45 protein-coding genes and 1 pseudogene (1 of these 46 running past the window's edge) are annotated in these 57,671 nt (G+C 42.7%); 18 read left to right on the top strand and 28 right to left on the bottom strand.

The genetic code is table 11. The features are described 5' to 3' along the window. Positions 1 to 573 carry the 3' end of a hydroxysqualene dehydroxylase gene (locus DP114_RS23775; protein ID WP_171977286.1) on the top strand. Its footprint begins 939 nt before the window's first position, so only the last 573 of its 1,512 coding nucleotides appear in the window; its start codon lies beyond the left edge, outside the window; its stop codon occupies positions 571 to 573. A 193-nt stretch (positions 574 to 766) separates the two neighbouring features. Here the strand turns inward: DP114_RS23775 and DP114_RS23770 are convergent, their stop codons facing one another. Further along, a complete protein-coding gene (locus DP114_RS23770; protein WP_169268467.1) occupies positions 767 to 961 on the bottom strand; it encodes a hypothetical protein in 195 nt (64 codons plus the stop codon). Between the two features lie 562 nt (positions 962 to 1,523). On the opposite strand from DP114_RS23770, the gene DP114_RS23765 reads away from it, so the two are divergent. Both DP114_RS23765 and DP114_RS23760 read left to right on the top strand, forming a co-directional pair. Beyond that, positions 1,524 to 2,081: an SRPBCC family protein gene (locus tag DP114_RS23765; protein ID WP_169268468.1), complete on the top strand. Its 558-nt coding sequence runs from the start codon at positions 1,524 to 1,526 to the stop codon at positions 2,079 to 2,081. A gap of 3 nt (positions 2,082 to 2,084) precedes the next feature. Further along, positions 2,085 to 2,660 carry a DUF924 family protein gene (locus DP114_RS23760; RefSeq protein ID WP_169268469.1) on the top strand — a complete coding sequence of 192 codons (576 nt, stop codon included), beginning with the start codon at positions 2,085 to 2,087 and terminating at the stop codon, positions 2,658 to 2,660. Positions 2,661 to 2,713: 53 nt separating this feature from the next. Here the strand turns inward: DP114_RS23760 and DP114_RS23755 are convergent, their stop codons facing one another. Then, positions 2,714 to 3,988 (bottom strand): RNA-guided endonuclease InsQ/TnpB family protein, encoded by a 1,275-nt coding sequence (locus tag DP114_RS23755; protein WP_246162715.1) that lies wholly within the window; start codon positions 3,986 to 3,988, stop codon positions 2,714 to 2,716. Between the two features lie 112 nt (positions 3,989 to 4,100). Between DP114_RS23755 and tnpA the strand changes: the two genes are divergently transcribed. The 5 genes from tnpA to DP114_RS23730 all read left to right on the top strand — a co-directional run bounded on the left by tnpA (position 4,101) and on the right by DP114_RS23730 (position 11,411). Further along, entirely contained in the window at positions 4,101 to 4,502 is a 402-nt protein-coding gene (gene tnpA / locus DP114_RS23750) for an IS200/IS605 family transposase (RefSeq protein ID WP_169268471.1), read from the top strand. Between the two features lie 179 nt (positions 4,503 to 4,681). Continuing rightward, on the top strand, positions 4,682 to 4,918 hold the full coding sequence (secG, locus tag DP114_RS23745) for a preprotein translocase subunit SecG (RefSeq protein WP_169268472.1): 237 nt from the start codon (positions 4,682 to 4,684) through the stop codon (positions 4,916 to 4,918). Between the two features lie 482 nt (positions 4,919 to 5,400). Next, positions 5,401 to 6,192, top strand: coding sequence for a peptidase (locus tag DP114_RS23740; protein WP_171977285.1), 792 nt, complete (start codon positions 5,401 to 5,403; stop codon positions 6,190 to 6,192). 598 nt (positions 6,193 to 6,790) lie between these two features. Next, the gene (locus DP114_RS23735; protein WP_169268474.1) at positions 6,791 to 8,488 is read left to right on the top strand and encodes a fasciclin domain-containing protein; all 1,698 of its coding nucleotides are present in this window, start codon (positions 6,791 to 6,793) and stop codon (positions 8,486 to 8,488) included. A 334-nt stretch (positions 8,489 to 8,822) separates the two neighbouring features. Next, positions 8,823 to 11,411 carry a two-partner secretion domain-containing protein gene (locus DP114_RS23730; protein ID WP_246162713.1) on the top strand — a complete coding sequence of 863 codons (2,589 nt, stop codon included), beginning with the start codon at positions 8,823 to 8,825 and terminating at the stop codon, positions 11,409 to 11,411. A gap of 759 nt (positions 11,412 to 12,170) precedes the next feature. Here DP114_RS23730 and DP114_RS23725 read toward each other — a convergent pair. The 6 genes from DP114_RS23725 to gifA all read right to left on the bottom strand — a co-directional run bounded on the left by DP114_RS23725 (position 12,171) and on the right by gifA (position 19,553). After that, positions 12,171 to 13,322 carry a glycosyltransferase family 4 protein gene (locus DP114_RS23725; protein ID WP_169267889.1) on the bottom strand — a complete coding sequence of 384 codons (1,152 nt, stop codon included), beginning with the start codon at positions 13,320 to 13,322 and terminating at the stop codon, positions 12,171 to 12,173. A gap of 372 nt (positions 13,323 to 13,694) precedes the next feature. Further along, positions 13,695 to 15,347, bottom strand: coding sequence for an MFS transporter (locus tag DP114_RS23720; RefSeq protein WP_246162711.1), 1,653 nt, complete (start codon positions 15,345 to 15,347; stop codon positions 13,695 to 13,697). Beyond that, positions 15,331 to 16,266, bottom strand: a complete 936-nt coding sequence (recO, locus tag DP114_RS23715; protein ID WP_171977284.1) for a DNA repair protein RecO — start codon at positions 16,264 to 16,266, stop codon at positions 15,331 to 15,333. Before recO ends, DP114_RS23720 begins: the two co-directional genes overlap by 17 nt. Before the next feature lie 66 nt (positions 16,267 to 16,332). Then, a complete protein-coding gene (deoC, locus tag DP114_RS23710; RefSeq protein ID WP_171977283.1) occupies positions 16,333 to 17,013 on the bottom strand; it encodes a deoxyribose-phosphate aldolase in 681 nt (226 codons plus the stop codon). A gap of 530 nt (positions 17,014 to 17,543) precedes the next feature. Next, positions 17,544 to 19,013: a YcjF family protein gene (locus DP114_RS23705; RefSeq protein WP_171978283.1), complete on the bottom strand. Its 1,470-nt coding sequence runs from the start codon at positions 19,011 to 19,013 to the stop codon at positions 17,544 to 17,546. A gap of 339 nt (positions 19,014 to 19,352) precedes the next feature. Continuing rightward, complete coding sequence (gifA, locus tag DP114_RS23700; RefSeq protein WP_169267886.1) at positions 19,353 to 19,553, bottom strand: glutamine synthetase inactivation factor IF7A; 201 nt, start codon at positions 19,551 to 19,553, stop codon at positions 19,353 to 19,355. A gap of 459 nt (positions 19,554 to 20,012) precedes the next feature. Between gifA and DP114_RS23695 the strand changes: the two genes are divergently transcribed. Both DP114_RS23695 and DP114_RS23690 read left to right on the top strand, forming a co-directional pair. Continuing rightward, on the top strand, positions 20,013 to 21,071 hold the full coding sequence (locus DP114_RS23695; RefSeq protein ID WP_169267885.1) for a class I SAM-dependent methyltransferase: 1,059 nt from the start codon (positions 20,013 to 20,015) through the stop codon (positions 21,069 to 21,071). Positions 21,072 to 21,220: 149 nt separating this feature from the next. Continuing rightward, complete coding sequence (locus DP114_RS23690; RefSeq protein WP_370469277.1) at positions 21,221 to 22,102, top strand: ferritin-like domain-containing protein; 882 nt, start codon at positions 21,221 to 21,223, stop codon at positions 22,100 to 22,102. Between the two features lie 681 nt (positions 22,103 to 22,783). Here DP114_RS23690 and patX read toward each other — a convergent pair. The 4 genes from patX to DP114_RS23670 form a co-directional block, all read right to left on the bottom strand. Further along, positions 22,784 to 22,996, bottom strand: a complete 213-nt coding sequence (patX, locus tag DP114_RS23685) for a heterocyst-inhibiting protein PatX (protein ID WP_169267884.1) — start codon at positions 22,994 to 22,996, stop codon at positions 22,784 to 22,786. 105 nt (positions 22,997 to 23,101) lie between these two features. Further along, the gene (locus tag DP114_RS23680; protein ID WP_171977282.1) at positions 23,102 to 24,874 is read right to left on the bottom strand and encodes an FAD-dependent oxidoreductase; all 1,773 of its coding nucleotides are present in this window, start codon (positions 24,872 to 24,874) and stop codon (positions 23,102 to 23,104) included. Between the two features lie 356 nt (positions 24,875 to 25,230). Further along, on the bottom strand, positions 25,231 to 25,776 hold the full coding sequence (locus DP114_RS23675; RefSeq protein WP_171977281.1) for an RNA 2'-phosphotransferase: 546 nt from the start codon (positions 25,774 to 25,776) through the stop codon (positions 25,231 to 25,233). Positions 25,777 to 25,901: 125 nt separating this feature from the next. Beyond that, positions 25,902 to 26,873 carry a Rieske 2Fe-2S domain-containing protein gene (locus DP114_RS23670; protein ID WP_171977280.1) on the bottom strand — a complete coding sequence of 324 codons (972 nt, stop codon included), beginning with the start codon at positions 26,871 to 26,873 and terminating at the stop codon, positions 25,902 to 25,904. 124 nt (positions 26,874 to 26,997) lie between these two features. Between DP114_RS23670 and DP114_RS23665 the strand changes: the two genes are divergently transcribed. The 4 genes from DP114_RS23665 to DP114_RS23650 all read left to right on the top strand — a co-directional run bounded on the left by DP114_RS23665 (position 26,998) and on the right by DP114_RS23650 (position 30,964). Continuing rightward, entirely contained in the window at positions 26,998 to 27,681 is a 684-nt protein-coding gene (locus DP114_RS23665; protein ID WP_171977279.1) for a TetR/AcrR family transcriptional regulator, read from the top strand. Positions 27,682 to 27,756: 75 nt separating this feature from the next. After that, positions 27,757 to 28,239: a helix-turn-helix domain-containing protein gene (locus DP114_RS23660; RefSeq protein WP_171977278.1), complete on the top strand. Its 483-nt coding sequence runs from the start codon at positions 27,757 to 27,759 to the stop codon at positions 28,237 to 28,239. A gap of 72 nt (positions 28,240 to 28,311) precedes the next feature. Next, positions 28,312 to 29,358: a zinc-dependent dehydrogenase gene (locus DP114_RS23655; RefSeq protein WP_171977277.1), complete on the top strand. Its 1,047-nt coding sequence runs from the start codon at positions 28,312 to 28,314 to the stop codon at positions 29,356 to 29,358. A 268-nt stretch (positions 29,359 to 29,626) separates the two neighbouring features. Continuing rightward, on the top strand, positions 29,627 to 30,964 hold the full coding sequence (locus tag DP114_RS23650; RefSeq protein ID WP_171977276.1) for an inorganic phosphate transporter: 1,338 nt from the start codon (positions 29,627 to 29,629) through the stop codon (positions 30,962 to 30,964). Between the two features lie 427 nt (positions 30,965 to 31,391). On the opposite strand, the gene DP114_RS23645 is transcribed toward DP114_RS23650, so the two are convergent. The 11 genes and pseudogenes from DP114_RS23645 to DP114_RS23595 all read right to left on the bottom strand — a co-directional run bounded on the left by DP114_RS23645 (position 31,392) and on the right by DP114_RS23595 (position 46,416). Beyond that, complete coding sequence (locus DP114_RS23645) at positions 31,392 to 34,133, bottom strand: two-partner secretion domain-containing protein (RefSeq protein WP_246162709.1); 2,742 nt, start codon at positions 34,131 to 34,133, stop codon at positions 31,392 to 31,394. A 392-nt stretch (positions 34,134 to 34,525) separates the two neighbouring features. After that, positions 34,526 to 34,927, bottom strand: coding sequence for a hypothetical protein (locus tag DP114_RS23640; protein WP_169268009.1), 402 nt, complete (start codon positions 34,925 to 34,927; stop codon positions 34,526 to 34,528). 284 nt (positions 34,928 to 35,211) lie between these two features. Further along, positions 35,212 to 36,144 (bottom strand): annotated as a pseudogene (locus DP114_RS23635) (tetratricopeptide repeat protein); the annotation flags it as partial. Between the two features lie 506 nt (positions 36,145 to 36,650). Beyond that, positions 36,651 to 38,243, bottom strand: a complete 1,593-nt coding sequence (locus DP114_RS23630) for a coiled-coil domain-containing protein (protein WP_172195273.1) — start codon at positions 38,241 to 38,243, stop codon at positions 36,651 to 36,653. A gap of 499 nt (positions 38,244 to 38,742) precedes the next feature. Further along, positions 38,743 to 40,455 (bottom strand): diflavin flavoprotein, encoded by a 1,713-nt coding sequence (locus DP114_RS23625; RefSeq protein WP_169268007.1) that lies wholly within the window; start codon positions 40,453 to 40,455, stop codon positions 38,743 to 38,745. A gap of 245 nt (positions 40,456 to 40,700) precedes the next feature. After that, positions 40,701 to 42,416 carry a diflavin flavoprotein gene (locus DP114_RS23620; protein WP_171977275.1) on the bottom strand — a complete coding sequence of 572 codons (1,716 nt, stop codon included), beginning with the start codon at positions 42,414 to 42,416 and terminating at the stop codon, positions 40,701 to 40,703. 954 nt (positions 42,417 to 43,370) lie between these two features. Then, positions 43,371 to 44,573, bottom strand: coding sequence for a bifunctional phosphopantothenoylcysteine decarboxylase/phosphopantothenate--cysteine ligase CoaBC (coaBC, locus tag DP114_RS23615; protein WP_171977274.1), 1,203 nt, complete (start codon positions 44,571 to 44,573; stop codon positions 43,371 to 43,373). Continuing rightward, positions 44,574 to 44,786 (bottom strand): protein IsiD, encoded by a 213-nt coding sequence (gene isiD / locus DP114_RS23610; protein WP_048867923.1) that lies wholly within the window; start codon positions 44,784 to 44,786, stop codon positions 44,574 to 44,576. 179 nt (positions 44,787 to 44,965) lie between these two features. Beyond that, on the bottom strand, positions 44,966 to 45,598 hold the full coding sequence (locus tag DP114_RS23605; protein ID WP_171977273.1) for an alpha/beta hydrolase: 633 nt from the start codon (positions 45,596 to 45,598) through the stop codon (positions 44,966 to 44,968). 264 nt (positions 45,599 to 45,862) lie between these two features. Beyond that, the gene (locus DP114_RS23600; RefSeq protein WP_171977272.1) at positions 45,863 to 46,195 is read right to left on the bottom strand and encodes a DUF5615 family PIN-like protein; all 333 of its coding nucleotides are present in this window, start codon (positions 46,193 to 46,195) and stop codon (positions 45,863 to 45,865) included. Further along, on the bottom strand, positions 46,192 to 46,416 hold the full coding sequence (locus DP114_RS23595; RefSeq protein WP_169268002.1) for a DUF433 domain-containing protein: 225 nt from the start codon (positions 46,414 to 46,416) through the stop codon (positions 46,192 to 46,194). The genes DP114_RS23600 and DP114_RS23595 overlap by 4 nt, the downstream gene beginning before the upstream one ends. A 336-nt stretch (positions 46,417 to 46,752) precedes the next feature. Between DP114_RS23595 and purH the strand changes: the two genes are divergently transcribed. Further along, the gene (purH, locus tag DP114_RS23590) at positions 46,753 to 48,297 is read left to right on the top strand and encodes a bifunctional phosphoribosylaminoimidazolecarboxamide formyltransferase/IMP cyclohydrolase (RefSeq protein ID WP_169268001.1); all 1,545 of its coding nucleotides are present in this window, start codon (positions 46,753 to 46,755) and stop codon (positions 48,295 to 48,297) included. 970 nt (positions 48,298 to 49,267) lie between these two features. Here purH and DP114_RS23585 read toward each other — a convergent pair. Then, the gene (locus DP114_RS23585) at positions 49,268 to 49,570 is read right to left on the bottom strand and encodes a hypothetical protein (RefSeq protein WP_169268000.1); all 303 of its coding nucleotides are present in this window, start codon (positions 49,568 to 49,570) and stop codon (positions 49,268 to 49,270) included. 780 nt (positions 49,571 to 50,350) lie between these two features. Between DP114_RS23585 and DP114_RS23580 the strand changes: the two genes are divergently transcribed. After that, a complete protein-coding gene (locus DP114_RS23580; protein WP_169267999.1) occupies positions 50,351 to 50,794 on the top strand; it encodes a DMT family transporter in 444 nt (147 codons plus the stop codon). A gap of 164 nt (positions 50,795 to 50,958) precedes the next feature. Here DP114_RS23580 and DP114_RS23575 read toward each other — a convergent pair whose 3' ends face one another. Next, positions 50,959 to 52,128 (bottom strand): RNA-guided endonuclease InsQ/TnpB family protein, encoded by a 1,170-nt coding sequence (locus DP114_RS23575; protein WP_246162706.1) that lies wholly within the window; start codon positions 52,126 to 52,128, stop codon positions 50,959 to 50,961. Positions 52,129 to 52,643: 515 nt separating this feature from the next. Here DP114_RS23575 and DP114_RS23570 point away from each other — a divergent pair. Next, positions 52,644 to 53,099, top strand: a complete 456-nt coding sequence (locus DP114_RS23570) for a GFA family protein (RefSeq protein ID WP_169268746.1) — start codon at positions 52,644 to 52,646, stop codon at positions 53,097 to 53,099. Positions 53,100 to 53,110: 11 nt separating this feature from the next. Here DP114_RS23570 and DP114_RS23565 read toward each other — a convergent pair whose 3' ends face one another. The 3 genes from DP114_RS23565 to DP114_RS23555 form a co-directional block, all read right to left on the bottom strand. Continuing rightward, a complete protein-coding gene (locus DP114_RS23565) occupies positions 53,111 to 54,283 on the bottom strand; it encodes a phosphoserine transaminase (RefSeq protein WP_171977271.1) in 1,173 nt (390 codons plus the stop codon). A gap of 270 nt (positions 54,284 to 54,553) precedes the next feature. Continuing rightward, positions 54,554 to 55,072: a hypothetical protein gene (locus DP114_RS23560; protein ID WP_169268744.1), complete on the bottom strand. Its 519-nt coding sequence runs from the start codon at positions 55,070 to 55,072 to the stop codon at positions 54,554 to 54,556. A gap of 363 nt (positions 55,073 to 55,435) precedes the next feature. Then, positions 55,436 to 55,960: a peptidoglycan-binding domain-containing protein gene (locus DP114_RS23555; RefSeq protein ID WP_169268743.1), complete on the bottom strand. Its 525-nt coding sequence runs from the start codon at positions 55,958 to 55,960 to the stop codon at positions 55,436 to 55,438. A 477-nt stretch (positions 55,961 to 56,437) separates the two neighbouring features. Between DP114_RS23555 and DP114_RS23550 the strand changes: the two genes are divergently transcribed. Further along, positions 56,438 to 57,118: a hypothetical protein gene (locus DP114_RS23550; RefSeq protein WP_171977270.1), complete on the top strand. Its 681-nt coding sequence runs from the start codon at positions 56,438 to 56,440 to the stop codon at positions 57,116 to 57,118. The last annotated feature ends 553 nt before the right edge of the window (positions 57,119 to 57,671 follow it).

Raw genomic sequence — 57,671 nt, 5'->3', positions numbered from 1 at the left:
TTTGATCGTAAGATTTCTATTAAACGTCCTTCTAATGCTTGCTTTGGGTTTGATAGAACAACGGGTTGGACATTTTTTGATTTGAACGCGTTGCATGATGAATACCGTAACGAACCGGGTACAGTTGTTGAAGCTGATTTTTATCATGCTAATCAATTTCTTTCTTTAGAAGATGACGAAATTATTCCGATAGTTCACCGTTATTTAGCAAATTGTGTGCCACAATTCCGTCAAGCCAAAGTTATTGATAGCAGCGTAATTCGTCTACCGCAGGCAGTATCTCACTTTGCTCCTGGTAGTTATCGTTATATGTTACCAGCGAAAACAAGTTTTAAAAATGTTTTTATGAGTGGTGATTGGATTGTAAACCGCCACGGTTCTTGGTCCCAAGAAAAGGCTTACGTCACAGGTTTAGAAGCAGCAAATTTAGTGATTTCCTATTTTGGAGAAGGTGCACCAGCCAATATTCTACCTGTGCAAGCGGATGAGCCACACATTCAATTGGCAAGAACAGTTAACAAAAGTGTACGTCAAATCGGTAAATCTATTTTGCCGGAATTTTGGTTACCGTAAGTTACACTCACCCGTCAGGAGAGTGTAGGAGTATAAGGGTGTAGGGGGAACCCCTGCCCCTCCGGGGAGTTCGATGAAGGGCTAGCCACGCAAACGTCCCGCTGCGCTAACAAAGCAGGGCTAGCGAGTCCCCTACGCCCAAACGCGCGTTATGGGCGCAGTACTCTTGAGGCAAATACGATGGATTGTTGTTTTAGTAACGCCACCAAGTTTTTTGCACGTGACTAAGAATAGCCATAGCGATCGCCGCAAGCAGCAACAGCCAAATCACTCCTCCTGGAAGAAAAGTGAGAATACCAAAACCCCGCAGAACCCAAACAGCGATCGCAATACCAAGAAAAGCCCCGAAACCCTGGTTTAATTTACGATTTAATTTAGACGAACTCATCTTATTTCCCTTAAACTCAACAATCACTGCATTTTATATGTAGTAACAATCCTAGTCATTAAATCTGAAAGCTGCAAAGAAAAATCACACCAGAGATGGATGCACTTAAAGCGATCATTTTATTCTGAAGCAATTCTATAAAAATCTACTCTATAGCAGTTGCCAGGTAGATTAGGACGTGAACTAATGAGAAAATACGCACAGCACGAGACTTTCAAGCCTGTTCCCTGTTCCCTGTTCCCTGTTCCCTGTTCCCTGTTCCCTACTCTACAATAAGTTCTTGATCTTTACTCACACATCTAAGTATTTTTACTTAAAAAATGACGATTCGCTATTTTGTGAATAAAATTGTCATTGTATGCTGTCAGAAAACACAATATAGTGATAAACCTGACATATGATGAGCGTGAAGTTTTGGTAATAATGACTAGATCATGACTGTTTCCGGAAAACTCTCATATTTTACTGGAGCTAGAATTAATGACTTGGAGTGTATACCAAGTTAGATGTTCACCAGTTGAAACTTATGACGTTGATGTGTTAAGGAGTGACTGAAAAAAGTATGTCTGCATCCTTTACCTCAGATTCGGTTCCTACAAATTCAAGTATGCCTTGGACTCAAGATAAACAAAAATTACTGATGCAAGGTGAAATTCTGGTGCAAACGCGATCGCACACAGCTTGGGGTGGTGCTGTCACCGCTTGGATGTATTTGCCCTTAATGCGATCAAATGTTTGGCAACAGATAACAGATTACCCGCGTTGGGTACACTATTTTCCAGATGTGATCAAAAGCGAAGTTTTGCAATCTGGTGAAATGAAACGTCTGTATCAATCGGCACAAAAAACATTTTTCTTTTTCACTGCCCAAGTAGAAATTTACCTTGATGTCGTGGAAGAATTTGGGCAAAAGATACAATTTAAGCTGCAAAAAGGGAATTTTCATGATTTTACAGCCAATTTAGACCTAAAAGATTGTGGTGACGGAACTTTACTAAGCTATACTGTGCAAGCTACGCCTACCATTCCCATACCATCAATTTTCATTCAACAAGCCATGAACTTTGAATTGCCTGCGAATATGCGTAAAATGCGACAAGTTCTTTGTAAGGGTCAGTAAAAGATGTCACAGGCACAAGAAATTTTAGACTTTTGGTTTGGTAGTTCTGGTGAACCAGACTATCCTAAACCAAAGTCTTTTTGGTTCAGTAAAAAACCAGAGTTTGATGAACAACTGCGAATCCGGTTTCTGATAGATTACCAAAAGGCGGCAGCAGGATATCTAGACGACTGGATCGATTCTCCTGATAGTTGTCTAGCATTGATTTTGCTGTTGGATCAGTTTCCCAGAAATGTGTTTCGTGATACTCCCGAAGCCTTTGCTACTGACTGGGAAGCACTCTCAGTCGCTCACCACGCTGTTGCAAAAGGATATGATCACATGTTGGTACCTGTACAACGCTGGTTTATTTACTTGCCTTTTGAACATAGCGAAAATCTCGAGCATCAGAATCAAGCAGTACGACTGTTTCAGCAATTGGGTGATGATCCTGATAGTGTGAGTCCCATTGATTATGCAGTGCGCCATATGCAAGTGATAGAGCGTTTTGGGCGCTTTCCTCATCGCAATAAGATTTTGGGAAGAATTTCAACTCCAGAAGAAAAGGAGTTTTTGAAGCACAAAAGCTCATCCTTTTAAGTTTATCAGTCCTGAGTTGTGAGTTCAGATACATGAGTTTGACACTCTCCGAACTAAGCAAACTTCGCTGACGCTCGTTTACTTACAAAGTTCGGAGATTCTCGAAGACTCCACAAACGAAGTTTCGATGGTGCTGACAAAGACACCCTACTGATTCCATTAACAACTAGTCCTAATTTCATCGCTACTTTACGGACAATGTTTGCGGCTCCATTGCAATCCGCATTTAGTTTGTATCCGTTTGCAGTTCTATAAAGACCGCGTTTTACTCGTTTCCCGGATGGTTGCCACCCTTCGGGTTTTTCGCCGAAAGTAGGTAGCACGTCGTTATCCAAGAAAGATGCTTTAGATGTATAACTTTCTTCTGTTTCCGTCAACTCAATTTTGTAGTATTCACATAATTGAGCAATCCTATCCTTAAGACGGGATGTAGGAATTTGTACAAAAGTCTGGTTAGTTTTGCGTCCAAGGTTAATTTCTTGACGCTGCCGTTTATTCCAACCAAAGACAACTCTACCAATCTTGTTTTTTAGGCAATGCCTAATAACTTTGCGTGCGGCTTTGTTTATCCCATCTCGCATTTGGCGATTTCGCTTTTCCGTTATGTGCGCCAGTTGCTTAGACCAAAAGCCTTGAGGTTTGTCTTTTTTCAGCGTGGATACTCGTTTATTGTAGTTTTGATTCATTGATTTTAAATGTCTGCCATCAATGATAAAACTAGTTCCAATATTGGAAACGCAAGTTAGCCAATTATTAATACCTGGATTAACTCCTAACACTTTTACTTTGTCAAGCGTCGGTTGTTCCGTATCAGGCATTTTGTACACAAACTCAGCATAAAAGCATTGGTTGCGAGGTAGGATGCGAATTTCCCTAATCTCGCTGTACTTTAGATTTGAGGGCATTGGCAGGTAGAAAGCGTCCAACCCAAACCAAATTTTTACCTTGCTACCTAGCGGGAACCGCAATAAACCATCTTTGAGCTTAACGTCAGCGCGAGGAAAAGTAGCTAATGCTAGACCGTTTTTGCGGTAACCAGGTAACTTTGGTCGTTGCTCCACAGCACCTTTGTTAACTGCTTTGAGCAAGCCCAAGTAAGACTTAAAAGATTCGGCGATCGTGGTTAAACATTGTTGAGCAACGTGAGAGTACAGTGCTTGAAAATGAGGATTGGTTTTTAATAACTTGTGCAAATCAAACTTACTAGGTATCTTGCCAGTCTTAAAATAAAGCTGCCTTGCGTAGTACGTCCCGCAATTACCTAGTTTTGCCGATTCTGAGCAAACAAACTGTAAAACGCCTTCTAGACTTTTATCTGTTTTTATCAATACTTACTGGCATCCAAACACTTAACCCTCTTTGTTGTTCTCTCAAAACATAACGACAATAGCATACTAAAATGGAAATGTGTTGGTATTTTAGAAGAAAACAACAAAATATATGCTAAAGGCTTCTGAGTATAAAAGCGGGAACCATAACAAGTACTTGTTAAACTTGCATTACGTCTGGTGTCCTAAACGCCGTAAAAAAGTGCTGATAGGGGATGTTGCCAGGCGTGCCAAAGAAATTTTTTACATACTTGCCAACGAAAAGGGATGGGATATTTTAGCTTTGGAAGTTGCCCCAGACCACATACATTTATTTATCGGTGTTACTCCATCCGACGCACCCCATCTGGTCATAAAAGCTTTTAAGGGTCGGTCTAGCTATTACCTTAGAAAAGAATTTCCAGAACTGCTTAAGCTGCCTAGTCTATGGTCTAGGAGTTACTTTGTTAGCAGTGCCGGAAACGTAAGTAGCGAAGTAATTAAAAAGTATATCGAAGATCAGCATCACGGTTAACGGACAAGGCAGTTAAAACTGCCGTTCGCTTCTACTCAGGTCTGAAGACACTGAGCTTGTCAGCTTCTCGGAGTCGGCTTTCTTGTCAGCAAAGAAACAAAGCTCATAATTTCTCATTTATAATGTATAATTAAGAATTAATCTATCTTAAAACTCGATAATCAACTATATTAGATACCATGACCGTTGTTAACGTCGTAGAATTTATTTGGGCACTTTCCGCTGTTGGTCTCATTGTTTTGGTTTTGCTGCATAGTCCCAAAGGCGATGGCATAGGAGCCATTGGTGGACAAGCCCAGTTGTTCAGCAGCACAAAGAGTGCAGAAAATACATTAAACCGAGTGACTTGGGCACTCACAGCCATTTTTCTTGGTTTAACTGTGGTTTTAAGTGCTGGTTGGCTCCTCCCTAAATAACATGAAAATATGGGGAGGTTGATTAAATAGCCAAATACTTTACTAGACTTTTTCATAATTAGTCAGAAAAAGAAGTTTGACATATTTGTAGCTTTCTGATACTTTGGTGACAGTGCTGAAAACCAAAGCCCAAAATCATCTGGTTTGTAAACCACAGCTCACTTCAAAACTAGCAAGCCTGTAAAAAGGTCGAACGGGATACCACGATTCGTTAAATTAGCTGAAAATAACGGTTGAACAATGGCTAAAAGCTTCAAAAAGTTGTTTCTTTGAAAAATAGGGTGGGCTACACCCGAATTTAGGCTTGTGGGACGGCAGGTGCTACAACGGGGGGAACCCCCGCAACGCACTGCCTCACAGGTTGGAGCCGGCTCCCTTGGTAGAAGCAAGAAGCAAACCCTCTAAAGGAAACTTTAGCTGAATGGCGATCTTTAAATAAGTTTGGTCAAGTTTTGTATAGCAGACAAACCCAAAAACTCATATTGAGTACTCCCAAAAGTACTATTAGAACTACCATTACAAAAACTGTAGTCTTCCAGCGCTTGATTGTCTCACTAGCATTAGCTATTGGTACAGCGCTGCTTATTATTTTGACCAGTTTCCAATCCAGCGCCATCCTTGTTACCTCTGCCTCACCTCCCCTCAAGCCTCATCCACTACCACCAACACTGACGCAGTGGCAAGATAGCACTAACAGCGGTGACTACTTTTCTCAAGTTAGTCCAACCCAAGTTGGTTATCTCGTTTGGTCGCAGTTTCCCATTCGGGTTTATGTAGAATCAACCCAAGCAGTTAATAGTAAACAGGCACAAGATTGGGTGAAAACCGTTTCACAAGCAGTTCAGGAGTGGAGTGTTTATTTGCCTTTGGCGATCGTTGAACAACCCAAAGACGCAGACATTACTATTGTGCGAAAAACTCCACCATTGCAAACTTCTCCTGGTAGTAAAATACTGCGTGCGCGTTCTGCTCAAACGACTTATGAAATGTACGTTAGCAAAAATAATCTTTTATCTCACCGCTTCACGATTTTGTTGAGTCCTAGCCAAACAGGACAGTATCTCCTTGCAGCCACTCGCCACGAATTTGGTCATGCATTAGGAATATGGGGACATAGTCCGCTGCCAAGCGATGCTTTATACTTTTCTCAGGTTCGCAACTCGCCGCCGATTTCTGCTAGAGATGTGAATACCTTAAAGCTGGTTTATGAACAGCCAACGAGTTTGGGATGGTCTGTAGGAACTTTCTCAGTAAAAAACAGCCACGAAACATAGATTATTTGTTAAGGGTTCTGGTGAAAATCATCCTTTGGATATAGTCCACATCAGCAAGAACCGCACTTTTACCTATCGTTTCTATGGAAAGCAATACATACACAATGGTTTTCGGTTGTCACACTTGTCAATACCCCCTGACCTGAATCGTTACGATAATTTAAGAATAAGGAACTTGTCACGCATTCTATTGTCTGGTTATTCATCCGACACTATATGCCTAATAACATGCTTTCAAAGAACAGGTCAGGTGTATGGCTATACTCGGATAAACTAACTAAATCCTTGCCTAAGATAGATGTTTAATCTCCTCTTAAAAAGCTATATAAAATTATAGAAAGAATGTTTTGCAGTGATTCTCCTTTTCTAACATGAAAAGTTTATTGCAGTATCCTTGAGCGCATTTTTAACTCATCAACGCCTACGTATTTCAAAACAATTTGATTTTTTATGAGTTGCGTTATTGAGGTCTAAGTTTGAAAAAGAACTTGTTCAGTAGTTGATTCAAGTGCAATCTATCAACTGAATCTCATGACTTCTGAGGATTTTTCGGTAGGCGAGATAAGTGTCATCTTTTTTGTGAGGAGTGAAAAAAGTTATGTATATCTCAAAGCGTTTGTCAACAGTCAGCAGCGCATTGATAACGTTAGGAATAATTACTGCTACAGCTAGTCCTACATTAGTTTCTGCTCAAATACCTCAAGAAATAACTCCATCAACAACTCCATCGACAACTCCATCGACAACTCCATCGACGACTCCATCGACGACTCCATCAACAACTCCAACAACGAGTAACTTTCCTGATGTTGCGGCAGATTACTGGGCACAACCATTTATTCAAGCTTTAGCTGCAAGAAACGTAATAACCGGTTTTCCTGATGGTACTTATAGACCGGATCAACCTGTGACTCGTGCTGAATTTGCAGCAATGATTCAAAAAGCTTTCAACAAAAGCCCAGTTCGGCAGTCAACTCCTGGTGGATTTAAAGATGTTCCTTCTACCTATTGGGGGGCTACTGCAATTACTCAAGCCTACGAAAGCGGATTTTTATCAGGGTATCCAGGGAACGTGTTTAGACCAAATCAGCAAATTCCTAAGGTGCAGGCGATCGTTGCTTTAACAAGTGGTTTAGGTTTGACTGCTAGTGGTGATGCAAGCAGTAGTCTTGGTACTTATTACACAGATGCTAGTTCTATCCCAAACTATGCTGTGAATAATGTGGCAACTGCAACACAAGATAATCTTGTGGTTAACTATCCAAATGTGAGTACCCTCAATCCACTTGCACCTCTAACTCGTGCAGAAGCTGCAGCACATTTATATCAAGCTTTGGTTAAACTGGGACAGGTGCCACCTCTTGCGAACAATGTCGCAGCTGCTAATTATATTGTTGGTAGAACCACTGCGAGCGCTCCAACAACTAGCACAGATATTGTATCCGTTGCTGCTTCTAGTAATTCTTTTACAATCTTGACTTCTTTATTGAAAACAGCAGGTCTGGCTGATGCTCTACAACAACCAGGTCCTTACACTGTTTTCGCTCCCACCGATGAGGCATTTTCTGCTTTGCCTCAACAAACCTTACAGCAGTTGCAGCAGCCAGAAAATAGAGAAACACTGATTAAAATATTAAGATACCACGTGGTGCCTGGTAGCCTTGGTGCTGATCAACTTAGGGCTGGTAATATCACAACCGCTGAGGGCTTACCCCTAAAGGTTAAAGTCGAAGGTAGTAATCAAATTGCAGTCAATAATGCCAGCGTGACTCAGCCGAACATCCAAGCAAGCAACGGTGTGATTCATGCGGTTAACAGAGTCCTCATACCGTCTAATGTAAGTCTCAAGACACAGAATGGCGGAGGTAGTGGAGATGGTATTACGCCAGGTAGAGCCACTCGTGGTGTCTCTAGCTATATCGGAGTTGGTGGTAATATTGGCTTAGGCGGTGATTCAGCTCTTAGTGATGGGAACTTTGCAGTTTTCAGTAAAATTGGGCTAACACGAAACTTCTCGGTGCGACCTTCAGCAGTGATTGGGGATGATCCGCTCATTCTAGTTCCCATTACCTTCGACCTCACACAACGAGGAATAGGACAAGGATTTAGCATCGCGCCTTATGTAGGTGCTGGTGTTGCGATTGAAACCAGTGATGATGCTGATGTTGGTTTCCTTCTTTCTGGCGGTGTTGATGTGCCATTATCTCGTAGATTTACATTAACAGGTTCTGTGAATGCAGCTTTTCTAAATGAGACTGATGTCGGGCTGATGCTAGGAGTTGGCTACAATTTCTAAGTAACGGAACCCTCCGGGAACGCCCGTCCCCTGGCTACCCTTGAAAACGCGCTTGTGCTACAACGGGGGGAACCCTAGTCGAGCAGTAGCTCCCCTACCAAGAGCGCTGGTCTCACCTCACCCTGCCCTGTCGGGCATCCCTCTCCTTATGAAGGAGAGGGAAATTTTTTTGTAGGTAAAAGCGAGGGTATGACAAAAAACACTTTGTCACAAAATCTTACAAATAATTACTATGAGCCTACAAACCTGATATCAGTACTACTGAGCTATAATTTTACTTGTTTGAAAGTATTCTTCCCAACTTCATACTCGTAAAATACCGAGGATAAAACAAGTGCGCCACCCACTCTTTTTCTTGACTTTAGCCCTTGCAACCGTATTCAGCTTTAGCTACGGTAAGGTAGCTAAAGCACAAATCACTCCTGATAACACGCTGGGCGCAGAGAACTCCCGCGTCACACAGGATGTGATTAAGGGCACCCCTAGCGACAAAATTGATGGGGGCGCAATTCGTCAGGGGAACCTGTTCCACAGTTTTCAGGAATTTAATGTAAATGCTGGTAGAGGAGCTTATTTTTCTAATCCCGCAGGAATTGCAAACATACTCACCAGAGTGACTGGGGGGAATGTCTCGAATATTCAAGGTGTCTTGGGTGTGTTGGGCAAAGCGAACTTGTTTTTGATCAACCCAAATGGAATTATCTTTGGACCAAATGCCCGGTTGGATGTGGGTGGTTCTTTTTTGGGAAGTACGGCAAATAGTTTGATATTTAAGGATGGGTTTGAGTTTAGTGCGACGAATCCACAAACACGGCCATTGTTAACGATAACTGCTCCGGTTGGGTTGAGCTATCGGGAGAATTTCAAAAATATCAGCAGTCAATCTGCTAATCTTGCTGTTTCACAAGGAAATTCCCTAACATTAGTAGGTGGTAACGTCAGCTTAGATAATGGGGGACTGACAGCACCAGGAGGACGAGTTGAGTTAGGGGGATTATCTGCTGCTGGGACGGTGGAACTCAATGGTGATGGTAGCTTGAGTTTTCCTGTGGGAGTGCAAAGAGGTGATGTATCGCTGACGAATGGTGCGGGAGTTAATGTTAGGTCAGGCGGTGGCGGTAGTATTGCGGTTAATGCCCGGAATTTAGAGATGACGGGAAGAAGTTTCCTCAGCGCTGGAATAGGGCAAAGTTTGGGGACAGTTGGTACTCAAGCGGGAGATATTTCGGTTAATGCTACCGGGGCAATAAACCTTAACAATAGTTCAATTGGTAATCAGGTGCTATCAGGAGCAAATGGACAGGGAGGTGATGTTAGTATCAGTGCTAGCAGCTTGCGGCTTGAAGGTGGGGCATATGTAGATGCTAGCACTTACGGTGCGGGCAAAGGGGGAAATTTGAGGGTTGATGCCTCTGATGTGCAATTGATTGGTAGAAGCGCTAATGGTCAGGTTGCCAGTAGCTTGTTTGCTTCTGCACAGCCAAACTCGACAGGGGATGCAGGTGATCTTACAATCAAAACCAATTCCTTGCTCGTGCGAGATGGGGCAGTAGTAAGTGTTAGCACTGACGGTGCGGGCAACGGGGGTTTTTTGAGGGTTGATGCCTCTGATGTGCAAATCATTGGTAGAAGCGCTGATGGTCGGGCTTCCAGTGGCTTGTTTGCACGAGCAAACTCAACAGGAAAAGCGGGTGACCTTACAATCAAAACCAATACCTTGCTCGTGCGAGATGGGGCACAGGTAAGTGCTAGTACTTTCGGTGCGGGCAACGGGGGTTTTTTGAGGGTTGATGCCCAAGATGTGCAAATCATTGGTACAAGCGCTGATGGTAAGGTTGCCAGTGGCTTGTTTGCTCAAGCAAACTCAACAGGGAATGCGGGTGATCTTACAATCAAAACCAATACCTTGCTAGTGCGAGATGGGGCACAGGTAAGTGCTAGTACTTTCGGTGCGGGCAACGGGGGTTTTTTGAGCGTTGATGCCCAAGATGTGCAAATCATTGGTAAAAGTGGCTTGTTTGCTCAAGCAGACCCAAACTCAACAGGGGATGCGGGTGATCTTACAGTTAGAACCAATACCTTGCTTGTGCAAGATGGGGCAATAGTAAGCGTGGCGAATCTCGGAACAGGAACTGCAGGCAACATGACATTAAATGCTCGCTCTATCCGTTTAAACAACAATGCCTCACTCACCGCCAATACACGCAGTGCTAAAGTTGACCCGAATAGAGAGGAAGCGACAATTAATATTAACTCAAAAGATTTGATCATGAGTCGCAACAGCAGAATCACAACCAACGCCACAGGAGCAAACGTTATTGGCGGCAACATTAATATTAATACCGGTGTCCTGGTTGGCTTTGACAATAGCGACATCACTGCTAACTCTGCTAAGGATCGTGGTGGTAATGTTAATATCAATAGCCAAGGTATTTTTGGCTTTCAGTCTCGGAATGCAGCTGACCCAAATACAAGCGATATCACCGCCAGAGGGGTAAATAACCAGTCGAGTGGTAATGTGCAAATTAATGTAGTTGATATTGACCCCACCCAAGGGTTATTTGAATTGACAAAAACTGTGGTTGATCCGGCACAGCAGATTGCTCAAAATCCCTGTACCAAAGGTTCTGGTAACAGTTTCACTATCACCGGACGCGGCGGACTTCCAACTGACCCCCAAAAAGTCCTCAGTAGTGATAATGTGCGGGTTGATTTAATTCAGCCTGTCCCTAGTACGGTAAGTTTAACAACTCCAACAAAAAAACAGCCATCTCAAAAGCCACCTGTTAAACAGATAATACCTGCTCAGGGTTGGATATATAACGAAAAAGGTCAGGTGGTGCTCGTTGGTTATGATCCTACCAAGACTGGCCCACAGCGTGAGCAGCCTGCGCCTACTAGTAATTGTGCTGCAGTGAAATAAGATATGTAGAACGTTCAAGCTTTAATTCCACGTTGATTTGACCTCACCCCGCCCTCACGGGCACCCCTCTCCTTAGCAAGGAGAGGGGAGGTTTTGGCGTAAGCCAAAGCCGGGGTGAGGTCATACGCGTGTTGTCAAAACTTTAATCTCAACACTGAAAAGATATGTAGAACGTTTAAGCTTTGATTCGGTGTCGATTTAACCTCACCCCGCCCTAACGGGCACCCCTCTCCTTAGTAAGGAGAGGGGAGGTTTTGGCGTAAGACAAAGCCGGGGTGAGGTCATACGCGTGTTGTCAAAACTTTATCCTCAAAAGTGAAATAGATATGTAGAACGTTTAAGCGCTTTAATTCCACGTTGATTTAACCTCACCCCGCCCTTACGGGCACCCCTCTGCTTACTAAGGAGAGGGGAGGTTTTGGCCTAAGCCAAAGCCGGGGTGAGGTCATACGCGTGTTGCATTCATGAGTATTACCTCACCTCGCCCTGACACCGCACCCCTCTGCCTATACCAAGTTGCGTTCTTTTGTTGTAGTTTGTGGTTAGGGGAGATTGCTGAGTCCCAAGGGGACACGCTGCGCGAACGTTTCACTCCGTTCCACTCGCAATGACAGGCATTTAAGCGGACATGATATCACCTCACCCTCGCTTTTTGCCTAGGAAAAATCTTTCCCTCTCCTTAATAAGGAGAGGGATGCCCGACAGGGCAGGGTGAGGTTTCGTAAGTCGTGCATAGGAATGCCCTTTCCCCTATCTAATTCACGCCCCCCAACTTAGCGGTACGGGTCGTCGCTGTTCCAAAACTTTAGTATAAAGTTCTTCAAGTCGAGTAATATTACTACTAAGAGTATACTGTTCTAATACCCGCTTTCTGGCTTTCTGCCCCAGCAAGGTTGTTAATTCGGGATGATCTTGAAATAGTGGCAAGAGGGTTCTTAATTGGGAACGTACAGTTTTTGTGTTAAGAATAACACCCGCTCCTTTTTCCATGACCTCTCCATCTGCACCGACATCTGTTGCTATGCAAGCGGCTCCACAAGCCATTGCTTCTAACAGAGACAAAGATAATCCCTCTACTAAAGATGGTAAAATAAATACATCTGCTCCCCGTAAAACTTCGATCCGTCGTTGTTCGTCAGCAACAAATCCTAACCAGAGAATATTGTGCTCCAAATCGTAAAATGGCTCTAAAGAAGGTTTCAACGGACCATCGCCAACAATGAGCAATTTGCTATCTGGTCCCATTTGTGCATCTTTCCAAGCACGGAGGAGGGCTTCAACGTTTTTTTCTGGCGCTATCCGACCTTGGTAGACAAACAAACGTTCAGCGCGAAATTCTTCTTTGACTTTGGAAAGACCGGGAGAATATTTTTCAACATCCACACCGTTGGGAATGACAGCAATGTTTTGTTCCTGAACACCCATGCGAGCCAATAATTCTCGTTGAATTTGGGAAAAGACAATCACGCGATCATAATTACCCAAAAAAGGTGCGTAGAGTTGATAAGCCAAAAGTTGTGTTCCTGATACCAGTTTTGCGCCCTTTCCAGCAAATGGTGTATGGAAGGTAGCAATCAGAGGTAATTTCAGTCGCTCACAAATTTCTGGTAGAACGAAGTCGAGGGGAGATAAAGTCAGAGAAGCATGGACTATATCAGGTTTAATGCGTCGCAGCGACTGAGTTAAAACCTTAGTCGCTTTGAAAGTTGGAATTGTGTAAACCTGAGACTTGTAGATGAAGGGTAGGGTGACTTCTTGACAATTAGGCAAGTTCCCCACATCCGATTCCTCTTGAGCGAAGTGGAGAAAGCTAACTTGGTGTCCCCGGTCTAACAAGGCATTTGTAATTTCTCTACTGTAGGTTACATTGCCACAAAAGGGTGATTTTTTTCCAATCCAGGCTATACGCATTCTTTGTTAGCTATCAGTAAAGCGAATTTATTATATTAGGTTTTTGTCCTTTTTTAATTAGTCCTTTGTCTCGCTTTACTTGCTGGTTCTTAACTTGGGGCAACACAAAAGTTACTGTCACCTTGTACAAAAGCTTTGTACATTTCTAGACAAGTGTATTTTTGGCTTTACTTACTTCACTTTTGGGTTGTTAATGTTATGTAACTTATAACAACCCTCGTAGACGTTACGTATAACGTCTAGCTCAAACTTGGGTTGATTCCCAGCAAGACTCGTGAGAGTTTAGTACTGAGGTAAGTCTACCATAACAACTGAAGTTTTCAGTAGATAATCGGTTGTAAAAGTTGAAGATTAACTCTTTTTATCGCAGAGCTACTTAGAAGAAGTGTAACTGGTCAATATACAACCAGAAAAAACAATCCCAGCTAATACCAAGAACACTGTCTGTAATCCAAGAAAGGTTTCTGCCACGCCTGTTACTGCTAGGGGTAAGGACAAAGCAATATTAATCACATTGTTTTGTAAACCAAAGACTTTCCCACGCATTTCTGGCGGAGTTTCTGTTTGGATAGCTGTTTGCATGGGAATACCCACCAACGCCCCAAACACACCTAACGATGTGATTAAAAACAGGGCAAGCCATAACTGTTTAGTAAAGATCGACAGACCGATAAGAGATGCTGCCATTCCTATACATCCACACAAACTTAATTGGGTATAGGACAAGCGCTGACCGAATAAACTTAAAAGAGTTGCACCAATGGCAATACCAACACCTCCTGCTGCTAGTAAAAAGCCAAATTGGGAAGCTTTTAAGTTAGGAATTAATTCTGCCATACGAACGGCTAAAACAGTTAATGCCGCAAATACAGAGAACAAAATAATCAGTTGGACAAGCGCATTGCGAAGACGATTATTTTCTTTGAGATAACGCAAACCATCTTGCAAGTCAGCAAAAATGTGAGGAGATTGTTTTTCGCTTTGTTGAGGTTTTTCATGAGTGACAAGCAACAACAAAACGAATCCAGCGATCGCATAACTGGAACCCACTACAAGTTCTTTACCTAGTCCATCACTACCACCTACTTGCGACCACAATTGATCTGCTACCCCTAACAATGGTTCCCCAACAGCAAACCCAACTATCACTGACGCCATCATTGTTGTTGTGTAGAGCGAGTTTGCCGAAAGTAAATGCTGTTCTTTGACAATTAAAGGCATAGCCGCCTGTTCTGCCGGTGCAAAAAACTGCGTCAGCGTAGAAACCAAGAAAGTCACTGCCAAAAGGATGGCAAAACCCACTGGCAAAACTCCTACTAATGGTTCCCAATCATGAGTCACCCACAGCATTGCTGGAATTGCCAACACTAGTATGCCGCGCAAAACATTTGTTGCTACTAGCACCGCCTTTTTTGACCAGCGATCTACAAACACACCAGCAAGGGAACCAAAAAGAATTGCGGGAATGGTGAAAGCCATCATCAGCGTTGAAACCCAACCACTAATACTCTGCTCGTTTGTTTGAAACTGAGTATTAATGATGGCAATCATCAAAACCAGATAGACTTTATCTGCCATCTGACAAAAGACTTGACCACCCCAAAGAGCCAAAAAGTTGGGGTTTTTTAATATCGGCAAAAACCCTTGCTCTAGCTGTTCAGCTGATCCAGCTTCTGGTTCGAGTCCAGAAGCTTCTGTTATTTCTGTTGTTTTTGCTACAGTTGCTGTCGCCTTTTGGGTGCTATGTTCTGAAATATTATTTTTACCATTTGCCTCGTTAGAGGTCAAATTGTTTTCCGATTGTTGTTTGTGGTTAGTGACATCAGTTTTTGAGATTTCCGATGTATAATTCTTCTGATTTACAAAAACGTCTTTTGCCTGCTCGTGCAAGTTAACATGAGTGGGTAGAGACTTGGGAATATTCGGGTTATTAGCGATTTTAGGCATTGATGCCTTATTCTGTTTCCTAGCGTAACTTTGTGATAACGGTAGGATTTTTGGATCCAAATCAGACGGTTGCATCATGGTTAGCAGCTAAATAAGAATCTATTAAAGCAGCAGAGCGAATAGGGCGACCAATGTGATACTGAGCATAGAAGCGCAAAACTTGCTCAACGGATAACCAGCCATCATTTCTGGTTAGATCTTGGATGATCTCTGGTTGCGACAGGTGCTGGAGTATAGCAAGTTCTGTTGCATTCAAGCGGCTTGATATAACTGGTATTTCTTGCCGATGAATAATTGTTTGGTAGTTGGCAGGCTTCTCTTTCACAGTAGCAGGAATGGTGGAAGAAGTTGTGGAACTGGGATGATGAGGTGGAAAGCTAGGAAAACTTTGTTGTTTTCTTTTCTCCTCCTTCAGACGTTCCCAAGCACTTAAGCAAATTGTTCCACCTGTTGGTATGCTAAATCCGACTTGCCAAGTTGGATCTGTAAAATCTGGTATGAGAGAGCGTCCAGTGATGCAACAGACTTGTACTTGGGGAGTTAGTCCCGCCAAAGCTAAAAGGTGAAATACCCCATGAGCCAGATGTGCTAAAACATTTAATGTTTCTGCGCTTTCTAAAACTTCTAAACGATTGAGATGTTCGTTGAGTAACTCATAAATTTCTTCTTGGGGTTGCTCGCTTAACGCTACAGATAATACTATTTCTGCTAAATACTGGCTAGCAGCCAACTTTCCTAAGTTTCTAGCAAGACCTGGATAAGATTTTATTGTTTGTGCTTGAGTGATTTTATCGAGCGATCGCCCTTTAGCAATCAGTAGCTCGTTTACCACAAACATTGCACTTCTACCACCAAGACTAGAGTTATGTTTTCGTGATCCTGGCGCTACAGCTCGAATTAGACCAAACTCTGGTGTCAAAATTGTCACTAGTCTATCTGATTCTCCCAGAGCCTGAGCTTTAAGATTAATTCCAGTTGCTTTATACGTTTTACTCATTAGTCATTAGTCATTAGTTATTAGTCATGAGTCATTAGCTTGAGACAAAAGACAAAGAACAAATGACTACTCACTCAAGTCCCGTCTATGGCGCTGATGAAGCAAATCGATACTGCGAGAAGTGCCTAATCTGGTTGCACCCGCCATAATTAAGTCTAAAGCTTGATCGATGGTACGAATACCTCCTGAGGCTTTAATTCCAACCCGCTCTTGTGTGACTTCTTTCAAAAGTCGTACGTCTTCTACTGTCGTAGCGCCATTCCAACCAGTACTCGTTTTGAGAAATGCTGCACCAGCATCCATACAGATTTCTGCTACAAGTCTTTTTTCCGCATCCGTCAGCAGGTTAGTTTCTAAAATCACCTTTACCGTTTGCCCAGTTTCTTCACATATTTCGGCAATTTCCTGGTGTACGTTCTCAGTGTCGCCTGCTTTTAACCAGCCCAAATTTATCACCACATCTAACTCAGTGGCTCCATTTTCCACTGCTTCTTGAGCTTCATATAACTTTGTTGCGGAAGTTGTTGCCCCGGTAGGAAAGCCAATCACTGTACAAACTTTCGGCTTTTTACCGTGCAGAAGTTCTGCGGCTTGCTTCACATGAGTCGGGTAGACACAAACCGCCGCAAAATGAAATCTATCTGCTTCTTCACACCATTGTTCAACCTGCTTTGAGGTAGCGGTTGGTATCAGCAGAGCGTGATCTATAAATGGCGCAATGTCAATGTCTGTATAATCTGCTGCCATCGCCTTTTTTGCCAATGATTAATTATTAACCTTTATCAAAAAATTTCAAACTGACTTGAAAATAGAACTCAGAACACAGAACTCAGAACTCAGAAGAAAAGATAAATTTTCATTCGTTCTGGTGTAAGCAGTTCATGACGGCTATTTAGATAAATTAAATCATAATTTTTAAGTTTTTTATCTGAACTTTATCAAATCATGTAGTGTCATTGAGCACAATTATGAAGTTTAATTAAATTACCAGAAGTTTCCTCTATTTTTAGCCCTAATACAATAATCAGCACATGCAAGGACACCAAGACCAAGATGTCTAAATATTTATACTTAAAAAATCTAATTAATCTGTGTATATTAAATACTCCTAATAGTCGAAGACGGTTCAGGTAAGACTAAAATTTTTATCCGCACCGCAATCTAGTGAAAGTGCATGCACTTTCACTACAAACAAAATCCGCCTGAACAGCTTTAGAAAAGTTGAGTCTGTATGGGCGGACTTTGTTTGTGTGAGTTTGAATTCCACCTGACTAAGGCTAAGCGCTGATCTCAGATTTAACAAGTTGTAGTTGCTGTGCTTGTGGGGTCAAATGCTTGACGCTTTGCTTAACAAAACTTTGCAATAAAGCCATTTGCTGATTCCGCTGAAATACGCTTTGCAAAGTTTGCCGTAACTTGTCGAGATTTAACACTGTTCCAGAGTCAATAGCAACTTCCTGCTGTTGGAAATATTCAACTAAAGTTAAACCTGCGATGCGAGTCAGATAAGCAGCACTGACTCCCTGCACCAAGCCACCAGCAACAAAAGTGATAGCGTTAGTTTTGAGTACTGTGCTTACTGCCTTGGAAGACAGTTCTACTAAACCCAGTTTCACCATCAAACTTCCCATTGTGCCAGCAACTGTCTGCGCTTGTTCCAAGGAAAATTTTTGCTGATAGATACCACCCAAATCCATAACCATTTGAGCGTTAATTGCGGCTGTTGCTAGGATATCAAGCGCTGGTACTGGGTTGGCAAATGCTGCTGCAGCAGCTATCCATTGGTATTGTTCAATTGATTTTACAGCGCGATCGCGTCTGATTTCATTCAGCAAGTTTTTCGCTTCAGCTTTGAGGAACAAAACTTTCCTCATTGTTGTCGCCCACACCAACTGTTCTGGTTGCTGTGTCAACATTTCACCCAATTGCTGCGTCAACTGTTGAATGTCTGGTGTTGGTAGTTCCAGGGATTCTTGCACACAACCATCTTCTTGATGCTTCCGTACTTTGATCAAACTGGGAGACGCTGCAGTCGCCACAACAGACGACATCCGATGTTTCAGCGATTGCAACACACTTACACGTTCATCTGGCAAATACTGATCTTGTTTATTAAAAACCAAAATAGTATTTTGATTAATTGCTTTTAGCTGTTGTAAGCTTTGAAATTCAGAATCTGTTAAATCACCATTTGTCAGGAACAAGACAACATCAGATTTGTTTGCGTGTGTCAAAACATCTAGATCTGAGTTTTCGCCTGCTTTGACAAACAAAGGTGAAGTTTCTTGGAATTCGACGAACGAAAAGCTTCCCGTCTCTACATTTTGACACCAGCTAGATTTTAAGACTTCAATCAAAGTCGTTTTACCTACCGATTTGCCACCAGTGACAACAGCAATCATTTCTTGTCTATCTAACTCAGCCGTAAGACGGGTAAGTTGTTCTCGCAATGTCCCTACAGTTAGAGGATTTTCTGTTTCTTGTGCGAGTTGGTTAACCACGGCTTGGGCTTTAGCAATGCTAGCTTCTACTGTCGTACGATCTACTGGTACATTGCTTAGCGATCGCGAACTATCTTGAGTGCGATTTGACTTTAATAACCACAAACCGCCGCCAACGGCTAACAAACTCAACAAACCAAATTCACCAATCTGCACCATCGAATGGTGCAAATTTTGTAACATCCACAGAGAAAAGGACAGTCCCAATCCTCCCACTAAAATCGGTCGCTGCAACTTCACAACTATGATTCTCCGCGTTATGCTGGCTTCTACTTCAGGATATCTCAAAACTGGGCTTGTCCGATCGGCAGTCGCCTGCGGAGCAGCCAGTACTTGATGAGGGTCTCCCCACAGAGGATAAGAGCGTTGGAAACCCTACCAAGAGCGCTGCCTCAGTTTATAGCCTAATGCATAAAGTTTTCTTTAGATAAAAGGGAACGCTTAACGCTTAACACCGAAGAAGGGGGATAGTGAGGAACATAGACGCAACATATACCAACGGTGAACAATTTTTGAAAATCGTTCACCGTTGGTATCTCTTTGATAAAAAGTTGGTACTAGCCAACTTTTTACTTGTCGTGACACTTAGCTCATAGCTGCATTGCTGCGATCATAAGTTATGCGCACAGTGGGATCTATTTTTCCTTGAACAGGGTTCCAGTAGTTGGAGACTTCTCCAGGAAGACCTAATTCCTCGCCAGCACGCCCCAGCATCGATTGTTGACGATTCTTAATGAGTTGATAGTGACGCATCATCAAAGCACGGGCTTTTTCTTGAGTAGACATAATAAAGTTCCCCTTAATTGTTTGTGTAATGTCATGATTCAGTAACTTTATAGTTTTAATTATAGAATACAATTCTGTAACAAAAACTACTAAATTATTGATTTTAATAAAAATTAATAATTGCAGAAGAGTAGGGAACTTAGGATTTCCACCCAGGAGCCAATGCGTTGCCAAGAGAAGTCGGTAGATGTAAAGCGGCTTCCCGTTATGGTTTCCCAATTTGTAAAGACTTGGAGGGCAGTTTAAAGGGAGAGTAGGGTCAATACTTTTCGTCCAAGCACTACTCATCTCCCTCACGGTTTGGAAAAAGGGGTAAGGAGGAAAGAACAAATTCTGACTTCACATCTTACTGAAGAGTGATTTTGCCTGACAACATAGACCTTTCTTAAGATTTATGCTTTTCTCATTAAATTTATTAAAATTATATAAATAAAAGTTACAAAAGCTCAAGCAATTCTCATGTCTGACACCTTAACCAAACTAACTTATCAGACTTTTCAGCAGAGTAAAAATTATTTTGGTCTAGCTCATAAACTGCTAAGCTCGCGGTTGAAGAATATCATCTCTGCTACTGAGCAGACGCAAATTCAACCCATACCAAACGAGGTTTTATTAAAGGCTCAACAAAACCTGAACAATCTGCTCGAAGTTGATTGGGAAGATGCTGAGCGTGGTGTCTATCCTAAAAGCGTGTTGTTTGATAATCCTTGGGAAGACTTTTTCCGCTACTATCCAATGGTGTGGCTGGATTTACCCCAAACTTGGGAACGTGCTCAACACAAGAGATATCAAGAGTTTACTCAAGATGTAGACATCAATGGTTATCCCAGCTACTATGTGCAGAACTTCCATCACCAGACGAATGGCTACTTGAGTGATTTATCAGCTAATTTGTATGACTTGCAGGTAGAAATTCTTTTTGGAGGTTCAGCTGATCCCATGCGACGACGCATTCTGGCTCCTCTTAAAGAAGGGTTAGAAGTGTTTAGTGATGTGTCACCACGCCAGATACGTGTACTAGATGTTGCTTGTGGAACTGGTCGTACTTTAAAGTTGATTCGGGCGGCTTTGCCGAAAGCATCTTTGTTTGGTACAGATTTGTCGCCAGCTTATTTGCGTAAAGCAAATGAATTCCTGTCGCAAATTCCCGGAGAATTACCACAACTTTTGCAGGCAAATGCAGAAGAGTTACCATACTTGGATAACTACTTCCATGCTGTCACTTCAGTTTTCCTCTTCCATGAGTTACCAGCAGCAGCACGTCAACAGGTTATAGAGCAATCCTATCGGGTGACAAAACCAGGGGGAACCTTTATCATCTGTGACTCAGTTCAGATGAGTGATTCTCCTGAAATGGAATCGCTGATGGAAAGCTTCCACGAAACTTTTCATGAACCTTACTACAAGCACTACACTACTGATAACTTGGTAGAGCGTTTGGAAAAAGCAGGCTTTGAGAATATTGATATACGGGTTCACTTTATGAGCAAGTACTTTATTGCTCGAAAGCCCGCTTAATGTAAAGAAAAGCTACGGTGGCTACATCAAACTAATATAATATTAATATTAGTTTACATAACTCTCATAAAAAGTTATGGCTGTTGCTTACCCGCGCAAATTTCAAAACGCTATAGGTGCAAGGGACATCTTGACACAAGTTGTCCGCGATGTGGTTTGCACCCGCCTTGGGCGATGCTCCCAAAGGGAGCCGCCCCTTGGGCGATCACGATCTTCATCTGGTCACCCTCAACCGCTACCGCTACAGCGAGCAACGCAGTTGCAAAGACCTGACTGAAATCATTGAACAACTCAACGGACAGCCACCCGAACTGATACGAGATTTATCTCACCATATCTCCGATGAAGCCCGTCATGCTATGTGGCTGACTGATTTATTGGTGGAACTGGGAGCGAATGTAGGAACGCCTCCAGGCTCTTCTTACATTGATGAATTTGACCGTCTGATAGACCGAGAATTTTTCAACCCAGAACACAACCTAGAGGATAGCATTATTGCCGGATTGGCAGCAATTAACGTAACCGAAAAACGGGGTTGTGAGTACTTCTCTGCTCACATTTACGCCCTCAAGCAAGCGCCCCAAACCGAAGAAAACATCAAAATCCGCCAAACGATTGAAAAAATTCTGCCAGAGGAAGCAGGACACGTTCGCTGGGGTAACCGTTGGTTGGGGCAGTTAGCAGATAAAAGTCCAGAACATCGCCAAAAGGTTGATCAAGCCAAGCGAAAGTATGCTGCGATTGAACAAGCAGCTTTTGAAGCTGGCATGGATATCACCTTGGGTGCAGAACTGCGTAGAGTTGCCAACCTGCTGGAAGTGGCAAACACAATGCCTGTATGGCAACGTCCTCAATATCTGATGGAACGTTTACCGCAGACTCTTCTAGCACCAGATTTGCAAAGGACTCGGATTAATGTAGTTGAGCGAGTTTGGAAGCGAGATCCACAGACATTGATCGAAAGATTTGTGCCGATGTTTCTCAATGGTTTAAAAGGGATGCAAGATAACCGCCAGAAAACGAAGGCATAGAACAAATGTTCTGTATGTGATGTATGTGGGGTGGGCAATGTCCACCCCGTTTTTTGCCAAATTTCGCCCCAATAGCTGTTTGATGAATTCTTGCTCATCAGCTATCCATATCCTTAGTAGTCTTTGTCCAACCTGTTCTTGGACAAAGTTGTGATTTCTCAATAGTCATATCAAATCCGCTTGAATAGGTGTCCGCAGCGAGTACGGACACACGACAAGTTATCAACCGGACTTGATATCACAATATCGCTTTAACTGAGCTGCTAGCCCAACTAATACCCTTTCAACAGAGAAGGTGAAGGTTGCGTTCAGGAATTTCCTGCTTATTTGTTATTTAAGTGGCTCTTAATGCTTGCAATACTAGCAGCTAATACTATTTCACCAAATTCCTCATACATATTCAAACCTCAAAAACGCCATGAGAATCAAGTCATTTGTATGACACTAAAGTGAAACGTATAACTTGCATCGCATCTCTATGCAAAAGTTAACAGGTAACTAAGTAAACAAAAACTTTTGGGTGAAATACAGAACTGATCCCTAGACTCATTGTATTTTTGGCATCACATCTATACTAGGGAGAGTGTGTAACTAATTTTCAAAAAACCCTGGCTTACAGTACTTCGATTCTCTTTGTACAAGACAATTGCCACCCCAAGAAATAGCATTGACATTTTGTTGTTAGACAACTGGATGTGTACTCTTGATCTGTTCCAGCCCTACGATACGACCACTACCTCTGTAGCGCTCTTTCCGAGACTTTTTGGAAGTGCCTACTGCCGCCATCAACTGTTGTGAGTCAGCCTTAGATGCCTGTTGTTCAAGTGCTTTAGTGTTAATAGCTAAGGAGCTAAAGAACAATCCTGTGATCAAAAATGAAATGGCAGCACGCATAAGAAATGTCTATTTTTGAACTCTTCATTTCACTACTACTGAGTTATCCTTACTGCATCCGGAGATTTTCGGAAATAGTATTTATTTTGACTGTAAAATCTCCTTTTATTTGCTGAGGTTTTCAACTATCAACCAATTAAGAGCGTGATTCATTCGACCGCAAATGGTGAGCAGTTGCTGATCACAAAAAGTTTGCAATTGCTCATGGATGTGCGATCGCAAAGTCACAATCTGCCAAGTATGCCCCCGATGGATACTTGGCGCAGTGATAGTGAATTTGTAATCTTGTTCAGATATGTGGTGAAAGATGCCCTGGAAACAGTTAATCTTTCGTACAGTTAAGGTATTATTGCTATCAACATTCTGATGTTGACAGGAAGATAAACAAACGGAATTTCCATGAACTCGATATAATTCTGGTTCTTCTAAATAGTACGATTGCCAGTGCAACCAATCCGGATCTTTTGGGAGCGAATTCAATAATGGAATAATTGCCGCTGGTGCATATTTATCATGTAATAAAGCTTCTTGTAGAACTCTTACTGGCAAATTCCGGGGGCTTAAATCCAACTCAACACACAAAGCTGCAGCCATACCTGCAGCTTGAGCGATACCCATCACCACAGGCTGCAATCTGGTTGCTCCATTAGCAATATGAGAAACGGAAATGTTCTTCTCGCATACTAGTAAACCATCTGTTTCTATAGGAACTAAACAACGGTAGGGAATTGTGAAGGGAGTTCCCGTCGTCCGTCCTCCCCAGCGCATCGATTTGGGTTGTACTTGGAACTCGATACCCGGATAATGGTGGTCGTTGGGGTAATTAGCGATCGCTATTGCATCTATATTCAAAGGTGCAACCATACCTCCAGTTAGGGGCAAAATGTCCTGTTCTCGAATCGTCGTTAGTCCCACTAGGCGGCGGCTTTCCCGGTAGTAAGGGTGAAGGGCGAAGGAGGAGTGAGCCAGATGAGGGAAGATGTTATCAGCTAAACCATAGCGACGACCAAGCTGGTTTTGGATAAAATGGGCAAAATTTTGGCTGTGCCAAAAGCATTCTTGGAGAAACTCGCGCTTTGTTTCTTCTGTTTCTATCAATCGCCCCACACTTTCACCGTAGTCATTACCACGAATTGGCCAATTAATCATAAATAAACCACCGGGCAACCGTCCGTAATTCAAAAACTGTTCTGGACCGTAGCCGTCCCAAGCACCAACAAACTGTGATGGATCGTTGTTCGGTGCACTTGGGACTTCTGGTGCAACTGCTTCACCAAAGTCTTGCATCACCACCACCCAAGTGGGGGCTTGCACAGGATATCTTTGTGTGAGATGATTATAATCTGCTGGCGCGCTTAGTTCTCCCCACTCCGAATGTAATTCCCAGCCCCAACGGTAAGGTATATCAGCTAAAGCTAATAAATCTCCTAACTCTGTGGCGTCCAGAGTTATCTTGGCTTTGACAGTTAAATCTGCAAATCGGACGCCACAAACGCAATTCCCCTCTTGGAAAACTTCTAACGGCACAAGTCCAGTGATCCAAAGTAAATTGGGCAACTCCTGCACCCAATCTGCAAAAATCTTTGCCCCAATACGCGGATCGTAACTAAAAAAGCTAACCCAACAATTATCTAATCCTCCTGGCTGGCGGTGCTGTAATTCTTGTAAAAACGCACCCCATAACCCTGTTTGAAAAGCTTCTAGTTCATTCCCATCCGGTGCAGATACCCCAGCAGAAGTCAGCATTCCTCCCAACCAAGGAAACTCACTCACAAGGATAGTTTTTGCTCCCCGTCGCGCTGCTTGAATGGCGGCGGCGGTTCCTCCTGTTCCACCTCCGACGACTAAGATGTCAGCTGTGTATGTTTGATGAACCATTTTTGAACCTCGCTAAAACAGTGCTAAGTATCGAGTACTAACTACAGCTCATCATTAATAGAGTTCGGAATTGGACTGATAAATAGGACAAAAGTACTATAAATTGAGTATTTCAGCTGTGTTTAGCACCCAGCGATAAGCCTCTGGCTTGACGCGACGCGACGTGTATCGCAAATATGCGAATAAATCGGGGTTATGCGAAGTGCCTGAAACGAGCAAAAACCTTAATTCATATTAAGGTTTATTTGTACAGTGCGTAAGTCATAATAAATATTAAGTTTGATTTATTACAGTTTTTCTAACAATACATCTAAAAATTTATGATTTTTAAATGAATCTCTGCAACCTATGAAAATTCAATTTTTTTGTAGATACTCAGGTGGTACACTATCTACTAACCAAACACCGTTATCAGAGCAGTAGAATTGATAACCAGCTTGATACATAGTCGCAGTATCTACGAGCAAAACTACTGGTTTTCCATGTCTTGCACCTACAATTTGTGCTGTAGCAATATCCTTTGATAAATGAACATGATGTCGCGACATTTTGCAGAGTCCTGTTTGCATTATTGACTCTACAGATTTGTGTCCCGTGCCGTGATAAAGCACGTCTGGAGGAACAACAGGTTCTAATTGTAAATCAACTTCTGTTGAGTGACCTTGGTTAGCACGAATAAGAGTGCCTGTGGAGTTAAAAGAAAAGCGTTTTTTATCGTTGAGTTCAACCACCACCTGTAATTCCTGACGGGTGAGTGGAAATTTGTTTTTAGCGCAAGCGGTAAGCAGTTCATCAACACTAACCCAACCACCAGGGGCAAGTTTAATTCCAATTGCACCCGGTGTATGTCGCAAATATTTGCTAAGATATTTGCTGATTTTGACGAGGCGAGAATCACTCATATGATTACAGTAGGATTCTTTACACTACATGTATATATTAATTATAATACATTAAACTTTTTAGTCAATCGACAGAATTTGTCTGACTATCAGAGATGATGCCACTTCAATCATCACAATTAGTGTTATTCTACCATTGGAAAACTCTCAAAATTTCGCCGCACCCAATCCATTCCTACTTCATTATTGAGCTTGATGTGCTGAGGTGTGTTGGCATAGAGTTTGCTCAAAATGTCAGCGTCTTGCTCTACAACAATATCTATCAGCCGCAGGAGATTTCGTTTGATCAGATGAGCAATCGGATTATGCGCTTTTATAAACATTAAAATGAAGATGCGGGAGTAATTTGGTGATTCTGGAATATAGAAATGACACTCTTTGAGACTGAGAATTGCATTCTCACCATGCATCACTGCCATGCATGGAAAGAAGTTTTCTAAATGAGCTTGAAGTACCTTTGGCATTGCGATTAGAGCAGGATTTTTGAGGATGTGGCGGAGTGTAGGTTTCTTCCTCGGCTGATCAATGTAGGCGTGGGAGTGAAATCCATCATCGATAAACTGTTTCAACTGCACTTGTTCAATCTCAAATAACTCACGATGGGTGCCATTTTGGTGATTGTAGTCGTGCATATTTAGCAGGAGACTTAGGAAATCGGTTTTGATACTACGATCGCCTGTGAACCCAATAAACTCATACTCCCCTGCAATTTCATTCATAATTGTTGGGATAGGAATCTTTGCCTCATATCCACCGTAGGACCAAATAAAGTCGCCTTGAATCACTAACTCCAACGGTTCCATCAAGGATTTTGTTGGCTTGTTGGAACCTGGTAAAACGGTGCAGCCAAAGCCATCAAATTCCAACGCATGAAATGGACAAGTCACCACACTACTACCATCTGGCTTGGTTACACACCATCCTTCCGAAAGCATCGCACCCATATGAGGGCAAGCATTCGGTAAGCAACTGATTTTGCCTGTGCTGTCTTGCCAGATAACGTAGTCATTACCGTAGAGAGAAACTTTCACAGGTTGATTCGGCTTGAGCATGGAACGATGTGCTAATAGCCACGGTGCACCTTGCAGCATTTTCATAAATACTTCTTAAATAACTTACTAATTAATTAGTAAGTTAAATTATAGGGGATTTTGTTGTCAATTGGCGATTCCGCAATAAGCGTGTTAACTCAACGAAACAGGATATCTCTTGCTTGGTACTATGAAAAGGCAAACGAGAGATTGTGATATTGTGGTTGAAAAAGTCAAGACTGAGCGAGTTACCAAATCGGTTCGTCAGATTCGAGATGCAGATGTGACGCAGCAGCAGATTCTTGATGCCGCAGAATTGGAGTTTGCTAGGCACGGTTTGAAAGGTGCCCGGTTGAGTGCGATCGCAAATCTAGCGCACATCACGACTGCCACAATTCATTATTACTTCGATAATAAAGAGGGCTTATACAAAGCCGTTTTGCAGCGTCCGATTGATGAAGTTCAGGCAATGGTGAGTCAGCTAAATCTCGACCATTTGCCGCCCGAAGACGCAATGGCGCATATTATTCGGACTGCGATCGCCTACGAAGCCACCAATCCCCATCGTCAAATGCTGTGGTTCCAAGAAGCGAGTCAAAATCAAGGCTTGTATTTCAAGCAAGCCAACGTGTGGAGTCTATACGAGCACCTTCTCAAAGTTCTTGAGCGAGGTATAACAGAGGGGTGTTTTCGTCCACTCGACCCCATTTTAACACTGACTCATATTCTCAGCGTTTGCATTTTCTACTTTACTGTGCACGAAAATTGGAAACACTTAACTCCTGAGATTGATCGCCTCAGTCCAGAAATGGTAGAAAAGCATACCGAGGCGGCGATCAAATTTGTTTTGGCAGGTGTGAAGAAAACTCCTTAAGCATTTCGGATATTTCGTTTATGTAATATACACTGTGTTATCGTAGGTTGCATAGAGTTATGAGATATCAAAAAAATGACAATCATATTAAGACATAACGTGCCTATAGAAGCAGTGAAGACTGAACAAGAAGTCCAGTCTATTAAGCAACTAGAAGATATTCTTAATAACCAAGATTCTCAGGCGAAACTAATAGGAGCTAATGGAGAACAAATTGACATTCCTGAGTCACTTTATCAAGTGCTGCGTCATGTCGTCCATGCAATGGCATCAGGGCAAGCTGTATCTCTAGTTCCCCACAGTTATGAAATGACAACACAACAAGCCGCTGAATTTCTCAACGTTTCACGACCTTATGTTGTTAAGTTATTAGAACAGGGAGAAATTCCCTACATTAAAGTGGGTTCACATCGACGGGTTTGTTTTGAGGATTTAGTCCGGTATAAAGAACAACGGGATAAAAAGCGTCGAGAAGCGCTTAACGAACTGACTCAGTTTTTACAAGATGAGGGGTTCTACGACGAGAAAAATGAAGAAAATGATTTAGGATTGCTATAAAATCTTGTAGCAAGTAACATAAAGAACGCCCTAAGTGTTAAATATATTATCGTTGAGCGGTGAAAATTTAACATGAAAGCACAGGTATTTAGAGGCGTTAATCAACTTTCTTACGAAGAACTGCCCGTACCGACACTGGAACCAGATGAGGTGCTGGTACAGGTGCAGGTTGTGGGGTTGTGTCAGTCGGATATCAAAAAAATTCGTTATCCCTTGTATGAACCACCGCGCATTTTTGGACATGAAACTGCTGGAACTATATCAGCGGTGGGTTCGCAAGTCAGAGGCTGGCAAGTTGGACAACGGGTGGCGGTGATGCACCATATCCCTTGTATGCGTTGCGATTATTGCCTAAATGATAATTTCTCGATGTGCGATACTTACAAAAACATCTCTACGACAGCAGGATTTAACGCTAGTGGCGGCGGGTTTGCTGAGTATGTCAAAGTTCCCGGTCATATTGTGCGTAATGGCGGGTTGATTCCCATTCCTGATAATATCAGTTTTGAAGAAGCAAGTTTTGTAGAACCAACAAATTGCTGCCTCAAAGCAGTGAAAAAAGCTCAAATTGCTCCTGGGCAAACGGTTTTGGTTACTGGTGCGGGACCAATTGGGTTAATGTTTATCATGTTGGTGAAGTATTTTGGGGCGAAGGCGATCGCCACCGACTTACTCCCCTCCCGCATAGAAAAAGCTTTGAGTGTAGGTGCAGAAGCTGCATTTGATGCCCGTGACGCCAACTTACCAGCAAAAATTCATGATTTGACCAATGGCATGGGTGTTGATGTTACCCTACTTGCAGTCCCAAGTGATAAAGCTTTCTTTCAAGCACTCGACTGTACTCGCAAAGGTGGAAAAATTCTCTTTTTCGCGGAATTTCCTGATGAGATGGAAATTCCAGTTAATCCGAATCTTCTCTACCGTAGGGAAATTGACCTTATGGGCAGTTACAGTTCATCGTACCGCATTCAAAGTTTAGCAGCTGATATTGTCTTTAATCGACGCATAGATGTCCAAGCATTGATTAGCGATCGCTATCCATTACAAGATTTATCAGCAGCAGTGGAACAGGCGATCGCTCCTACTGCAGAAACGTATAAGATTTTGATTTATCCGTAGAAGGGAGAAGGGGAAAAAGGTCTCACCTCACCCCGCCCTTACGGGCACCCCTCTCCTTATTAAGGAGAGGGGGAGGAGGAACTGTTTTCCTACACCCCACACTCTCTCACTCCCTTAGGCGCGTTGAATTCATGAGTTATACCTCACCCCGCCCTAACGGGCACCCCTCTCCTTATTAAGGAGAGGGGGAGGAGGAACTGTTTTCCTACACTGCCATACTGCCACACTCCCTCACTCTCTCACTCCCCTGATCTTCCACAGAAACAAAATGCTTGTCATCATAGTTGCACTTCTCGCCTTTTATCTTGCTTGGAATCTCGGAGCAAATGATGTTGCTAACTCAATGGGAACTTCTGTTGGTTCCAAAGCTGTTACCCTCAAACAGGCATTGATTATTGCTGGGGTGTTAGAGTTTACGGGTGCGGTACTATTTGGACAAGAAGTATCGCAAACTTTGGCGACAGAAATTGTTAATCCAGCTTTATTTGCCGATACACCGCAAATGCTAGTTACTGGAATGGTGGCGGTGCTGCTTTCTGGCGGTTTGTGGCTGCAAATTGCTACATCACGGGGTTTGCCTGTCTCTTCTTCTCATGCGATTGTTGGTGCGATCGCCGGATTTAGCTGGGTTGCTTTGGGAGTGAGTGCGATCGATTGGTCAACAATTGGACAAATCACGATAGGTTGGATTATCACCCCAATCATAAGTGGGGCAATTGCTGCTTTATTCTACAGTCAAATCAAGCGCTGGATTTTAGATCAACCAAATCCATTAGTACAGTTAAACGAGTGGATTCCTTGGTTGAGTGCTGTTTTGCTGGGGATATTTGGTGTGATTGTGCTACCGTCATTGACTCAGGGACTAGCAACTTTTCTCACTGAGCAAGTTGGTTTTAAAATACCTGCTCATGATATTCCATTGATAACTGGTGCTGTAGCTGCAGTTGGACTCACCTTTTACAGCTGGCGACAGTTGGAGAGAGGGAGAAAGGGAGTAGGGGAGCAGGGGAGCAGGGGAGCAGAGGAAGTAGGGGGAGTGGGGGGAGTAGGGGAAGTGGGGGGAGTAGGGGAAGTAGTAAATTCCCGATTTACTAATCCTGTTGAGGGGTTATTTGGTCGATTTCAATTGCTCAGTGCTTGTTTTGTTGCTTTTGCTCATGGTTCTAATGATGTGGGAAATGCGATCGCTCCTCTAGCTGCAATTGCCTACATTAACCGCACTGGCACAGTACCAACAAATGGTTTCAACATCCCCATATGGATTATAATGCTTGGTGGCGTTGGAATTGTCACTGGTTTAGCGATTTTGGGAAAAAAAGTTATCGCCACGATTGGCGAAAGTATTATTTCCTTGCAACCGAGTAGTGGATTTTGTGCTGAACTCGCAACTGCCACAACTATCCTGCTTGCCTCTCGGTTGGGTTTACCTGTTTCTACTTCTCATGCTTTGGTTGGTGGTGTTGTTGGGATTGGACTGGTGCAAGATATTAAGTCAATTCAATTCAAAACTCTTCAAGGAATTGCTGCAGCATGGGTGATTACAGTTCCTGCGAGTGCGGTTCTTAGCGCGGCTATCTTTTCTGTGTTGAGATTAAAGTTTGGATAGGGCGCGTGTTACCTCACCCCGGCTTTGGCTTACGCCAAAACCGCCCCTCTCCTTATAAAGGAGAGGGGATAAAAACCTTGGATAGGTAATACACATGAATCCAACGCGCGTATCACCTCACCCCGGCTTTGGCTGACGCCAAAACCTCCCCTCTCCGCGAATTCGGAGAGGGGTGCCCGTTAGGGCGGGGTGAGGTTAAATCAGCGTGGAATTAGACCTTGAACGTTCTACATATCTATTTCAGTGTTGAGGATAAAGTTTTGATAGGGCGCGTATCACCTCACCCCGGCTTTGGCTGACGCCAAAACCTCCCCTCTCCTTTATAAGGAGAGGGGTGCCCGTAAGGGCGGGGTGAGGTCAAATCAACGTGCAATCAAAGCTTGAACGTTAAATTGACACCAATGGCACAGTACCTAACCTACATATCTTATTTCACTGCAGCACAACTACTAGTAGGCGCAGGCTGCTGCCGCTGTGGGCCAGTCTTAGTTGGATCATAAGCGACCAGCACCACCTCACCTTTTTCGTTAAATATCCAACCCTGTGCAGGTATTATCTGTTTGACTGGTGGCTTTTGAGATGGCTGCTTTTGTGTTGCACTTGTTGAACTTACCGTACTGGGGACAGGTTTTATCAAATCAACACGCACATTGTCACTACTGAGGACTTTATTTGGATCAGTTGGCAGTCCGCCGCGTCCGGTGATGGTGAAAGTGCTACCAAAACCTTTTATACAGGGATTTTGAGCAACCTGCTGTGCGGGGTCAATGACAGTTTTTGTCAATTCAAATAACCCTTGGGTGGGGTTACTATCAACTACATTAATTTGCACATTACCACTTAACTCAGGTCTTGCACCTCTGGCGGTGATGTCGCTTGTATTTGGGGAAGCAGGATTGCGAGACTGAAAGCCAAAAATACCTTGGCTATTGATTTTAACATTACCGCCACGCGAATCAGTAGAGTTAGCAGTGATGTCGCTATTGTCAAAGCCAACCAGGACACCACTATTAATATTGATGTTCCCGCCAATAACGTTTTCTCCTCTGGCATTGGTCGTTATGTTACTACCACGACGCAATAGCACATAATCGCGAGCGCGTAGAGTGATATTTCCTTGCCCTTTTACAGTGTCAGCTTTGATAATTGAGTTATTATCCAGACGAATAGAGCGAGCTAAAACTTCTATGTCGCCAGCAGCACCATTGCCAGCACTGCTTGCAGTGATTTGAGCACCATCGCTTAAAGAGAAGGAGCCAGAGGAAATTGTAATGTTCCCCGCATCGCCCGTCGCCCCCGTGTCCACCGAGCTGAAAATCCCACTCAATCGGTTTTTTATCCCAGCAATTGTCACTGGTCCTGTGACATCAACAGTCACATTGCCTGCATTCCCCCTTCCAGCAGGCTGAGTGCCAGATGCTTGACGAACTGCGGTTAGCAGTTGAGCGCCATCTTTGAGAGACAGTGTTGCTGCCTTGATGTCGATATCGCCACCATTGCCCACACCTCCTGCTTCCACAGTGCTGAAGATGTACGCATTATTGACAAGCTCAACAGCAGCGGACGCTTGTATCGACACATTGCCTGCATTTCCTTGTCCAGAAGTGTAGGCGAATATTCCAGCGCCACCTTTGACTGACAGTGTTCCTGTAGTAATCTTTATGTCACCTGCCCGACCTTGTCCTCCTCCTTGAATTCGGGTAATCAAAGATGCGTTATTGTCAAGTGATACAGAGGGTGCTGTAATGTTTATGATTCCGCCATTACCGACTGAGTTTGAACCAACCTCACTGTAGACACGACTTCGATTGTTGAGGAAAACCTGATTGGCAGCTATAATATTCACATTACCAGCTTGTAATGGTTCGCCATTGTCTCCCTTACCATTAAGGATGCTGGCAGCAATAATCGCATCATTATCAAGCACAACTGAACGTGCTTTGATGTTGATGTCATTGCCATTGCCGACTCCCCCACCTGTGACATCACTGGCGATAGTCGGTTGCTGATTTCCCTGCAATGCTTTTACGGTAACGGTATCGCTGGCATTAATTGTCACTTTACCTGCGTCTCCTCGTCCACCATCATTTCTGGCTAATACTTGAGCACCATCGCTTAAAGAGAAGGAGCCAGCTGTAATATTGATGTTGCCACCATTGCCCGTTGCGTTCGATTGCACATTATTGAAAACACCGCTCCCTACATCACCGCTCCCTACAACTTTTATATCTCCTGTGGCATTGAGCGTAATATCTCCCGCTTGACTACCAACCGTCCCCAAGCCTTCCGCTATTCCACCCTGCAGGATACTTCCTCCGGAAATATCTAAATTGCGAGCATTAACTCCAATACTACCGCCCCCGCCTGAGGTAACATCAACCCTCGCCTCATTCGTCAGCGATACATCACCTCTTTGCACTCCCACAGGAAAACTCAAGCTACCATCACTATTGAGTCCCACCGTCCCAGCAGCAGATAATCCTCCTAACTCAACCCGTCCTCCGAGTGCTGTCAATCTTCCACCATCTAAGTTGACATTACCACCTACTAGTGTTAAAAAATTACCTTCTGGAACAGTAAGACCAACAGGAGTATTACTATTATCAACAGCCCTCGACTGATTGGTAATATTTTTGAAATTTTCCCGATAGCTCAACCCAACCGGAGCAGTTATAGTTAACAATGGCGGTGCTTGGGGATTAGTTGCACTAAACTCAAACCCATTCTTAAATATCAGACTATTTGCCGTACTTCCCAAAAATGAACCACCCATATCCAAGCGGGCATTTGGTCCAAAGATAATTCCATTGGGGTTGATTAAGAACAGATTCGCATTGCCCAACACACCCAAGACACCCTGAATGTTCGAGATATTACCCCCAGTCACTCTGGTGAGTATGTTTGCAATTCCTGCGGGATTAGAAAAATAAGCTCCTCTACCTGCATTTATATTAAATTGCTGAAAACTGTGGAACAGGTTAGCCCCACGAGTCGCCCCTCCATCAATCCTGTCGCTAGGGGTGCCGTTAATTTGGACATTAGGAGTAACAACAGAATTTTCTGCACCGAGACTGTTATCAGGAGTGATTTGTGCTTTGGCGATGGTGAGGTAGCTAAAGCTTGCTAGGGTAGCTAGGGGCAAGGCAAAGAAAAATAGTGGGTGACGCACCAGTTTTATCCTCAATATTTTATGAGTTTTGAATCTGGGATTGGGAAAAATACTTGAAAATTAGTCAAATTATGGCTCGGTAGTACTAATATCAGGTTTTTAGGCTCATAGTCCTTATTTGTAATATTTTGTGACAAAGTTAGGACTTACGCACTGAAAAGCCGAAACCTCGATCCCCCCTGCCCTTATAAAGCTACGGTGTACACACAAGTCATCGCATGACTCGAAATTTCCTCGGAACCTCACCCTGCCCTGTCGGGCATCCCTCTCCTTACTAAGGAGAGGGAAAGATTTTAGCGCAGCTAAAAGCGAGGGTGAGGTTTTGAGCGAGATGTGTGTACACCGTAGCCTTATAAAGGGGATGGGATATTATCGTTGTGGTTAGCGCTTGCTCAAACGTTCCCTTCTTCTAAACTATTTTTTATCTTTTCATACAAAATTCGACTTTCTTCGTTTTCAGAAATACTTACATAGCGAATTAAATTCGCTGTGCATTCAGCTGCAAGAAACGCCAGCCTAACACCGTATGGAATATCCTCTATGAAATGTTGTAACTCGTAATTCTCACAAAATTTCTCTTCAGCTTCTTCTATTTTGCCTTCATTGTTGAGTTGTTCATCTTTGACGATAGAACACATGAGAATTTGAAATTTCACTCCTATTTTTTCTATTGCATTATAAAGTGAAATCTTTTTTTCAAGAGCATAAGCACAAGCACGTAATAATTTAGACAAATCTTCGTGACTGCCTGCTTCAAAAAAGGTTTCTTTATCAAATTCTGGCTCAACAATCATCTTTCGTTTTCTAACTCATTAGACTTCGTGGCAGTTGTCGGGGAAAAGGTTAAGGGGGAAAGGGAAAGGGAAAATAAAAACCCTTTAACCTTTAACATGCACCCCTTTACCCAACAATGCGCAAAAATGACTTTTGCAAGAGTTCTATTATACAAAGGGCGCGACGTCTGTTAATCCAAACCTCTCAAGATTTTTAGTTTTGATTCAGCCAAAATCAATGAAATTCGATCAGCTGCTTCACATCCACTCCATTTTTTCCATGCTAATAACCATGAGCCTGCATTTCAACCTGCTACTGTTGGGTTTCCTGCTGAAATTCCAGTCACAAACTCCTGAAAACGCTTATCTCCAGCAATTTCATCAAAATCTATGTCAGTTGCCGCTTCTTCCTTATAATCAGGATTAATCTCAACTGCCCGTTGCAGATTTTCTAAAGCCAACTTAACCTCTCTTTGCAGTGCGTAACAGGCAGCTTTGTTATAATAAGCGTTGGCGTAGTCTGGTTTTATTTCCAGGGCTTTGTTGAAACATTCAATTGCTTCGTCATCTTGTCCGAGCCTTACTAAGGCGTAACCTTGGTTATTCCAAGCTTTGTAAGACTCAGGCTTTAGTTTGATGGCTTTGTCAAAACAAGCGATCGCTTCTTCATATCGTTCCAATTCTTGCAAAGCAAGAGCTCTGTTGAACCATGCGACACCATCATCCGGCTTAATTTGCGTTGCTTTCTTGAAAGCAATAAAAGCTTGCTTGTGTTTTTGTAAGTATCCCAATGCTACACCAAGATCAACCCAGGCTTGATGGTACTCTGGGTTGATTTTCAAAGCTTGTTCGTAGGAAGCGATCGCATCTTTGTACTGTTTCAACCTCCCTAAAGCCATACCTCTGTTCAACCAAGCAACAGCGTCTTTTGGCTGAATTTCCACTGCTTGGTTGTAAATAGCAAGTGCATCTTCGTAGCGTCTTTGGGAGAAAAGAAGATTTGCTTGTTTGAGAATATCATCAACTTTTGACTCTTGTTGAGTCTGAGTATCTTCTCTCACCTCTGGTTGTTGTGGTACTTGCTGTCTTTTTTTCTCTGGTTTGCGAGTCGCAGATTCGGCGACTGAGGGAGGAGATATGACTACAAGTGGTACCTCCTGTACTTTTTCCTCCACTTTCGCAGTTGCAGATTCGGCGACAGAGGGAGGAGGTGTAACCACAGATAGTTGCTCAAGCATGATTTTTTTTCTTTGTTGAGCATCCTTCTGCAATTCCGAAAGTTGAGATACAAATTCTGCTTCTAATTCTCCCAGCTTCTCAAGAATAGTATTTTTTCTTTGTTGAGCATTCAACTGTAATTCTGAAAACTTAGATGCAAACTCACCGCCAGATTTCTCTAAATTCTCTACTACTGTTTCTTTGCGTTGTTGAGCATCCACTTGCAGTTTCGACAGGAAAGAAGCAAATTCTAAGCGTAATTGCTCTAAACTTTGGATAATTTTGTACTTTTGCTGTTCTGCATCCGATTGCAATCCCGACATTTTCTCTGTCAACTCGGAATTCGATTCTTCTATATTCCCGAGTACAATATTTTTTTGTTGTTGAACTTGGTTCTGTAATTTAGACAGTTGTGAGCTAAATTCTAAGCGCAATTGCTCCAAGCTTTCGGTCAGATTGTCTTTTTGCTGTTCTGCATCCGATTGCAATCCCGACATTTTCTCTGTCAACTCGGAATTCGATTCTTCTATATTCCCGAGTACAATATTTTTTTGTTGTTGAACTGTTTCTGTAATTTAGACAGTTGTGAGCTAAATTCTAAGCGCAATTGCTCCAAGCTTTCGAGCAAGTTGTGTTTTTTAACTTCTGCATCCGATTGTAACCCCGACATTTTCTCTGTCCACTCGGAATTCGATTCTTCTATATTCCCGAGTACAATATTTTTTTGTTGTTGAACTTGGTTCTGTAATTTAGACAGTTGTGAGCTAAATTCTAAGCGCAATTGCTCCAAGCTTTCTGTGAGGTTGTGTTTTTCAACTTCTGCATCCCATTGCAATCCCGACATTCTCTCTGTCAACTCGGAATTCGATTCTTCTATATTCCCGAGTACAACATCCTTTCGTTGTTGAACACTTTCTTGTAATGCAGACAGTTGTGAGCTAAATTCTAAGCGCAATTGCTCCAAGCTTTCCGTCAGATTGTCTTTTTGCTCTTCTGCATCCGATTGCAATCCCGACATTTTCTCTGTCCACTCGGAACTCGATTGTTCGATATTTCCTAGTGCGATATCCCCTCGTTGTTGAACTTGGTTCTGTAATCTAGACAGTTGTGAGCTAAATTCTAAGCGTAATTGCTCCAAGCTTTCGAGCAGGTTGTGTTTTTGAACTTCTGCATTTGATTGGAATTCTGACATGTGAGATGTCAACTCAGAATTCGATTCTTCTATATTCCCGAGTACAATATCTTTTTGTTGCTGAACACTCTCTTGTAATGCAGACAGTCGAGATACAACTTCTGACTGTAATTGATCCAAATCATCAAAAATCTTGTTCTTTTGCTGTTGAGCACCAAACTCTAATCCAGAGAGTTGAGTTGCAAACTCAAACCGGGACTGTTCGATATTTCCCAGTGCGATATTCTTTTGTTGTTGAACCTCGCCTTGTAATTCAGACAGTTGAGATGCAACTTCTACTTCCCATGTTCTTAAATTTTCAACAGTTGTATTTCTTTGCTGTTGGGTTTGCAATTCTAACTCAGAAACTTGAGCCGAAAATTCATATTCTAAAGTTTTGACGTTTTGTTTAGAATTGTTGATGGCTGTTTCTAATTCTGATGTTAGTTGCTCTTGGATGTTAAATATTTGAGATGGGATTCTAGATAAAGTTTCTTGTTCAGTTGTGATTGTTTGTTGAAGTGCTTCTACTTCTTTATCTAGGTTAGAAGTAATATTTCTCGTTTCTTGGATGAGTTTTTGTGCTTCTTGCTTAACACTCACTAGCTGTTTTTCTAACTCTTCGAGTCCATGTAGCCGTGAGATTGCTTTATCAACTATTTCACGGATAGCAACCCGTCGCAGCAGGAATAAAGCAGCAATGACTGTGACTGGAACAAGAGTCAGCATGGCTAGCCAGACGTTGAGCAAGATAGTATCGCGAAGATAGACGCGATGTTCTTCTGTCAGTCGCGGTAGTTCTTGCTGGTACGGAGTGGAAAGTCCCGGAGGCTGTGGCGAAGAAGGTGTTTGTTGGGCAGTGGCAAAACCAACGGACAGTAGAATGGGTGAGAAGACTATACCGCTTCTCAACAATAAGGCGAAGATGGGTTGATTCTTGCTCTTCATAAAGATGATCTATATCCGTTGGTTAGTTTTTGAAGCAGCACAATACTAATTTAGCTTAGTTCCTGAACTTATCTACGTTATCTAATTTTATTGTGATTCTTTTGCCTCACAAACTTTAGCCAAACACCTTTTTAAAAGTTGCACTCTGTGTCGGTGCGCAAAGCGACGAGGACTTAATATAGTTTTGTGACTGAATACGGGTTGGTTTAGATACTCCCAAAGAGGAAATTTAATGTTGCTGTTTTCTTGAGTCATACAAAAAGGACAATACAAAAGACAGAGTGCACAGTAACTAGTATCAATAAATACTAACATGCTTCCCTGATATAACGTTTACCAATATGTATTCAATTGTCCTTGAGGTAAATACGGAAAATTTAGCTCAGCATTTCACAGTTATAAGGCAGTCTCAGTAGTTATACTACTAAAACTGCCCCAATAATTATATATAGCACATTGTTTGTGCGTCAGGAACTAGGGGTGTAGTTTTGCTCAAAGTCTAATAATGATTGCCTGCTTTGCGATGGTGAACGGCTGTCACTGCATCGGCTTTAAGTAGTTTACCATTATCGACAGTTGCATACACAACCCAATGATCACCGCATTCCATGCGTTTGTTGACAGAACATTCAAGATATGCTGAGGAATCAGTGAGAACAATGCAGCCGTTATCAGCAACTTTTGTGGAGAAATTTGCAAATCTGTCTTCTCCAGGCGCAAAAGATTTGCGGAAGTGTTTCATGTATTCTTGCTGATGACCTTCAGGTAAAACATTCAAGACAAATTTACCGCCAGGATACATCAGGGATTCAATTGCCCGTTCTTTGGCGATAGCAACAGTAATACCTGGTGGGTTAAAGGTGGCTTGAGAAATCCAAGACCCCATCATTCCAGTAGAAACTTCTCCAAGCTTTGCTGTCACAACGCAAATTGATCCTACAATCCGACCAACAGCTTGTTCAACAGGAGTCGCTGCAGTTTGAGTCATACGCACTTTTTTGGCTTTTCTCAGGGCTTGGGCAAAGTCTGTACCTGTTTCTTCACACTGTTTAAGCAGGACATCTGAGGGTTTAAACTTGACTTTCATAGTTTCAAACCCAAACCGATATCCCGCATCACGGAGTTTACCTTCAATGAAGTCGAAAGCTTCGCCACTCCATCCATAAGAACCAAATATCCCAGCAAGCTTGCTATTGTCACCGCTGGCTAGCACAGTACCTAAAGCAGTGTGAATGGGAGTTGGTGCGTTACCACCAATGGTAGGAGAACCGATGATAAAGCCCTCAGCTTTGTCAAAAGCTGCACGAATCTCTTCAGGTGAAGCAAACTCACAGTTGATGGATTCTACAGCGACTCCTCCTTTTGTTAAACCAAGGGCGATCGCCTGCGCCAAAGTTGCTGTATTTCCATACGCCGAAGCATAAAGTAAAGCAACGGTAATTTCGCGAGCAGTTTGAGAATGGCTCCATTGCTGATAGGCTTGGGTAAGTTCCACTAGGCCATAGCGTACCAAAGGACCGTGAAGGGTACCCAACATTCTGATTTGTAGTTCTGATATTTTCTCTAGGGCTGCTTGTACATGAGTTGCATGAGGAGCCATCAAGCAATCAAAATAGTAGCGCTGGTCTTCTTTTAAAATGCCCCAATCTTCATCAAAGACTTCTTCACCACAGATATGAGCACCAAATAGCTTATTAGTGTACAGTATCTGAGTTTGCTGGTCATAAGTACAAAGACCTCCAGGCCAACGAGGGCTGGGAATGGGGAGACAGCGCAAAACATGACCCTTACCTAAATCCAGAGTTTCTTTCCCCCGCATCGTCATGATGTTCAATTTGTGATTGGGGAAAGTTGCACTCAAATTGGCAGCACTAGGAAGCGAACAAACAAAAGTCAGTTGTGGTGCTAGTTCTAACAGAGCTTTAAGAGTTGCGATTCGGTTAGGATTAAAGTGACCTAGAATAACGTAATTTAAGTGTTTCAGTTCAAGAGACTGCTGTAATGCGTCTAGAAAAATTTGTGTGAAAGTTTCTGGGGGTGGGTCAATAATTGCAGTTTTATCACCCTCTATTAAATAGCAATTCGAGGTGGTACCTTTTGCTAGTGCGTATTCAATTTCAAACCGTAGACGTGTCCAACTACGTGCCCTTAGTACTGTCGTGTTTGTAGCGATTGGTAGAACTTGTACGTCGCGGGGATTGGGATTATTCATAGTTGTCGAGTGAGGGAGATTCTGAGATAGGGGGATGAGGGGACCTCCTATGCCTAACGGCACGCTTGCGCGAACGGAGGAATTCAAAGTATGCCCTTCGGGCACGCTACGCGAACAAAATTCAAAGTTCAAAAAAAAGAATTCTTAATTTTGAATTTTGAATTGATAATTTTGAATTTGAGTGCAGCGAGTGGGGGGGCAATGGGGTGATGGGATGATATTCTCTCCCAATCTCCCCAGCTTAATTAGTAGTAAGTGCCTACCTTGCGATGGCGAACAGCTGTGAGTCCCTCTGGTTTGGAGACTTTACCGTCAGCAACTGTACAATATAACAGCCAGTGGTCGCTGCATTCGATGCTGCTGACAATTTCACATTCCATGTAGGCAAGAGCGTCTGTGAGAATGGGGGAACCATTTTTGGCTGTTTGGGTTTTGACGCCAGCAAATCTGTCACCACCAGGAACTAAACGCTTGAGGAAGTGTTTCTTTAATTCTTGATAATTTCCTTCTTCCAAAACGTTAAGGACGAACTTATCACCCACTTGCATCAAAGAATCTATGGCACGATCTTTGGCGATCGCAACTGTAAATCCTAAAGGTTGCAAGCTGGCTTGAGCCACCCAGGAAGCTAGCATTGCCCCTTGAACATCATTCTTTTGGGTTGTGATAATGTAGAGTCCGTTGCTAATCCGACCGAGTGCTTTTTCTAAGTTGGCGTCGATAGACTTGATTTGCTTGATGTTACGTTCGCGAACAAGCAATTGTCCTAAGTCTATACCTGCTTCTCTACACACTTGGTGAGTAGCTGTGCTGGGAGTTTGTTTGATGCGGATTGCTGGGAAAGCTTCCTTAATACCAAGGTCGAGAAATTTTCTGCGAAGTGGATCAATAGGTTCATCATCTCCGCCGTAGCACTCAAACAGTCCAACGACTTGCTTCTTGACGACGCCTAAGAGCGAACTGATAGCAGCATGAGCTGCAACGTTAGCACTTGGAGGCATACCGATAAGAATGCCAGCTGAGCGAGCTGCGAGTTCTTGAATTTCTTGGATTTCAGCGGTGGTAAGATCCATCACTTCGACGCCAAGCCCAGTTTTCTGCAACCCTTCAGCAATTTCGTGGGCAAGTTCCTGACTGTGTCCGTAGTCGGAGACATAATATAAGCCGACTATTGTTTGTGCCTGAACTTGTCTATGACTCCAAGTTTGGTAACATTCCCTAAGAATATCAAGATGGTGGTAAAGTAGGGGTCCGTGTCCATTGGCGATGATTTTAATTTTCCCAAGGTCACCCATTTTATTCATGGCATTCACGAGGGAACGGGCGTTGGGACCCATCAAGCAGTCGTAGTAAAATTTGAAGTCAGGTTCAATTGCATCTAGGTTGATGTCAAAGGTATCATCGCTGCAATAATGCATGCCAAAGGCATCGCAAGTATACAGGGTTTCGGTTTTGTGGTCGAAGCTAAATATTGTATCGGGCCAGTGTAGGTTAGGTGCACTCACGAATTCGATTTCATGTCCAAGACCAAGATCTACGCGATCGCCACTCTTGACAATCCGCTTAGAAAACGGGTCGTGTACCAGGTTTTCCAGAAACTGGAGTGCAACTTTTGACGCTAAAACAGTCGCTCTAGGAGCTAACTGGAGAACATCTTCCACTAAGCCACTGTGGTCTGGTTCTGTGTGGCTGACAATAATGTAATCAATCGCCTTCGGGTTGATCAGGCTTTTGAGCGTATTTAAATAAAGGTCGCGAAACTTGGTGTGAGCAGTGTCAATAAGAACTACCCGCTCACCTTTGATCAGATATGAGTTGTATGTCGTACCGTTTTGCAAACCGAATTCTATATCAAAGCGATCGCGGTCCCAATCAAGACAGCGAATCGCCGTTGTATTAGGGGCTATTTCAACAGTTTGTACAGTTAGCCGTTTTTGGACGTTCTCTGCGAGCGCTACCATTCGTCGCCTCCGGGCACAAATTATCAGTCTTAGTTTCTGCTTCTATTTTGCTCATAAATATTTTTGTAAAGTTGTTACATATTTTATTTTTTTTAAAAGTCAAGATGTAGTTAAAATTACTCTTTACAGGCGTTTTTTTTTACTTATAAATTGTTATTGAGACTCTTTTAAAAAATACTACAATTCTATCAATCAAATTTTCATTTTAATCCATTACTTTTATGACAAATTGTTATCAGAATTAACTTCGTGTTAACTAGTTTGTAACAAGAAGCATAGATTTTGCAACCGTTGTGTTTAATATAGCAATCGTATTTGATTTGTGTGAAAGTGCCTACGCGTTGCGCATAAATTGAAGATATATATAGCAATCCTATTTGAGTTGTAAAAATTATCGTTCGCGCAGCGTATCCGGAGGACATACCGCCAAGACGAGCCAGTGCGTTGGGCGGCGAGCCGCGCTTGTTGCACCTGGCGTGCCAAGAGCGCCAAGAAAAGAAATAGAGAATTTTATGAATGATTTAGGACTGCTATAGCAGGGTAAGCGCGTCTCAAACACTATTGACAAGCGGATTTAGACGTATCATCTCTGAGCTTTTTTAATTGGATTAATCTGAAAAATAGCTTGTCCTCTATTGGTAATATTTAAAAAGTAACCAGCTTCAACCAGTTTTTGAATTTTCTCTGGTTCTTTGGTTCAGAGGGTACGAGGTACATTTTTGGTAAGCATATTAATGAGATTTTGAATAATATTAATCATCTTGTCAAAAATTGTAAGTAATTAAGCGGACATGATATCACAACTCATATGGGATTGCTATATACGAATCTGGTTTGTTCTGGTGAACAACTCGTCAGGGCGCTTAACAGGGAACCCTTAACAGGGAAAAAGCAATAAAGATATACTGAGTTTTTTAAGCCAAAGCGCAGGCATTGACTTGTCAGTTCCTTTGGTTATTTATTTTCCAAAAAATCAAAAATACGATGAGCCATTTCTAATTTGGAACAAGGAGGAATTTCTATTCTTTGTCCTTGCTGATCCAAAAATATGGCTCGATTATGATCACTTCCAAAACCGCTATCCGGTTCATCGATAGGGTTAGCAATAATCGCATCCAGATTTTTACTGTGCAATTTCTCTAGTGCTGGTGTGACAATATCTCCTGTCTGTGCTGCAAAGCCAATTAATTGTTGATGTGATTGTTTGAGACGTGCCAATTCTCCAACAATATCTGGTACTGGTTCCAAAGGTAAAGCTTGAGGAAGTGATTTTTTTGGCAACTTGTGTTGACTGTACTCCCGTGGCTTGACATCCGCCACTGCTGCGGACATGACAATTATATCTGCGCTTGGTAAGTACTCCACCATACTTGCTCGCATTTGGTCAGCACTCACAACAGGAATTGCTTGCACTCCTAATGGTACATCCCAACTCGCCGGAGCATGTACCAATGTCACGCTTGCTCCTCGGTGCAGTGCTGCTTGTGCTAAAGCTAACCCCATTTTTCCTGTGGAAGGATTGCCAATAAACCGTACTGGATCAAGATACTCTCGTGTTCCCCCTGCACTAATCAACACGCGCTTACCTAACAAATCTCGCTTCCCTGTGGTGTGTAACAAGGATTGAACATAAGTAATAATCTCTGGGGGTTCTGCCATTCTACCAGCACCAACGCGATCGCACGCCAACAACCCCGACCCTGTACACATTCCATGAAATCGATTATCTGTCAATAATTGTTCCCAATTACGTTGCACCACCTGCTGTTCCCACATATCAGTATTCATTGCTGGCGCTAGCAATACGGGACAAGTTGAAGCCAAAACAGTATTTGTGAGCAAATTGTCAGCCATACCATAAGCTAACTTTGCTAATGTGTTTGCTGTTAGAGGTGCAATTACAATTAAATCTGCCCACTCACCTAAATCAATATGTAATGGACGAAAGTGAGTTGATTGCCAAAAATTTTCATCTGTATAAGCTGGATGACGGGAAAGTGTTGCTAGAGTCAGAGGCGTAATAAATTTTTGTGCTGAATTAGTGAGAATTACTTTTATTTCCACTCCAATTTTAAACAAAGTGGAAACAACCTCACAAATTTTATAGGCGGCGATACCGCCGCCTATTGCAATCAGAACCCGTTTATTCTGAAACATCTACGCCTCATCGTAGGGTTCTAAATCTAAAAGGTGAATGTATGATTCAACTAACTCTGGACGCGAAAAGGCGATCGCTCGTAGTAAATGCCAATCATTCAAACCCTCAAAAGCATTACTGTAATTATCCTGCTCCAGACGTGTCGCTAACACTTCCACCTCTTGTGGAGTGATGGTAGCAATTTCTCTTTTAGAAATGCTTAGAGTTTTCATAGTGCTTGCCCCTCCCATTAGCAGCATTTGCATCCAGCATGGGTTGAGTTGCGCTTGACGCAGCCACCCAATATATATTACTCACTTGCGAGGAATAATTTCGTGAAAATTTTACAGATTTATCAGATAATTCGTAAAATTTTGCTAACCCAAATTAAGTAAAGACAAATTAAGAGTCTTTATGCATTGACAATAACAAAATTTCGTAACAACTCTAGCATTTCTGGTCGGATTTCATGACCCATGTCAAATTCATAGTATTCTACAGCAGCCCCGAGAGATTCAAGAAATTTTCGTGCTGAAACAGCAGCTTGTAATGGCACAACTGTATCTTGTCTTCCATGCATAATCATAACAGGTGGTAGAGACGCCACATTTTGTGTTTTCACACTTTTTACATCTTGATGTAAATAACCACTTAAAGAAATTAAACCAGCTAGGGGTAACTTTAATCCTACGTCTAAAGTCATAGCCCCGCCTTGAGAAAATCCGCTCAAAATTGTCCGCGACAAAGGCACACCAGTGCTCTTTTCTAAAGATTGCAACCAATCTGTTAGTTGCTGCCTACTTTCTACTAACCCTTGATACATATTTTCCATCCGAAGGTCATACCACGCTCTCCCAACAGAGGAATTAGGATGAGGAAAAGGTGCATTCGGAAACAGAAACTGATAATCTGGTAAATTAAAAAACCGCGATAAAGACGCCACATCTTCAGCATTGGCACCCCAACCATGTAAAGTGACAATTAAACCCTTTGGTGGTTGCCCCGTTTTTGGAGGTACGCTGATAAATTCTAGAGTGTTAGTCATTAGTTATTAGTTATTGATCATTGGTCATTAGTCCTTAGTCATTACAGATGACGAGGGACAAAGGACAGTCAAGCATAAAAAGTATGCAATGACAAGATAAAAATTTTTGCATCAGCAATACTAAGGACTCCACTGGCATAAGGGCACAATTGAGCGGCGGTAGACAACCTTTGCATCTCTACCAACATAGCCGCAAGTAACCTCAGACACTCACAAATAACCTTCGAGGCTCGGGTGTGGGGGTTGTTATGCGGCGGTTCCACACTACATTAACACCAAAATACTTTCCGTTTCGCTACTTTTAAATTGAGTGATCGTATGAAAATTATCTCTCAATATTTGAAGAATCTTCGATGTTGGACTGTTACCAATACGAAGATAAATAAACTTGGGTGGATGACCATAAAGTAAACTGCGCTGATGGAAGTCAGAATCTTTGGAAACAATCACAAAATCATTCGCCTTTGCATGTTCCCAGATAACTGTATCATCAGTATTTGTCAGTCCTAAAGTTTTGACATGCTCAGAATTAGGATACAAATCGACAATCCTGTGAATGATTCGATCTGATAGGTTTTCATCCAATAGCAGTTTCACAGGGATGCCACAAATAACTTTCTCTCACGATCAGCTGCAAAAGCAAGACAAGCTTTGATATCTTCTGAGGTGAGTTCAGAAAAATCTTCCAAAATTTCTGCTTCGGTCATCCCACCTGCCAGATATTCCAAGATGTCGTACACGGTGATTCGCATTCGCCGAATACACGGCTTGCCACTGCGCTTTCCAGGCTCAATTGTAATGATGTCTTGGTAATCCATAACGTGACACTTGGTAAAAATATTCGCTTACATCCATCATATTGAGAAGTTTTGTTTCCCAATCACGAACATCGTACACCGCTAAAGCTTGTTTGCGTCGCTAATACATTTGCCTAAGGTTACAAAATGTCATAAATCAGAACAGTACCACCTTTTATGGTGGGCTTGCTGTTGAACTATTCTGAAGATGACCAACTTTTAATAATAGCTCTGATGATATCGATATAGCGACTATCCAATGCTTTGTGTTCAGCCGCTTTGTGTCTATGTGCCCTTGCGGTTTATACAATAGACATCTGCACTAACTGTATTTACACCAAAGGGAACCCAGGAAATATGGCGCGTCTAGCACTGCTGAGTGTATCTAACAAAACAGGATTGATTGACCTTGCCCGTAGGTTAGTAAAAGAATTTGACTTTGAATTCATTAGCAGTGGAGGAACAGCCAAAGCACTGAAAGATGCAGGGCTACCAGTCACAAAAGTTGCTGATTACACAGGTTCTCCAGAAATCCTAGGTGGTCGAGTCAAAACTCTACATCCTCGGATACATGGCGGGATTTTAGCACGGCGAGATGTACCCGAAGACATAGCAGATTTGGCAAATAACCAAATTCGCCCGATTGATTTGGTTGTGGTGAATCTTTATCCTTTTGAAGAAACTATCGCAAAACAAGGTGTGACTTTACCTGAGGCAATCGAGCAAATTGATATTGGTGGTCCTGCTATGCTGAGGGGAGCATCAAAAAACTTTCCTCATCTGACAGTTTTATGTGATCCAGCGCAGTATGAAGAATATTTACAGGAAATGCACCGCTCAAATGGTGAACCATCTCTAGAGTTTCGGAAAAAGTGTGCCTTAAAGGGATTTTTGCATACGTCTAGCTATGATCAGGCGATCGCCGCATACCTGAGTCAGAACCTTAGCAAAGAGGCGGAATCACCTCAACACTACACCCTTAAAGGCAAACAACTACAATCTCTCCGTTACGGCGAAAATCCTCATCAAAGTGCCGCCTGGTATGAAACTGGTACGACTTCAACTGGATGGGCAGCTGCTACTAAACTTCAAGGCAAAGAACTCAGTTACAATAACTTGGTTGATTTAGAAGCCGCACGGCGGATTATTTCTGAATTCACCGATACACCCGCAGCAACAATTATCAAACATACGAATCCCTGTGGTGTCGCCTTGGGACAAAGCATTCAAGAAGCTTACCAAAAAGCATTCAACGCGGACTCTGTTTCTGCTTTTGGTGGAATTGTTGCACTAAACCGTCCGATTGATGCTGGAACTGCTACTGAGTTAACAAAGACGTTTTTAGAATGCGTGGTTGCACCAAGTTGTGATGCCGAAGCACAAGAGATTCTGGCTGCTAAATCAAAAGTGCGAGTCTTAATTTTACCAGATTTGAGTTGTGGACCGAAAGAAACTGTAAAAGTTATTGCAGGTGGTTTCCTGCTGCAAGCTTCAGATGACGCGGTAGCCAACACCAGTACATGGCAAATCGTCACCGAAAAGAAACCAAGTGATGATGAGTTAGAAGAATTGCTGTTTGCTTGGAAAGTTTGCAAGCACGTTAAGTCTAATGCGATTCTTGTGAGTGGCGATCGCACGACTTTGGGTGTGGGTGCAGGTCAAATGAACCGTGTTGGCTCAGTTAAAATTGCCTTAGAACAAGCTGGGGAAAAAGCCAAAGCAGCAATTCTCGCCAGTGATGGATTCTTCCCCTTTGATGATTCAGTCAAAACAGCAGCCGCAGCCGGAATTAAGGCAATTGTCCAACCAGGGGGAAGTATGCGGGATCAAGATTCCATACTCGCTGCTAATGAACTGGGTTTAGTTATGGTGTTCACGGGTATCCGTCACTTTCTACATTAAAAATATCTTTCCGAAGAGGGATGTATAATTTGAAGTAAGTCATAAGACATAGAAAAAATCCCAACTCTATGTCTTAAGACAGTAGAGCAGTTGCTGAAGTGTCACCCTTTAGAATTGTGATCTCATTTAACCTGTGATATTGTTTATATGGTGTGAGGAGTAAGTTGAAAACAAAAAGCGCTTGAAGTCGAAACACGGCCAGACGTTCAAGCGCTTTTTGCTTTGCTAAATTCAACACAGAAGGATCAGTTTTCAAAGTGTCACCTAGGTTACTTGCTCTTTGATAAAGTCAATGTTATTTTCTAGGAGTGTGTGTGAGGAGCAAGTGTAAACAAAAAGCATTTGGGATGGAAACACGGTAACACTCCTGAGTGCTTTTTGTTATCTTTTTTATCTTATAGGTGTGATCAAGCTCTCGTTTTTATAAGTCGGTACGGGTGAGCTTCTTGTGCATCTTTAAGCTCTGTAAGGCAGTGCTAAGCAATTCAAAATTGAAGAAGAATTTAGAAGTTAGAATTTAGGAGTCAGAATTAACGGTTCGGCTACGCTTACACTTGAAGCTGAGCGAAGCGATGCACTGAGCGTGGTCGTTGTGTCGAAGCTTCAATCAGTAAGGGATTCTGATCCGCCACTAATTGTTGACCACGCTCATCAAAGATAAGCGTGGAGGACTTAAAGCCGCTTATTTATCCGCCAGTCGAAAGAATTTCCCAAGCTGAATTCTGGCTCGTGAGTCCTGAATTCTTTCTTGTGAAAAACATCCTTTACTATGCCGTTCATTGACAAGTTGGACAATCTTGGACGGTATTTGAAATCAGTGAACAGCTACCATAGCTGTTCACTGATTTTATTATTTCGGTTTGATAAGTTTCTAGAAACTTGGGATCAATGAGTAGATTTGTTTTGGTTACAAAACTTTAGCTTTTCACAACCTCAGTTTATTTACTGCATTTGATACGAATTCTCATCCTCATGAATTTACAAATATTTCCTGATATCTTCGATTGATTTCCTCAATTACTGTAGCCATTTGAGTCAATTTGACAGCACACAAACCAGCTAATAGTGCCAAATCTATATCGTTCACTACATCCTGATATTCGGAATTAAAAAAGCCTTCTTTATCATGCAGTTTGGAAATTTCAAAACTAAGTTCAAGCAAAGCCCTAGAAAGTTCCGTTTGCTCTCGAATAGCATACCCACAAGCCGTGAGAAGTCCGGCTAACTCTGGGTAACTCAGAGTATCTACAATGTCTACAATTTGGTTTACCATAGTTGTGGAAATCCATTTCTAATGGGTTTTACGGAAACTTGAGAAGCAACCTTCGGATTGGTGTCTGGTGTTGCTTCTCTTTTTCAAATTCCTTGAAAGCTTTAAGCTTTCTTGCGTTAATTGATTGTATCTTTTTCCAAAGGACTGCTATACAAGCTATTGGGACATTTTTACCTCTTTATTCAGTGTTAGGAGTTGCGCTTGGCACGCTTTGGGCTTAGCGCAAAGTGTCCTGTAGGCATACACTCAATCGCCACTGAATCAGTTTTGGTTGTATCAGTCGCCTCATCCTCCTTGCAAAGTTCACATCTTGCACCAAGCCTCAAGAAGTGAGAACAAGGGCGTGAACAGCGATGGGAGGCTGATATCTTGCAGCTAACAAGATAAATCGTTCATAAATAAATAAATGTATGTAAGAAAGTGACATTAAAAACTGGAACACTCCTCAGTATAGTAAAGTATTTAATATAACTTATTTTTAGCATAATGCTACGTAAAAAGAAAGAGTAATAAGCGTGGGCAAATAGTGATGTGTTTTTTATTCCAGAATAAACAGCCTTTTTCTGAGGCGACTCCTGAGTGCGATCTCGTCGAACGTGTCTACAGCGTTGTTGCCTTTACCTACCTGGCGCTTGTCCATACTGATTGGCATGATTTTTGCACAAGCTAGATAGAGAAAGTGAATTTGATGGAGAAGTCAATGAACGTACTGAACCACAGAAATTTGCTCAAGAAAGCGGCTATTTTCGTAGCAGTCAATAGTGTTACCATTACATCCACATGAAAATCGGCATTTACCTGTTCATCATCGTCGGGGGTCTGCTCCAGGCCTGCGGCTCAGCTATGAACGCGCAGCTTTATCGCTCGTTGAAAAACCCGTGGCTCGCCTCACTGGTTTCTTTCAGTCTCATCGTCGCCTTTTTCATTTGCGCCGTCGCCGTTGTTCCAAAGCCGCTGCCATCCTTGCGAGACATCCAGCTAATGCCTTGGTGGGCACCCTTGGCTGGGTTAGTCGGCGCGGTAGCCGTGTATGCCGGGCTGAAGCTAGTCAGCGAGGTCGGTACGGGCACTTACACCGCGCTCAACGTCAGCGCCGCGATCATTATGTCCCTCGCCATTGACCACTTCGGCCTGTTGCACGTTGAGCCGCACTCCTTCAACTTGATGCGCGGCGTGGGTACGTTTATGCTGATCGTTGGCGTCACGCTGATCTCGCGCTTTTAGGAGCTGGACCGGCGTCCGTCCTGTGGGATGAAATTTTCCCCTACCCATTCGCTGGGGAAATTAATTAAACGGATAGGTTTTCTGCTATATAAAACCTAGACAAGTCTAGACATTTACTTCTTTCTTCATAGGGAGCATGGGAGCGGTTATCCCTCGGAAAGCAGTCACGCCAAAGCCCTGCGCGATACGCCACTTGCACCGTCCTTGGGAACCTCCGAAGTTGCCACAACGCGCTTAACCCGCGCAAGGCACTTCTCACCGGCAACGCAGTGGCTTAAGTTGATTGCGGCATTCAAATCCCTATCTATCACGTGTCCACAATGTTCACATGAATAAACACGTTCACTCAACAACAGGGTTTCTTTCTTGCAGCCGCAATTACTACAAGTCTTGGATGATGGGTACCATCTATCCGCAACTACAAGCTTGCTTCCAAACTTCTTGCATTTGTATTCAAGCTGGCGCTTAAATTCGTAAAATCCGCAATCGGCAATGGATTGAGCTAGTTTGTGATTAGACATCATACCGGAAACATTTAGGTCTTCCACCACTACAAGCGCGTGGTTTTTGCATAAGTAATGGGTGACCTTGTGAAGCGAGTCCTTGCGAATGTTTGCTACCCGGTTATGATGTCTCGCTAGTTTAATCTTTAATTTATGACGATTGTTACTACCTTTGATTTTACGCGCCAAGGACTTAGACAATCGCTTCAGTTTTTGGATGTTCTTTTTGTAGGCTTTGGGGTTGGGGAACGTAACGCCAGTACTAAGTGTAGCTAGTTCTTTTATTCCCAAATCCACTCCAACAACATCCACTGGCTTAGGCGTAGGCTTGCATTCTTGTTCGTATGCAAATGCAATATACCAGTCGTCAGCTACTCGCGATATTGATAATTTAGTGGTTGTTGTATGGGGCAGTCCTTCATAGGTCTTAACCCATCCGATGGTAGGGAGTTTGATTCGTACACCACCCACAGGGATGGGTTTACCACTAGCATCAATTGTGAAAGAATCATTAATACCTTTCTTTTTGAACCTGGGGAAACCGCCTAATCCTTTGAAGAATCGAGCGTACGCATCACCAAGTTGATCAAAAGCATACTGCGTGATTTTTTGACAAATCCCTTTCTCCTTGATCCACTCCAACGAAGTCTTAACTTCATTGTTGAAAAACTTTTTGAGAAGAAACTTATTTGGCTTGAATCCATGGCTATATAAGCTTTTCCAAGTAGCCAAACCCCAGTTGTAAGTGAAGCGCGCTATACCTGCGTGCTTGCTCATTACTATTTTCTGTACGTAGGTTAGTTTCAACTTAGTTTTGATGGATAAAAGCATTGATCACCGGGGGTATGACTGGGAAAAAGAGCCAGCCCACAAACAACGAGTACTCGTGGGTGTCGACAGATCAACAAAAACTGGGCTCCCCACTCGCAACTTAATTTAATTTGATTAAACTCAGCAACGTTGTCACCAAAGAAAGCTGGTCTTCAAAACGGAACGTGAAAGTTTCCCTTCATTGCGTTCCTCAACATCTCGGTGCTTGTCAGGCACACCTTATACAGCCAAACCAAGATAAGGCGGAATATTAAGCCAACGTGAGGGAAGAAAAGCCAATCGCATCAGCCCATAGCCAAAAGCCCAGTCATAACGACTGGGCCTTAATAATAGGCAGTGGAGTTATCTCCTCTTTGGCTCAATATAAGAAGTTCAGATATAAGTAGTTAGGTTAATAATATCTACCACCAGATGAATACCAATTCCGGAAAAGTAACCATAGATTTTTTAACTTCAAGATTGGAGCAGCTTTGGGTACAATCAGGCAGCAGTGAATAGCAAGGAGGAGAAAAGCTGTGAATGCGACTTATAGCGGCGGCTGTCAATGTGGACAAATTCGCTATGAAATCCGTGCTGAACCGTTAACTCTCTATTTGTGTCACTGCAAGGAATGTCAGAAGCAATCTTCTAGCGCTTTTGGAATGTCCCTCACTGTGCCACGAGATGCTGTTGTCATTATTCAAGGTGAACCAAAGGCTTGGAAACGTAAAGCTGATAGTGGACGTGAGGTGACTTGCCTGTTTTGCGGTGACTGCGGAACACGATTGTTCCATGAGCGGGCTTATAATCGAGAAACCATCAACGTCAAAGCTGGAACGCTAGATGACACGAGTTGGTTACGTCCTGTGGGTAACCTTTGGACAAATAGCGCTCAGCCGTGGGTGATGATTTGCGATCAGATGCTCAATTATGAGGGACAACCAGCAGATGTGCGTCCTTTGTGGGAGAAATGGGCACAACAGCATTCATGAAACTATAAAAATCACTGTTCCGACTCCTGTTTAACAGTCGCGTATGCCCAATCCAACCACGGTAGCAACGCCTCAATATCTGTCGTTTCTACTGTGGCTCCACCCCAAATCCTGATTCCTGGCGGTGCAGAACGGTAAGAGGCGATATCAAAAGCAACTTCTTGCTTTTGGAGAAGTTTCGCGATTTTTTTAGCGGATTCTGCTTGCTTCTCTGGACTTAAGTTTGTAAACCAATCATCAACAATCTTGAGGCAAATTGAAGTACAAGAACGGGTTTCTGGCTTCTCTGCTAAGAAAGCCGCCCAATCACTTTGCTCAACCCAACGGGCAATTGTCGCCAGATTTGCCTCACTACGACGAATCAAGCCGGGAAGTCCACCAATGCTGTCTGCCCAGAGTAATCCATCAAGCGCATCTTCTACACACAGCATTGATGGGGTGTTAATTGTGTCCCCTTTGAAAATTCCTTCAATAAGCTTACCTTTTTGTGCTAGGCGAAACAGCTTCGGTATCGGCCAAGCAGGTTGGTAGCTTTCCAAACGTTCAACAGCGCGGGGTGAAAGGGCAATCACTCCATGCTGCGCTTCTCCTCCCAGCACCTTTTGCCAAGAGTAGGTCACAACATCTAACTTATGCCAGGGTACTTCCATCGCGAAAACGGCAGAAGTTGCATCGCAGATGGTCAAACCTTGACGGTCATCTTTGATCCAATCGCCATTAGGAACCCTAACACCTGATGTCGTGCCATTCCACAAAAACACCACATCATGACTAAAGTCAACTTGGTTGAGGTCTGGTAAACTGCCATAGGTTGCCTTGAGAACGTTGAGATTAGGCAACTTGAGTTCGTCTACAACATCTTTAACCCATTCCAAACCAAAGCTTTCCCACGCCAAGATATCAAGGGGGTACTTTCCTAACAGCGACCATAGTGCCATTTCCACTGCGCCTGTGTCGGAAGCTGGAACAATGCCCAAGCGATAATCTGCAGGAACACCAAGAATTGTTTTGGAGCGCTCAATGACTTCTTTGATGCGAGATCTGCCATCCTCAGAACGGTGAGAGCGACCTACGAAAGCATTTTCCAGCTTGGAAACAGACCAGCCAGGACGTTTGGCACAAGGACCAGAGGAGAAATTAGGAACTCGTGGCTTTGTTGTTGGAGGAGTAAGATGTGGTGACATACAAGGTACTTCAGTTATAGATGCGACCTAGTGAAAGGTCGTAACTCGCTACTACTTTACGCTTTGCTTTGTACCTAGGTCAACAGTCTAAATTTCTGAATTCCTACATATAATATAGATCCCTGCTCGCAATCAACAAAAGTTTCTTTTGAGACCGATTAATATCAACCGAAGTTTTCTTTGAGACTCATTAAGTTTCAGGCATATCATACCTAATACACTGGTTGAATAAATTAGGTGAGTCTGAATCGAACTGATGATAGATAACTGTTACTTCTTCTTCGGGGAAACAACCTCAAACTCGAAAAAACCAACGCGACGGTTATCAATGTAGACTGCGATCGCATGTTTACCAGTAGGATCGCCAGAAGCAACAGTCCAAAAGTTCTCAATGACTCCTTTTTTTGCTGACTGTGTGCGCTTTGTCACTGCTTCCATGCCATCGGCTGATATTAATAAATTTTCACCACTACTTGTACTCCAAGTTTCTGGAAGTTTCGGTAATCGAAGGACTTCTTTCCATGTCACTTCATTTTGGTTGTCCTTAAGCTGAATACGCCATCCGTAACGATTTCCTTCTTGATGTGGCACTTTTGTTGTGGGGACAAAGGACGTTTTACCGTTGCGATCGTCTCTTAAAACCCCAAACTCGGCTTGGTTAACAGTAATCGTTTTAGTATTGATTTGATTAGAAGATACAACGTCATTGACAGCAAAAGAAGATACAACCCATGATGTTAGCCAGCAAGATGATAGTACTATACCGTAAGCTAAATTTTTAACTCGCATCAGCTTTTTTAAAAAAGGACTTGTTAATTCATATATGAATCAACATCCTTTTTCAGATAAAATGCTGACATTTCTACTAGACCTCTCCAAAAATGATTTTTAGTGCAAGCGCGGGGTATTGGTTTCATAGCCATTTTTGGAGAGGTCTACTCTAAAGAAGTTGGAAATCGGAAGTTAAAAGAGAGTTTTGACTGAATTCTTTCTTATGAAGAGTTAAGCGTTCGGGTGTTAAGCGTTCCCTAATAACAAGAGCGCACCAGATAACACGACTCTTGCTGCGCCCTGATTCAAAATATCAATTAAAAATTAAAAAATATTTTTCGGAGAATTCAAAATACCAAAAACAGAAGGTGATTAACTTCACTACTCACGAAATGAGTTAACCCTGCAACGAGAGCCATGACTATCTAACTTGCTTAACGCATTCCAAGTCAAAGCTTCAACGATACCTTCGCTTTCTAAACAATGTTCTGCTTGAAAAGCCAAAACTGCAGCCTCAGTTTTTGCTCCAAAAATACCATCAATGGCACCAAAGTAGTAGCCACCAACTTGTAGGGGTTCTTGAACAGCCTTGACTACAGTTCCACTACTACCAAAACTTAGGATTGGCAAGCCAGCAAATCCGTTGGACAAATATGCCCAAGTTTGTTGTCCCACAACCCCATCTATTGTCAAGAAAGCAAGACACTGCAAGTATTTCACAGCATCTCTGGTTTGGTGATCAAAGTAACCTACGGTAGAAACTGACAAAGGAGACACTGATACAGTATCTAGTTGAGCAAGCCGCCGATTTAAGGCTTTCTGCATATCTTTAACAATTGAACCACAAGCACCAAATTGTAAGGTTGGTTTCTTTGTAGGGAGTTGAAGTGTAATAGACAGAACCATAATATCACTTTAAATATGTAAGCATATATTAAGGACTGATAACAGAATCGTTAAAGTTCCCTAACATAACTACGTCGAAAGAAAAAATATTGTTTTTTGATACCAGTAGTGTTAATTAATATTTTTTTGCTAGGATCGACCAACTTCAGTTATTTGACTTAACTACTAGCAGATTGCGGAGTATTGCTAGATATGTATGACATCCGTCTGTCAACAGAGTTTTGGATGTATCTAATTTTCATAAGATCTTTCAAAAGATGAGTATCTTTGGCGATTACTCTTTTATTTTTAGTAGTACAATTGTTCTATAGTAAGAAATTTTGGTCTTGGCGATGCTTCCAAAGGGACGGCTCTTATGAGAAAATCGCCAATTGCGCTGTGCTTTCATGTGGACAATTTCCTGTGAAGGTACCGCACTCTTGTCTTTATGTCCGTAGGACACAATGAACTTCTAAAAATCCAGTATTATTGAGTAACATGATGACACCACTGAAGAATGCAATTGCTATCCCAGATGACAAACAAGCAATTGCAAAATCAGACTTCGACCAACAATATTTAGAAGAAGCAGCTACTGTGCTCAAAAGCATTGTGGATGATAGTATTTCCTTCCAAATGCTTGCTGATGCGACTGAAACTATTCTGCGTCATGCCTTTTGGTTAGCCAAGCAAAAACAGAAGCGCTCTGTTAGAGAGTATAGAAGATTACTGGTCGATTATGGTTGGAAGGGTGAAGAAAAAAAATATCTCAAGATTGCAGCAGCATTTCAAAAGTTCTCGCCTCAAGAGTTAGCACAAATAGAACCAAGCACTGTATATCGGCTAGCACAGAATAGCAATAAGTACAAACAAATTATAGATAGGCTTTTAGACTTAACTGCAATTACCCAAGAAGCTGTACGCTCTTTGATGAGAGAACCGCGCACTCCTAAAGAAGACAAACCTGAAAAACCAAGTATTTGGCGGCGCACGAAGAATGGCGGGAGGTACTGCCAAATTCCACCAATTCACGAAACTGATGAGCTAACTGGGACGACTTTACAAAAGATGATAGATAACGAAGGGTTGAGTGCACAGCATATTGTGGCTGAAGCTGTAGCGCTACGACAAGCTTATAAAGAAGGGCGGCTGACAGTTGTGGAAAAAAAGGTAAACTAAATTGTCCTGGAAGATGGCGATTTTTCGCTATGCAGAGCGCGTTCAAAGCAGCGTCTCCTAGAGAAGCTATCGCCTCAATAGTCATGCACCAAACAACATCCCCGATTTCTGTCAGAAGTTGGGGATCTTGGTTTTAGGCGATCGCTTCGCACCTCCTTTGCAGCATCGTCCCTGCTCTTCTTAATAGCGACACGCTGCTTTGTATCTCCTACGGAGACGCTGCTTTGTAAGTCCCAAAGGGACACGCTTACGCGTTCGCAATCATGCGTGCGCTTGCGCTTACGCTCGATTCGTGCGCTTGCGCTTACATAATGACATTTCACGTTTAATTAGGTTGACTACTTAACAAAAGCCAATTTGTCAAGATTTCTAATTGAGGCAGTTCTATACTCTGTTTTTACTATAGAATTCCTATTTGAGTTTTGACGAAGCTAGGTACACCTTTATTTCTTCTTTCCTGTTAAGCGTTAAGCGTTCCCTTCCCCTACGAGTTCGTTCACCCTATGGCTAACGCCACGCCTTACGGCTATCGGGTGTGCGCAGAGCGCACGCC

It is taken from the genome of Brasilonema sennae CENA114 (genome assembly GCF_006968745.1).
Classification (GTDB): domain Bacteria; phylum Cyanobacteriota; class Cyanobacteriia; order Cyanobacteriales; family Nostocaceae; genus Brasilonema; species Brasilonema sennae.
Note: the sequence above shows the minus strand (reverse complement) of the source record. Positions and strands in the feature narration are given on the sequence as shown.

Coding starts and splice junctions, on each gene's coding strand:
- DP114_RS23770 (WP_169268467.1), bottom strand. CDS start 961: ATGAGTTCGTCTAAATTAAATCGTAAATTAAACCAGGGTTTCGGGGCT.
- DP114_RS23765 (WP_169268468.1), top strand. CDS start 1,524: ATGTCTGCATCCTTTACCTCAGATTCGGTTCCTACAAATTCAAGTATG.
- DP114_RS23760 (WP_169268469.1), top strand. CDS start 2,085: ATGTCACAGGCACAAGAAATTTTAGACTTTTGGTTTGGTAGTTCTGGT.
- tnpA (WP_169268471.1), top strand. CDS start 4,101: ATGCTAAAGGCTTCTGAGTATAAAAGCGGGAACCATAACAAGTACTTG.
- secG (WP_169268472.1), top strand. CDS start 4,682: ATGACCGTTGTTAACGTCGTAGAATTTATTTGGGCACTTTCCGCTGTT.
- DP114_RS23735 (WP_169268474.1), top strand. CDS start 6,791: ATGTATATCTCAAAGCGTTTGTCAACAGTCAGCAGCGCATTGATAACG.
- DP114_RS23725 (WP_169267889.1), bottom strand. CDS start 13,322: ATGCGTATAGCCTGGATTGGAAAAAAATCACCCTTTTGTGGCAATGTA.
- DP114_RS23720 (WP_246162711.1), bottom strand. CDS start 15,347: ATGATGCAACCGTCTGATTTGGATCCAAAAATCCTACCGTTATCACAA.
- recO (WP_171977284.1), bottom strand. CDS start 16,266: ATGAGTAAAACGTATAAAGCAACTGGAATTAATCTTAAAGCTCAGGCT.
- deoC (WP_171977283.1), bottom strand. CDS start 17,013: ATGGCAGCAGATTATACAGACATTGACATTGCGCCATTTATAGATCAC.
- gifA (WP_169267886.1), bottom strand. CDS start 19,553: ATGTCTACTCAAGAAAAAGCCCGTGCTTTGATGATGCGTCACTATCAA.
- DP114_RS23695 (WP_169267885.1), top strand. CDS start 20,013: ATGTCTGACACCTTAACCAAACTAACTTATCAGACTTTTCAGCAGAGT.
- DP114_RS23690 (WP_370469277.1), top strand. CDS start 21,221: ATGTGGTTTGCACCCGCCTTGGGCGATGCTCCCAAAGGGAGCCGCCCC.
- patX (WP_169267884.1), bottom strand. CDS start 22,996: ATGCGTGCTGCCATTTCATTTTTGATCACAGGATTGTTCTTTAGCTCC.
- DP114_RS23680 (WP_171977282.1), bottom strand. CDS start 24,874: ATGGTTCATCAAACATACACAGCTGACATCTTAGTCGTCGGAGGTGGA.
- DP114_RS23675 (WP_171977281.1), bottom strand. CDS start 25,776: ATGAGTGATTCTCGCCTCGTCAAAATCAGCAAATATCTTAGCAAATAT.
- DP114_RS23670 (WP_171977280.1), bottom strand. CDS start 26,873: ATGAAAATGCTGCAAGGTGCACCGTGGCTATTAGCACATCGTTCCATG.
- DP114_RS23665 (WP_171977279.1), top strand. CDS start 26,998: ATGAAAAGGCAAACGAGAGATTGTGATATTGTGGTTGAAAAAGTCAAG.
- DP114_RS23660 (WP_171977278.1), top strand. CDS start 27,757: ATGACAATCATATTAAGACATAACGTGCCTATAGAAGCAGTGAAGACT.
- DP114_RS23655 (WP_171977277.1), top strand. CDS start 28,312: ATGAAAGCACAGGTATTTAGAGGCGTTAATCAACTTTCTTACGAAGAA.
- DP114_RS23650 (WP_171977276.1), top strand. CDS start 29,627: ATGCTTGTCATCATAGTTGCACTTCTCGCCTTTTATCTTGCTTGGAAT.
- DP114_RS23640 (WP_169268009.1), bottom strand. CDS start 34,927: ATGATTGTTGAGCCAGAATTTGATAAAGAAACCTTTTTTGAAGCAGGC.
- DP114_RS23630 (WP_172195273.1), bottom strand. CDS start 38,243: ATGAAGAGCAAGAATCAACCCATCTTCGCCTTATTGTTGAGAAGCGGT.
- DP114_RS23625 (WP_169268007.1), bottom strand. CDS start 40,455: ATGAATAATCCCAATCCCCGCGACGTACAAGTTCTACCAATCGCTACA.
- DP114_RS23620 (WP_171977275.1), bottom strand. CDS start 42,416: ATGGTAGCGCTCGCAGAGAACGTCCAAAAACGGCTAACTGTACAAACT.
- coaBC (WP_171977274.1), bottom strand. CDS start 44,573: ATGTTTCAGAATAAACGGGTTCTGATTGCAATAGGCGGCGGTATCGCC.
- isiD (WP_048867923.1), bottom strand. CDS start 44,786: ATGAAAACTCTAAGCATTTCTAAAAGAGAAATTGCTACCATCACTCCA.
- DP114_RS23605 (WP_171977273.1), bottom strand. CDS start 45,598: ATGACTAACACTCTAGAATTTATCAGCGTACCTCCAAAAACGGGGCAA.
- DP114_RS23595 (WP_169268002.1), bottom strand. CDS start 46,416: ATGGATTACCAAGACATCATTACAATTGAGCCTGGAAAGCGCAGTGGC.
- purH (WP_169268001.1), top strand. CDS start 46,753: ATGGCGCGTCTAGCACTGCTGAGTGTATCTAACAAAACAGGATTGATT.
- DP114_RS23585 (WP_169268000.1), bottom strand. CDS start 49,570: ATGGTAAACCAAATTGTAGACATTGTAGATACTCTGAGTTACCCAGAG.
- DP114_RS23580 (WP_169267999.1), top strand. CDS start 50,351: ATGAAAATCGGCATTTACCTGTTCATCATCGTCGGGGGTCTGCTCCAG.
- DP114_RS23575 (WP_246162706.1), bottom strand. CDS start 52,128: ATGCTTTTATCCATCAAAACTAAGTTGAAACTAACCTACGTACAGAAA.
- DP114_RS23565 (WP_171977271.1), bottom strand. CDS start 54,283: ATGTCACCACATCTTACTCCTCCAACAACAAAGCCACGAGTTCCTAAT.
- DP114_RS23560 (WP_169268744.1), bottom strand. CDS start 55,072: ATGCGAGTTAAAAATTTAGCTTACGGTATAGTACTATCATCTTGCTGG.
- DP114_RS23555 (WP_169268743.1), bottom strand. CDS start 55,960: ATGGTTCTGTCTATTACACTTCAACTCCCTACAAAGAAACCAACCTTA.
- DP114_RS23550 (WP_171977270.1), top strand. CDS start 56,438: ATGATGACACCACTGAAGAATGCAATTGCTATCCCAGATGACAAACAA.